Origin of the sequence: Clostridium sp. BL-8 (assembly GCF_002006495.1) — a bacterium.
Classification (GTDB): Bacteria; Bacillota; Clostridia; order Clostridiales; family Clostridiaceae; genus Clostridium.
In genome coordinates this window covers 1-49402 of record NZ_LZZL01000043.1, presented here as the reverse complement: position 1 = coordinate 49402, position 49402 = coordinate 1, and the positions used below count along the sequence as shown (strand labels likewise).

Annotated in this window: 42 protein-coding genes and 1 pseudogene; 35 read left to right on the top strand and 8 right to left on the bottom strand. The window is 28.3% G+C overall.

Translation table 11 applies throughout. The features are described from left to right. From CLOBL_RS28975 to CLOBL_RS15425, 3 genes and pseudogenes are all read left to right on the top strand, one after another. Nucleotides 1-473: transposase (locus CLOBL_RS28975; protein ID WP_278281336.1), on the top strand; the 473-nt coding region annotated here is incomplete at its 5' end. Then, nucleotides 430-795 carry a transposase gene (locus CLOBL_RS28970; protein WP_278281335.1) on the top strand — a complete coding sequence of 122 codons (366 nt, stop codon included), beginning with the start codon at nt 430-432 and terminating at the stop codon, nt 793-795. The genes CLOBL_RS28975 and CLOBL_RS28970, both read left to right, overlap by 44 nt. A gap of 430 nt (nt 796-1225) precedes the next feature. Beyond that, nucleotides 1226-2440: pseudogene (locus CLOBL_RS15425) on the top strand (IS701 family transposase). 82 nt (nt 2441-2522) lie between these two features. Here the strand turns inward: CLOBL_RS15425 and CLOBL_RS15420 are convergent. From CLOBL_RS15420 to CLOBL_RS27555, 3 genes are read right to left on the bottom strand one after another with little or no spacing between them, the layout of a single operon-like run. Beyond that, the gene (locus tag CLOBL_RS15420; RefSeq protein ID WP_077859859.1) at nt 2523-3878 is read right to left on the bottom strand and encodes a TldD/PmbA family protein; all 1356 of its coding nucleotides are present in this window, start codon (nt 3876-3878) and stop codon (nt 2523-2525) included. Nucleotide 3879: 1 nt separating this feature from the next. Next, nucleotides 3880-5280 carry a TldD/PmbA family protein gene (locus tag CLOBL_RS15415; RefSeq protein WP_077859858.1) on the bottom strand — a complete coding sequence of 467 codons (1401 nt, stop codon included), beginning with the start codon at nt 5278-5280 and terminating at the stop codon, nt 3880-3882. Continuing rightward, complete coding sequence (locus CLOBL_RS27555; RefSeq protein WP_143323880.1) at nt 5270-5434, bottom strand: IS66 family transposase zinc-finger binding domain-containing protein; 165 nt, start codon at nt 5432-5434, stop codon at nt 5270-5272. Before CLOBL_RS27555 ends, CLOBL_RS15415 begins: the two co-directional genes overlap by 11 nt. A 503-nt stretch (nt 5435-5937) precedes the next feature. Here CLOBL_RS27555 and CLOBL_RS15410 point away from each other — a divergent pair. The 14 genes from CLOBL_RS15410 to CLOBL_RS15340 all read left to right on the top strand — a co-directional run bounded on the left by CLOBL_RS15410 (nt 5938) and on the right by CLOBL_RS15340 (nt 23899). Further along, nucleotides 5938-7512 carry a radical SAM protein gene (locus CLOBL_RS15410; protein WP_179117769.1) on the top strand — a complete coding sequence of 525 codons (1575 nt, stop codon included), beginning with the start codon at nt 5938-5940 and terminating at the stop codon, nt 7510-7512. A 516-nt stretch (nt 7513-8028) separates the two neighbouring features. Next, nucleotides 8029-9357, top strand: a complete 1329-nt coding sequence (locus CLOBL_RS15405) for a methyltransferase (protein WP_179117768.1) — start codon at nt 8029-8031, stop codon at nt 9355-9357. Between the two features lie 40 nt (nt 9358-9397). Continuing rightward, nucleotides 9398-10477, top strand: coding sequence for a radical SAM protein (locus tag CLOBL_RS15400; protein WP_077859855.1), 1080 nt, complete (start codon nt 9398-9400; stop codon nt 10475-10477). Nucleotides 10478-10525: 48 nt separating this feature from the next. Next, nucleotides 10526-11701: an SPASM domain-containing protein gene (locus CLOBL_RS15395; protein ID WP_077859854.1), complete on the top strand. Its 1176-nt coding sequence runs from the start codon at nt 10526-10528 to the stop codon at nt 11699-11701. Between the two features lie 19 nt (nt 11702-11720). Continuing rightward, the gene (locus CLOBL_RS15390; RefSeq protein WP_077859853.1) at nt 11721-12710 is read left to right on the top strand and encodes a U32 family peptidase; all 990 of its coding nucleotides are present in this window, start codon (nt 11721-11723) and stop codon (nt 12708-12710) included. A gap of 219 nt (nt 12711-12929) precedes the next feature. Continuing rightward, entirely contained in the window at nt 12930-13718 is a 789-nt protein-coding gene (locus CLOBL_RS15385) for a hypothetical protein (protein ID WP_077859852.1), read from the top strand. 14 nt (nt 13719-13732) lie between these two features. Continuing rightward, nucleotides 13733-14998, top strand: a complete 1266-nt coding sequence (locus CLOBL_RS15380; protein WP_077859851.1) for an MFS transporter — start codon at nt 13733-13735, stop codon at nt 14996-14998. A gap of 835 nt (nt 14999-15833) precedes the next feature. Continuing rightward, nucleotides 15834-16130: a DUF2087 domain-containing protein gene (locus CLOBL_RS15375; RefSeq protein WP_179117767.1), complete on the top strand. Its 297-nt coding sequence runs from the start codon at nt 15834-15836 to the stop codon at nt 16128-16130. A 1247-nt stretch (nt 16131-17377) separates the two neighbouring features. Then, on the top strand, nt 17378-18061 hold the full coding sequence (locus CLOBL_RS15365) for a hypothetical protein (RefSeq protein ID WP_077859849.1): 684 nt from the start codon (nt 17378-17380) through the stop codon (nt 18059-18061). A 120-nt stretch (nt 18062-18181) separates the two neighbouring features. Next, the gene (locus CLOBL_RS15360) at nt 18182-18385 is read left to right on the top strand and encodes a hypothetical protein (RefSeq protein ID WP_077859848.1); all 204 of its coding nucleotides are present in this window, start codon (nt 18182-18184) and stop codon (nt 18383-18385) included. A gap of 261 nt (nt 18386-18646) precedes the next feature. Next, nucleotides 18647-19852: a HAMP domain-containing sensor histidine kinase gene (locus CLOBL_RS15355; RefSeq protein WP_077859847.1), complete on the top strand. Its 1206-nt coding sequence runs from the start codon at nt 18647-18649 to the stop codon at nt 19850-19852. Nucleotides 19853-20010: 158 nt separating this feature from the next. Continuing rightward, nucleotides 20011-20697: a response regulator transcription factor gene (locus CLOBL_RS15350; protein ID WP_077859846.1), complete on the top strand. Its 687-nt coding sequence runs from the start codon at nt 20011-20013 to the stop codon at nt 20695-20697. Between the two features lie 319 nt (nt 20698-21016). After that, nucleotides 21017-22453 carry a cardiolipin synthase gene (gene cls / locus CLOBL_RS15345; RefSeq protein WP_077859845.1) on the top strand — a complete coding sequence of 479 codons (1437 nt, stop codon included), beginning with the start codon at nt 21017-21019 and terminating at the stop codon, nt 22451-22453. 273 nt (nt 22454-22726) lie between these two features. Then, entirely contained in the window at nt 22727-23899 is a 1173-nt protein-coding gene (locus CLOBL_RS15340; protein WP_077859844.1) for an MFS transporter, read from the top strand. 15 nt (nt 23900-23914) lie between these two features. Here CLOBL_RS15340 and CLOBL_RS15335 read toward each other — a convergent pair whose 3' ends face one another. Further along, complete coding sequence (locus tag CLOBL_RS15335) at nt 23915-25285, bottom strand: DUF2334 domain-containing protein (protein ID WP_077859843.1); 1371 nt, start codon at nt 25283-25285, stop codon at nt 23915-23917. Between the two features lie 777 nt (nt 25286-26062). Here CLOBL_RS15335 and aroB point away from each other — a divergent pair. The 12 genes from aroB to CLOBL_RS15275 all read left to right on the top strand — a co-directional run bounded on the left by aroB (nt 26063) and on the right by CLOBL_RS15275 (nt 38458). Next, nucleotides 26063-27115 (top strand): 3-dehydroquinate synthase, encoded by a 1053-nt coding sequence (gene aroB, locus CLOBL_RS15330; RefSeq protein WP_077859842.1) that lies wholly within the window; start codon nt 26063-26065, stop codon nt 27113-27115. A gap of 103 nt (nt 27116-27218) precedes the next feature. Further along, entirely contained in the window at nt 27219-28526 is a 1308-nt protein-coding gene (gene aroA / locus CLOBL_RS15325) for a 3-phosphoshikimate 1-carboxyvinyltransferase (protein WP_077859841.1), read from the top strand. After that, nucleotides 28504-29577, top strand: a complete 1074-nt coding sequence (gene aroC, locus CLOBL_RS15320) for a chorismate synthase (protein ID WP_077859840.1) — start codon at nt 28504-28506, stop codon at nt 29575-29577. The genes aroA and aroC overlap by 23 nt, the downstream gene beginning before the upstream one ends. Nucleotides 29578-29674: 97 nt before the next feature. After that, complete coding sequence (pheA, locus tag CLOBL_RS15315) at nt 29675-30808, top strand: prephenate dehydratase (protein WP_077859839.1); 1134 nt, start codon at nt 29675-29677, stop codon at nt 30806-30808. A gap of 30 nt (nt 30809-30838) precedes the next feature. Next, nucleotides 30839-31651, top strand: coding sequence for a shikimate dehydrogenase (gene aroE, locus CLOBL_RS15310; RefSeq protein WP_077859838.1), 813 nt, complete (start codon nt 30839-30841; stop codon nt 31649-31651). 9 nt (nt 31652-31660) lie between these two features. Continuing rightward, a complete protein-coding gene (locus CLOBL_RS15305) occupies nt 31661-32170 on the top strand; it encodes a shikimate kinase (protein WP_077859837.1) in 510 nt (169 codons plus the stop codon). Nucleotides 32171-32181: 11 nt separating this feature from the next. Next, entirely contained in the window at nt 32182-32622 is a 441-nt protein-coding gene (aroQ, locus tag CLOBL_RS15300) for a type II 3-dehydroquinate dehydratase (protein ID WP_009168455.1), read from the top strand. A gap of 198 nt (nt 32623-32820) precedes the next feature. Beyond that, nucleotides 32821-33834 carry a 3-deoxy-7-phosphoheptulonate synthase gene (gene aroF, locus CLOBL_RS15295; RefSeq protein ID WP_077859836.1) on the top strand — a complete coding sequence of 338 codons (1014 nt, stop codon included), beginning with the start codon at nt 32821-32823 and terminating at the stop codon, nt 33832-33834. Nucleotides 33835-33862: 28 nt separating this feature from the next. Beyond that, nucleotides 33863-34696 (top strand): prephenate dehydrogenase, encoded by an 834-nt coding sequence (locus tag CLOBL_RS15290; RefSeq protein ID WP_077859835.1) that lies wholly within the window; start codon nt 33863-33865, stop codon nt 34694-34696. 337 nt (nt 34697-35033) lie between these two features. Then, nucleotides 35034-35912: an ROK family protein gene (locus CLOBL_RS15285; protein ID WP_077859834.1), complete on the top strand. Its 879-nt coding sequence runs from the start codon at nt 35034-35036 to the stop codon at nt 35910-35912. A gap of 90 nt (nt 35913-36002) precedes the next feature. Further along, nucleotides 36003-37400 (top strand): glycoside hydrolase family 1 protein, encoded by a 1398-nt coding sequence (locus CLOBL_RS15280; protein WP_077859833.1) that lies wholly within the window; start codon nt 36003-36005, stop codon nt 37398-37400. 155 nt (nt 37401-37555) lie between these two features. Next, entirely contained in the window at nt 37556-38458 is a 903-nt protein-coding gene (locus CLOBL_RS15275) for an ROK family protein (RefSeq protein ID WP_077859832.1), read from the top strand. A gap of 112 nt (nt 38459-38570) precedes the next feature. Here CLOBL_RS15275 and CLOBL_RS15270 read toward each other — a convergent pair whose 3' ends face one another. Together CLOBL_RS15270 and nagA are read right to left on the bottom strand one after the other, a co-directional pair. Beyond that, a complete protein-coding gene (locus tag CLOBL_RS15270) occupies nt 38571-38729 on the bottom strand; it encodes a DUF1540 domain-containing protein (RefSeq protein ID WP_077859831.1) in 159 nt (52 codons plus the stop codon). A gap of 281 nt (nt 38730-39010) precedes the next feature. Continuing rightward, nucleotides 39011-40138, bottom strand: coding sequence for an N-acetylglucosamine-6-phosphate deacetylase (nagA, locus tag CLOBL_RS15265; RefSeq protein WP_077859830.1), 1128 nt, complete (start codon nt 40136-40138; stop codon nt 39011-39013). Nucleotides 40139-40506: 368 nt separating this feature from the next. Between nagA and CLOBL_RS15260 the strand changes: the two genes are divergently transcribed. From CLOBL_RS15260 to CLOBL_RS15250, 3 genes are all read left to right on the top strand, one after another. Then, nucleotides 40507-41232 carry a GntR family transcriptional regulator gene (locus CLOBL_RS15260; RefSeq protein WP_009168463.1) on the top strand — a complete coding sequence of 242 codons (726 nt, stop codon included), beginning with the start codon at nt 40507-40509 and terminating at the stop codon, nt 41230-41232. 21 nt (nt 41233-41253) lie between these two features. Continuing rightward, the gene (nagB, locus tag CLOBL_RS15255) at nt 41254-41982 is read left to right on the top strand and encodes a glucosamine-6-phosphate deaminase (protein ID WP_077859829.1); all 729 of its coding nucleotides are present in this window, start codon (nt 41254-41256) and stop codon (nt 41980-41982) included. A gap of 231 nt (nt 41983-42213) precedes the next feature. Next, nucleotides 42214-42924, top strand: a complete 711-nt coding sequence (locus tag CLOBL_RS15250) for a GntR family transcriptional regulator (protein ID WP_009168465.1) — start codon at nt 42214-42216, stop codon at nt 42922-42924. A gap of 72 nt (nt 42925-42996) precedes the next feature. Here CLOBL_RS15250 and CLOBL_RS15245 read toward each other — a convergent pair whose 3' ends face one another. Then, nucleotides 42997-44961 carry a fructose-1,6-bisphosphatase gene (locus CLOBL_RS15245; protein ID WP_077859828.1) on the bottom strand — a complete coding sequence of 655 codons (1965 nt, stop codon included), beginning with the start codon at nt 44959-44961 and terminating at the stop codon, nt 42997-42999. Between the two features lie 23 nt (nt 44962-44984). Then, nucleotides 44985-45545 (bottom strand): CYTH domain-containing protein, encoded by a 561-nt coding sequence (locus CLOBL_RS15240; RefSeq protein ID WP_077859827.1) that lies wholly within the window; start codon nt 45543-45545, stop codon nt 44985-44987. 265 nt (nt 45546-45810) lie between these two features. On the opposite strand from CLOBL_RS15240, the gene CLOBL_RS15235 reads away from it, so the two are divergent. From CLOBL_RS15235 to CLOBL_RS15225, 3 genes are all read left to right on the top strand, one after another. Further along, the gene (locus CLOBL_RS15235; protein ID WP_077859826.1) at nt 45811-48564 is read left to right on the top strand and encodes a sigma-54-dependent transcriptional regulator; all 2754 of its coding nucleotides are present in this window, start codon (nt 45811-45813) and stop codon (nt 48562-48564) included. Between the two features lie 203 nt (nt 48565-48767). Beyond that, nucleotides 48768-49079, top strand: coding sequence for a PTS sugar transporter subunit IIB (locus CLOBL_RS15230; protein WP_077859825.1), 312 nt, complete (start codon nt 48768-48770; stop codon nt 49077-49079). Nucleotides 49080-49098: 19 nt separating this feature from the next. Next, on the top strand, nt 49099-49402 hold a 304-nt coding region (locus CLOBL_RS15225), incomplete at its 3' end, for a PTS lactose/cellobiose transporter subunit IIA (protein WP_143323879.1).

The following is a 49402-nucleotide window of genomic DNA, read 5'->3' as shown; positions in this document are numbered from 1 at the left end:
AAGCAAGCGTTAGCTTGAGTACTTTATCATACCATAATAATAAAAGAAATTATGAAGTATTTTTACCAGTTTTAAACGAACTCATTAATAAAGTTCTAAGTATGGGTTCCGTAAATGAGTCCTTAAAGTGCTTTGGTTTAATTGAACTAATAGATTCTACTACCATAAGTATGAGATTAAATCTTTACCAATGGGCATTATTTAGATCTATCAAAGCCGGAGTAAAGATTCATACAAGATTTGATTTGAATAAAGGTATTCCCGATGCATTTGTTGTTACAAATGCTGTCGAACATGATAAAATTGCTATGGATTCCTTAATTGATAGTGAACATTGTATATATGTATTTGATAAGGTTTATTTAGATTATGAAAAATTTGATCAATACACTAAAGACGAAAAATATTTTGTAACTAGATTAAAACATAATGGCGGTAGTTACAGAAATCAAGGACTTAAAAATAAGTCATAGTTATGAGCGCCTTTTAAATGTAGGAACTAAAATAATCTTTGACAAAATAGTAAAGCTTGGATCTAAATATACTTATCAAACAAAACAGGAATACCAACTTATAAAAATTGTAGATAAAACAGGTAAAGAGCTTACATTTATAACTAATATTGATGATCTTCTTAGTGAAGAAATTGCATTTCTGTACAAAAAATGTTGGGAAATAGAACTTTTTTTCAAGTGGATAAAACAAAACCTAAAATTTAAAACTTTTGTAGGACGATCATTAAATGCAGTGATGATACAGATAATCACTGGGATTATGACCTTCGCTATATTTTAAACTTATAGAACCATTAATTGAAACTAAAAGAGCTATAAAAGCTAATCTCTTCGAGATTTACGATGCTGATCAACTTAGTTAGTCTAATATTTTCAATAGTTCCTAATTTGAAAATAAAAATATAGCATTAATAAGAAAAAATATCCACAAAAAATTCTGTTTTTATATTTAATTTTACTGTATATATATTCCACATGGCATATTCCACAATTTTTAAAAAAGTCAATGGCAACTTTAACTATTCATTAAACAATAGTGACAATATTTATTGAAATTATTTAAAGAAACTTGGCTTGTGCATTAATTTGCGAAATTTTTCTATGGATATAGATCCATAAATTACTTTTATAAAATTTTATAAAAAAATAGCATAGATGCCTCAAATACGTTAGGTTTAAGTTGTAACACCAAACCTGAAGAGGGTTAATCTATGCTGACAACAATATTAAACCAAAATGAAGCAATAAACAACTATATTTTAGAGTTAAATCTACCATATTCTTCTGCGTTAAAGAATCATATGATAAATTTAGTTTCTGGAATAATCGTCACCGAAGGTAGTAAAAATCTCTCTTAAATTTATAGCAAACTTACTTGTAATAGGCATAGAAGCACAGGCTCAAGGTTCCTAAGTTCATATTCATAGAATCATGAGTATGTCACGGATGAACGAATATTTCATGCTATATCTGAAATCTCAAATACATAGAAAGATAATGATGTCGGATTTCTAATTATTGATGACACCTTAAGTAAAAAGGATATTTCTACAAAACATATAGAAGGTTTAGATTTTCATAATTCTCATGCAGATGGCAACAAACCTATGTGGTCGCATTGCTTGGTAACATATCACTATACAATTAATGATTATTCAATTCCTTTAAACTTTAAATAGTATCAACGTAAAAAAGTTTTTAAGAATAATCCTAAAAGGTTTAAGGATAAGCAGCAGCTTGCTATAGAATTGATAAATGAGTTTACTCCAGCTACCAAAACTAACTATCTACTGATTGATTCATGGTATACTTCAGCAAATATTTTGCTTCACGGTTTAGTAAATTGTTATCACAGCATAGGAAGAATTAAATCTAATAGAGTGATATATCCTGCAGGCATTAAAATTGGTGTTGATAAGTTTTCAAAACACATTAGACCAAATGAAACTAGCATTGTTACAGCTAGTAATAATAAGTAGTATATTCATATATGAAGGAAAACTTAATGACATTGAAAACGCAGTTGTACTTATAAGTTGGAGTAAACAAGATTTGTCTAATAAGCCTTGTTTTATACTAAGTACGGATATATCATTAGGTAATCAAACTATAATCTCTTACTATGAAGAACGCTGGAATATTGAAGTAAGCTACCGATATCATAAATCAGCTCTTGGTTTGGATGAGTTTCAAGTTGAATCCTCAAAATCAATAAGTAGATATTGGAGCATGGTATTTTTAACATATACATTTTTCGAGATTTTCAGAGTTAAAAATAGTAAGAGACTTAAATTAAAGAATTTAGGAGATACAATATCTTACTTCCGTAACAATTATTTGGTACAAATAGTTAGTTTCGCCATTCCTGTGCCGATAATGGGATAAGTCTAGATTCAGTTACTTCCAAATTAGGACTATCAGGTTAAAATTTTCCTATTTAGTGCACAAGCCTAGTTATATTACATTAATTTAAAGATTGTAATATAATCAGAGAATATATTTTAAAAGTTATAGTCCTGCTATATCCATTTCTCGTATGAGTAATGTTGGACTTCCAAAATAACCACTGCCGCTGCCTAAATCAAATATTAAATCTTCAGAAATATCTTCAATATCCATTAACAATTTATAAAAATTACCTGACAAAGTAAATTGCTCGATTGGGTCATTCACCTTACCTTCTTTCACTATGAACCCTTTTGCAGATATAGAAAAGTCTCCAGTGATTCCATTAGCGCCTGCATGTATTCCTGCTAAATCAGTTATTAATATTCCCTCATTCATATTAGTAATTAATTCGTCAAATGTTTTTTTGCCTTTTTCAATATAAAAGTTTGTAGGAGAAATGTTAACTGCTAAGTTATAAGAACGTCTAGAAGCATTGCCGGTAGTTTTAACTCCATCTTTATGTGCCGTTTTTAAGTTGTATAGTAAAGTATTTAAAACACCATTCTTAACAATATACTTCTTATGAGTGGGAACACCTTCAGAATCAAAAGGACATGAAGCTAATCCGTCTTCCATATGAGGATCATCAACAATGTTTACTAATGGTGATGCAATAGCTTTATTTAACTTATCTTTTAGCAATGATAAGTTTTTTTGAGTGCTATCGGCACTGAATATTCTAGCAAAAGTTATAAGTAAGCTAGCAACAGTGTTATTTTTTAAAGCTATCTTATATTTGCCAGAAGTGATTTGAGATGCACCTATTAAGCTAAGGGCTTTTTTTACAGCTTCATCGGCTATAGAATCAAAATCTATTTTTTTTATATCATTACTAATTTTAAAAGACATAGATGTATATTTTCTATTACCATCATAAATGATAGGTATTACAGCCCCAAATATATAATTATACCTATGATGCAGACTAATTCCTTTGGAATTTATAATATAGAATTCTACATCTGAAGATGCCACACTACAATAACTAACATTGATTACCCTTGGATCTTTTGACATAACTTTTTTTTCCAAATCAAGTGCTAATCTTATTTTTTCATCTGTAGTAACTTTATATAAATCCTCGTTAAAGTTATTAAATAACGAGTATGTATCATTACCAGCATAAATAAATTCTTGATCTGTATTATCAATTGCTAATGCATTGTTTTTAGCACATTCAACTAATAATGATACAGAAGCATCATCTAATATTTCCGTATATGCATACCCCATTTTTCCATTATAAATTCCTCTAAAACTTATGCCTATGCTTGTGTTTTCATTATATTTATCAATTTGATGAGAATACACATTAATATTTACACTTTCAGTTTTAGTATAATAAATCTCAAATTCCTCAAATTTTTGATTTTTTGCTTCAACAAATATATTATTCTTAAATTCGTCTATATTCATGTTAATCTTCTCTTTTACCTCCCACAGTTATTTTCGATACTCTAATTAAAGGCTGACCAATACCTATAGGTACTTTACCACTAGGAGAGCCACAAATACCTTGGCCATGTTTTAATTTTTTCCCTACCATATCTATATTCATAAGAATTTCTTTACCATTTCCTATTAAACTTGCGCCACAAACCAAATCTCTTATGTGGCCATTTTTTACTAAATAACCTTCTGTTACTGCAAAATTAAAGTTACCAGTTGTAGGATTTACTGATCCACCGCCAACTTTTTTTACATATAGACCATTTTCTATAGATGAAATTATTTCTTTGTCACTATTATCTCCAGGAGCGATATATGTATTTGTCATCCTTGAAGTAGGAGAATATTTATAAGATTCTCTTCTGGAATTTCCAGTAGGATTCATGCTCATTCTTCGTCCATTCAATTTATCTATTAAATAGCCTTTTAAAATTCCATTTTCAATCAATATGTTTTTTCTAGAATAGTTACCTTCATCATCAATATTTTGAGAGCCATATGCATTAGGGATAGTACCATCATCGATTGCAGTAACCTTTGTGGAAGCTATTTGTTGTCCTAATTTTTCCGCAAAAATTGAATTGCCTTTAGCAACAGAGGTAGCTTCTAAAGAATGCCCACAAGCTTCATGAAATATTATTCCTCCAAAGCCACTTTCTATAGCTACTGTCATTTCACCAGCAGGGCAATTTATTGCATGAAGCAGATTTGTAGCAGTTTTACTGGCCTCAACAGCATAATGCTCAATATCTATAGAATCGAACATTTCAAATCCCATAGATTTGCATAAGCTTTCTGTTCCGGCTTGGTTTTTGAAACCATCACTAGCAATAGAGCATGTGTATATACGAGTACGTATCCTTCTATCTTCTGTTAATAGTCCATCAGAATTAGCTATTAATATTTTTTGATCAGTATCACCATAACCTACAGCTGCTTGTACTATTTTATTGCTAAAATTTTTTGACGCTTTATATGCAGTTTTCATCATATCTACTTTTTTTATGTTCTTAATACTGGAAGGAGTATATAAGGTAGGATGTATATTACAATTTATTCTTTCAATTAAGTTTAAATTAATGTCAGTAATAAGGTTATTTTTAGAATCGGATAATGCACATGAAGCTTTGTGTGCAATTTCTATTAAAGAATTATAACTACTATCGTTTGTATATGCATAAACGCTTTTAAAATCTTTAAAAATTCTTATACCTACTCCAAATTCTCTACCTGATACAGCATTTTCTATTTTTCCATCGACTAAATCTAAAGAATTTTTAAATGTATCTTCAATATATATTTCGGCAAAATCACCACCTTTACTTAGGCATTTCGAAATTATATTTTCTAGAATATGTTTAGATATCATATAATTCACTCCTTTTCTTAAACTTCAATATTCTATGGAATAAACATATTGGACATTTTTTAATTTCTGCTCTGTACTCAATAACTTTAACTTTTATTTTTGGTATATCGATAACTTGTCGGATAATATGATTTTCTGGAATTACATCCTGCAAAGATTATCTACATATATCACATTCATGAACTTGATATATTTGTATTTCATCAGGATTATCATTTAGTTCAAACGCAATTCATTCAGGGGCTTTTTGTCCACTAGGATTTTTACCTGATTTAGTTCTTAAACTTTTAGTTTTCTTTTCAAATCCATACGTATTTTATAAAAAATAATAATAACATTAAATTCAAGGTATTTTAATAGCTTAATAGTTATACTGTATTTATATTCTATATTAAAATACACCATAATTGGATAAAAATTCAATATTATTAGTATTAAATGTATATTTTGAGAAACAAAAAGATGTTTTCGGCAATAAATAGGATGAAAGTATAAATTATTTCTGTTTATGCATAGTTTTATACGTTTAATGCTATAAATATTTACTTTATTTGGTTATTGTATAAATATGTAATTATAAGTAGCTGAGTAGTTACGAAATAAAAACTCTTGGTGGTTAGCCTATTTTGGGAAATAGAAATATGGGAGATGGTTTTAGTGATAAGTTATGGAAATATTTATCCTGTTAAAAATGATAATGTTAATATAAGAAAAATTAAAGATAAAAATATACTATTTGATCCGGTAAGTGGATCAATGGCAAAGATATCGGACTTTGCTATAAGAATATTGGATTTATGTAGAGGATATATGAATATTGAACAAATACATAAATTCTTAGAACTTAATAAGCTTGATTTTAAAATAAGTGATTTATATGATTTTTTGGATGTTTTAAGTAAAAAAAAATTTTTAAATTTAGTAGATAAATATAAAACTAACGATAGGAGAATTTTACTCATTAATCCACCTTTTCCATATAAACATGAAAGATATAATACATACTATTACACACCACCTTTAGGATTAATTCAAATAGCAGCTGAACTTGAAAAAAATAATTATAAAGTAGAAATTTTTGATATGGCAGTATTAAATCTTACACCTTCTGATGTTAATAATTACATAGAAAATTTAGAATATAAACCGGATATCATTGGAGTTTCCTGCAATATGACATTTACTTATCCAAATGCTTTAAGAATTTGTAAAAATATAAAAGATAAATTTATTAATATTCCCATTGTAATGGGTGGGAATCATGCAACATTTTGCTGTGAAGAAATATTAAAAAATGAAAGTTCAATAGATTTTATAACATTATATGAAGGTGAGTATACAACAGTAGAATTATATAATTTAATTACTCAAGGAAGTGATAATTTTAGTGAATGCCGTGGAATTGCATTTAGAAATTTCAATGGAGAAGTAATAAAAACTGAAAAACGTGAAAAAATAAAAAATCTTGATGAATTATCATTTCCAGCATATCACTTGATTCAAATGGAGTTGTATAACAAAAGTATGCAAGGAATTGTAATGACAAGTAGAGGGTGTCCTCATAAGTGTGTATATTGTAGCACTGCTAAGTTTAACGGGAATGTAGTATATAGGAGTGTTGATAGTATAATAAATCATATTAAATTTTTAATTAATAAATACAGCCTTAGTCATATTACTTTTGGTGATGATGCGTTTACAATAAATAAAAAAAGAGTAATGGAAATTTGTAATAAATTGAAAAAAGAAAATTTGTCTATTACTTGGTCGTGCAATACAAGAGTAGACATGGTAGACCACGAAATATTAAGTGCTATTAAAGAAGCTGGTTGTACAAGTATTTTATTTGGTATAGAATCCATGAGTCAAAAAGTTCTAGATACTGTTAGCAAACGCTTTAATATTGAACAAGTAAAAAATGCAATAAGTATGGCAAAAAAGCTTGGAATTAAAGTAAAACAAAATTATATTATTGGATTGCCATATGAAACAAATGAATCACTTGAGGAAATGAGAGAGTTTGTAAAACAATCAAATCCTGAGGAGATAGAATATTGTATTCTCTGTTTATTCCCGGGAACAGATCTGTATATAAAAGCTGAAGAATTTGGAATAAAAAACTTTAATTTATCATGGGACAAGTTACATTTAATTCAACCTAGTGTTGAAACTGAATGGTTAAATAGAGAGGATATAATGAAAAATTATTTAATTAATTGGGTAAAAGCATAATATAATTCAAACAACCTACTGTAAAAAATAAACTTAGACCTTAATATATAAGTCGAATTTTGAAAGGAGGTGAATAATATGGAAAATGATGCAAATAAAAATGAACTTCAAAATAATAAGGAAGACTTATTAAAAGTAGAAGTTGTTGAATCAGAACAATATGTTAATGGCGATTGGTGTATGCTTTCTGAGTAGCCATAATCATTGAAATCTGTGCTATTAACATTGTAATTTTAAAATCAGAAAGGATTAGAGCACAGTACCAATTATAGAATCATTATATATTAGTTATATACTTAGAAATTAATTATTAAAAGTAACATTAGTATATCATAAAGGGGGTTATATAAGTGGTAATCCTTTCTGGTTCATCAAAACATATCTTAGTTAAGAAAGATTATATAATATTATTTTAATATTTTTTATTAAGAAAACATATAGTGAATATTTTTCATGAATGTTTAGAGGTTAATTATTTTCAAATCTAAGTATGAAATATTAATGGGGGTAAAACATTTGCAATATAAGTTAATGATAAAGAAGTTTATAAATGAACTAGATAAAAGTGGATACAAGCAAATTTTAAGGCTCATTAGAGGAAATGAATTTTTTATAAACCCTTGGGGAAATTTTAACTTAATAAAGAATAAGCTTCTTTTAGGCAATTTTGAAATTAAAGAGTTAATTTTATTTTTTTATTTAGGAATACCTATTGAAGAAAGATATATTAACAAATTTCTTTCAAAACCTATAAAAGATTTATTGTTTAGTTATGGAATTATTCAAAAATGCGATACGATGTTAAGAGCTGCAAAGGCTTTGATTCCATATAATGATATATATGTTTTTGCTGATTTTCCATATTTCTATCCTACGTGTTTAGATAAAACATCACCAATATATATTGGTATAGATTCATTTTTGTTATCTTCTCTTTTGCCATGCAAAAAATACCAAAATATATTAGATTTATGCACTGGTTCTGGAATTCATTCAATATTATTAAGTAAAAGTAATGCAAAAGTAACAGGTATAGATATAACAGAAGAAGCTTTAGAAACTGCTAAGCTAAATGCCATAATTAATGATTGTGAATCGTCAGCTACTTTTATTAAAAGTGATATTTTTAGCAATGTAAGTGAGAAATATGATTTAATTATTGCAAATCCACCAACTCAAGTTATTCCAGAAAATGTACAATATCCTCTTATTGGAGATGGGGGTGAAGATGGACTAAAAATTATACGTAAAATTATAAATAATTTAGATAATTATTTGGATGATAATGGAGTATTCTACTCAATAGTACAATTACTAGGAGATAATAATGAACCTAAATATTTAAATGAATTGAAAACTATAAGTAAAAATAAAAATTGGAGAACCAAGACTATTATTCATGAAAGAATGCCATTAACTTTACAAGCAAAAACAATGAGTGGTTGTTCTTCGAAAATTTATAATAAAACTTATAATGAGGCCGAATGGGTTGAGTACTACAATAAACAAAATTTAACTTATCTTTATAATGTAATTATTAAAATAGAAAAGAGACAAGGATTTGAATTTATAATAGATAGTATAAATTTTATTAATGGAAATGATGTACTTTTGAAAATAGCAAACTTAGATATTGCTACTTTAAAGGGTTACCATATTAATAATATAGATTATAATATTACAGAAATTCAAAAGTTTTTTTTAGATAAATGTGATGGTAGTTATACAATTAACGAAATTGAAGATATAATTGAAAAAAATTTTAAATTAACTATAGAAGATAAATTTCAACTAGAAAAACTTTATAGAAATCTATATAGCTTTGGAGTTTTATCAAAAGTATAGAAATTTGTAGAGAATTACAATTTATAAAGGGAGTGATTATATGATTTTTGCCAAATGGGATATAACTGGCAATTGTAATTTAAAATGCAAGCATTGCAGTGTTGGACAAACGTATAAGTTAGGATCTAGTAGATATGAAGATTTGGATACAGATTCAATGTTAAAAATAGCAGATGAATTGGTAAAGGGGGGAGTTTCACATTTGCAGATATTAGGTGGTGAACCTTTTATAAGAAAAGATATATTACTTGTTCTGAAGAAATTATCAGATGGAAACGTAAAGATTCTAATAAATACAAATGGACATTTATTGAATAATGAAATTATTAAAGAGTTAACTAAATTAAATATAGATTTTATTAACTTTAGCTTTGATGGACCAACTGAAGAATCTAATGATTTAATAAGAGGAAAGGATTCATTTAATAAAACATTAGCAAATTTAAAAAATACAATGAGTATTTTAAAAGAAAATAAATCAAATATTAATATTGGAATAAATTTTGTTATAACAAAATTAACTGAAAATTTAGTTGATGAGCTATTAAGTTTTTGCAAAGAAAATGAAATTGAAAATTTAGCCATAAATGATTTATGGCTTACCGGGAATGCAAAATGTAATGAGATTGAGCTTACACTTGATGGAATTAAGAACAAATTAAGATATTATGAAAAAATCAGTCCTTTGATTAAAAAAACTAATATTAATCTCAGACCACAATTATTACCTATAACTGCTGGTTATTTGAATTATAAATATAATACAAGATTTTTGACAACTTTTCAATGTGGTGCAGGTGATAGAATAATATATATCCAAGCAGATGGAATAATTTATCCTTGTATAAAATGTAGAGATAGTAATGATATAATTTTAGGAACATCTAAAACGGAAGCAGTAAAATCTGATTGGAATTTAATTGAGTATTCTCTTAAAGAAATTTTAGAATCACAATATTTTAAAGCCTTTATAGATTTTAGGAAAGCAAATAGCAAAATAGATACATTATGCACAAAATGCGTTTATAAAGAGTATTGTAGTCCCTGTCCGTTTGACGTAAAGGATGATAGATTTATTGACGAATGTAGTTATACAAAAGAATTAATACAACAATTGTAATTGTATAAATTTTGGATTAATAATCAAAAAATAAAGTGGTGAGATTATATGATTGGATATACGTACAATGGTAAAATAATAAATAAAAATGATAAATTTTATTTTTATGATATATCAAGTGGTAAAGTAATTTTAATGTCTAATAAAATAGCGGAATTTTTAATAGCATGTAAGAGGTTGAGTTTTAGTAAAATGTTAGAAAAAAAATATTATTCAACTAATGAATTAAGAGAACTTTGTATAAAATGCAAACCATTGCTAATGGAAAAAATTATATACACAAATGAACAAGAAGATATTAATAATTTTACATTTGATTTTTATAATATTAACTTTATATTTGATTTACACATAAAATTTGAAGATAATTTAGAAAATATACAAAAACAAAAAGCTAATTTTGAGAATATAGTGGATTTTATGAATGAAAATTCATATAAGGCTAAAGTAATCCATATAACACTAACTGGAGAGAATAAATTAGTATTAGAATATGCATTAAAAAACTTAAGAGAATTGTTTAATAAACAAAAAGTTTTTTTTACAATTAATAGTAATGAAAAATTTCGATATATTGATAAATACATTTTTTGTTTAGATAACAAAATTAAATATGAGTATTTTAAGGAAAACAAAGAATTTATGAATATAGAAAAATACCTTAATTATTGGTATTATAATACGCCAATAGAATTAAGGTCAAATAATACTATTATAGGTGATAAATTAATTGAAAAATTTGAGCCATTTATAAGAGAGTTAAGAGAATATCCTGTTAAATATAAGGAGATGTGCAAAATTTTCATCTCTCTAAAAAAAGGAGAGAAGAGAATTTTTAACTGTTCAGGAGGAATAAATAGCCTTTATTTTAACTTTTCCACTGGCGAGTTTAAGCCTTGTAATAAATCTGACGAAGTAATAGGTAATTTAGAAACTGGTATTAATAAAGAGAGTAGGAGTTTTTATCTGAAAAATTCTATCTTCAATAAGCATAACTGTAAAAATTGTTGGGCTAAATATATCTGTAGTGGTGGTTGCACTTTATCTAGTACAAAAAGTTGTGATAATTACAAAGGAATATTGGAGAATATTATAATAATATATTATTACATAACACAGCGTTATCCAGAAATATTAGAAAGTATTCAAGAGGAAATTGAAATTGTTCGTCATCCATGCACATTAAGCCCAATTAGTGAGAAATGTATTATAAACAAATCATAATATAATAGGAGTGAAAATTATGAAAATAGTAAGTGGGGCAAGCTCCGTTAAAACGTTTGTTGAAAGAATAAATGCTGGCGTAGATGAAGTGTTTTGTGGTTATGTTTCACCTGAATGGATAGAGAAATATAAATACTTAATAAGCCCGAATAGAAGGTGGGGAAAATTAGCTAATTTTACATCGGCTATAGATTTAAAATGTGCAATTAATGTTGCTCATAAGAATAATGTAAAAGTTACATTAACATTAAATGCACATACTTATAATAATGCACAGATAAATTTATTAAGCACTATGATTGACGATGCAGTCAAAACAGGAATTGATAACTTTATTGTTGCTGATATAGGAATTTTATTATATGTAATAAATAAATATCCTGAAATACCTGTTCATATTAGTACTGGAGGTACTGTATTTAATGATGAAGCGGTTAATTTTTATAGTAACTTAGGTGTAAAGCGTATAGTATTTGATCGTTTATTACCGCCAGATGAAGTTATTAATATATCTGATAAATATCCTAATATGGAATTTGAAGTTTTCATAAGTAATGCAAGATGCTCTAATATTGATGGCTTCTGCAACTTTGAGCATGCAATTACATATTTATCTAACTGCAGTAAAATTGATAATTTTCCTATGTGCGGACTAAATTATAATGTGGAATTAGTGACTGATAAAGAACTTATAGAAGAGGAATGCAAAAAAGTTTGTGATTCATTTGTTAAAAAAAGAAATTTTAATGCATATCCAAAGGCTTGTGCAGCTTGTTATCTATATAAGTTCTCTAAACATAATATTGATTTTGTTAAAATTCCTGCTCGTGCTTCTGGAGATATAAATAATCGAAATAAAATATTAAAAGAGACTAATTTTATAAAAAACATGATAAAATCTATTGACGATTTCAAAAATGAAAATGAATATGAATTATATGCAAGAGAAATGTTTTATGAATATTTTAATGTTAAATGCTGTAAGAAAGGAATTAATTGCTATTATTAATATTACAATTAATATAAAATTTGAATATTCAAGAAAAATATACTTTCGTATCAGTTTTGAAAATTTAGTAAATTCAGAGCTATTATCATTATTTATAATTATCTAAAAAAGCGTTATTTCAATAGTATTTATTAACAAAGTTTTCATATAAGGTTAAAGCACAAAATATTATTAGGGTTATGAAATGATTTATCTATATTTAGAATAGGAGGGGGTAAATTGGAAAAGGCAATATATATTGTGTCAATTGATAATGTTAAAGATGTTTCAGTAGATTATTCACGAATATATTTTGGACATGAATTTTGTGAAAAACTACTTCCAACTTGGAATGAAATAAAAAATGTATTAACTTTTTGTATTCAAAATAATTATGATTTTAGTTTTGTAACAAGTTATGTAAGCAATGAAGGATTAGATAAATTGAAACTAATATTTGAAAATATAAATAACATGGAGTATGAATGTGAAATTATTATAAATGATTGGGGAGTAATGAATTATATATTAGATAATAAAGATAAATTTATTTATTTGAAACCAATTCTAGGAAGATTGTTAAGTAAAATTTCAAAGTCACCTAGAATGAGAAATATATATGATAATTTAAATTACTATCAAAAGGAAGCTTTAGGAAAGTTTAATTATTCATTTGAATTGGTTAATAAGTTTTTTTTAGAAAAGGGTATAAAAAGATATGAAATTGATAATGTTTATCAAGATATTCATTTGTCAGAGAAAATGATGTGTTCTCTGTATTATCCATATGTATTTATTTCAACAACTAAAAATTGTAATACAGCAGGGGTAAGTCTTGATTTAGAGCTAAAAAGAGGTAAAGATAATTGTGCTTATGAATGCAAAATTTATAAATTTAAATTGAAACATCCTATAATAGAAGAAGGAATTATATGTAAAGGTAATACTTATTATTATAGAAATGAAAATATTATGCAAAAACTCAGCAATAATCAAATTAATAGGCTTGTATATCAAGTTGAAATTTAAAGGGGGGAACTGCTTTGAACTATTTAAATACAATAAAAAATAGGAATTTTAGTTTTTTATGGATTGGCCAAATTTGTTCTGGATTTGGAAGCTGGGTATGTAATATTGCTATGCTAATTTTTATTAGTAAATTAAAACTTACTGGTATGGTAGTAAGTGGATTACTAGTTATGAACGTAATTCCATACATTCTTATAGGACCATTTGTAGGAAATTATATTGATAGAAAAAAAAGAAGAACAATAATGATGATATCAGACATAAGTAGGTTCTTGTTCAACATAATTTTAGTAATTATATTAAATTTGAGTAATAATAATATTATTTCTACTAGTAGTACTATAGCATTAGTTTATTTAGGGGTCTTGAGTACTTCTTTTGCTGGAACTTTCTTTTCGCCAGCTAGCAAAGCAATTATTCCACTAATAGTTGACAATAATCAGATTAAATCAGCTAATTCGCTTATGTCGATATCTGGCTCATTTACTTTAATACTTGGACCTGCTTTTGGAGGAATATTAGCTAATATATTAGGTATTACAGGCGTACTTTGGTTAAATGCATTTACATTTCTATTTTCTGCTATATGTATATCATTTACTAACATAGTTGAGTATACAACAAAAACTGAAAAACATGATTCGTTAATTAATAAATATTCTAATGGATTTAAACAGATAATTAATAATATAGATACAACATATTATGTTTCTGTTAATACTGCAAGTACCTTAATTTCTGGTATAGTGAATATTTCATTTGTCTTTATTGCTAATAAATTATTTAACGATGGTAGTGAGTCAGTAGGGATTTTATATTCTTCATTAGGATTAGGCATTATTTTAGGATCATTTTTAACAGGCTTAACCAGTAGATTGAAATTAAAAGTTAAAGAAAAAGATGCATATTTAATTGCTATAATTTTAAGTTGTATTATGGGGGTTATATATATACAAACTCAATTATGGTTGGTATCAGTAATAGCTTTGTTTATTACTGGTTTAAGTGATGGATTTCAAACAGTTATCTTTAGTACATTTATTCAAAAGAAATATAACAATGACAATATAGGAAAAGTTTTTGCTACTTCAGATACACTTAGCATAAGTATTCAGTTTCTAAGTATGATGCTAGGTGGGGCATTATTTGATTATATTAATAGAAGTATGCTTATAATTATAGTTTCAATAATAACTATTTTATTAAGTATAATATTCTATTATAAATTATGCATTCAATTAAATAAAAATAAAGTTAAAATAGATCAAAGTTATAATTAGAAGTTATGTATTAATGAAGTTGTAAAGTAATCTATGGGAAAATAGAAGTAAAAATTAAGCTAAAGAATTAGGTGAGAATATTTAATATTGTAATTTATTGGTTAACAGTAGGCGTGACAAAAAAATTCGTTGTCAAAGAGTAATAAATATTTAGAATTTTGTAGAGATATTACTAACTTGATTTAGAGTATATAATTAATTTAAAAATTGACAATACCTAATAAGGAAGTGGACGTAAGAAATTGTAGTAAGCAACCCAAAATAACGCGCAATAAAGTGCAGTATTATATGTTCATATTCACATGTAACATGATATGAAGATTTGAAGGTATTATTTGTTCCATCTGACTCAGGTACTGAATTATTCTTTGTTAATTACATAATCTGAGTAAGATTAAAGACTTAATTTTCTTCTAACTCTGATTACTGTTTCGTAAATAGATAAGAATTATAATCATCAGCTATAAATTTAAGTAATTTGCCAAAGGTTATTTGATTTGGATAAGTAATACAAATATGTATTAAAAATATTAATGGTAAATTCTCTGTAAATATAATGAAGTACTTTAGGGAGTTTTTCAATTTTAAGTTTTGGTATTTTGAACTATTAGAATCATCAAAGTGATTACATAAAAGTAAATAAGTTATAATTGAATTTATTAAAATGGCCTTTCATTTTAATGTTATTTTGGGTTGCGAGATTTCAATTATAACATGAAATTAGGGGCATTGTTTTTTTGTACAAAAAAACGTTCAAACCCTTGATATATAAAGAAAATTTTTTAAAAGTAGTGTAATTGCTTTACACTAACTAATAATTATGGGGGAGAATAACATGAAAAATGATTATAAAGTAACTGAAAAGGAAAGAGAAAATGTATTAAGAGGTTGTTTTAGATTAGAAGGTGGGTTAAAATTAAAGTCTTTTCCTGTAAAGGAGAAAAAGAAAATAATAGTTTTAGAAATAATAGCTAATGAATTCAATCCTTCTAATACATATAGCGAAAAAGAAATAAATGAAATTATAAAAAACATTTCTGATGATTATGTATTTATTAGAAGATGTTTAATTGAATATGGATTCTTAGATAGGACTAGAAATGGAAGTGATTATTGGGTAAAAAAAAGATAATACCTTTTCTATAAAAAAGATCTTAATTGCAATGTGGTTAAGATCTTTTTTATAGAGAAATCTAAAAGATTCTTTTGAATGGAAGAAATAAATAAGATTTCAATATCTAAATTCACTGAATCAAGTGAGAGTAATAAAATATGGGGGTGATGACATTAATTCTATATTCCAAGTAGAGAAGAAAATTCTTATGACAATGTTATAATTCAATAAAAAAATAGTAAAGAGAAAACTTATTAAAGATGTTTATTATGAGCCATCTAACTAATCTAAAAAGAAAATCTTTAAATAGGTTGAGAGTTATTATATACGATCAAAAAAATGTACTCATGATTTGAATATATATATTCATTCCAATTTAAAGAACTAATTCATAAAAATTACTTAAATTTGTGTCTATGAAGCTTTGACAATCCAAAAGTGTTTAATTAAATATGTCTAATATTTTGTGGAAAGTTTACTAAGATGGTGGTTACTTATTATAAGCATACAGATGCGATGTAAATTTCACAATAGTGATTATTAACCATGTCTACTTTATATCTTTCCATAATTGGACTTTTTTTATCAAGTTGATAGTGCTGTCCGAATAATTCGGGGAAAATATCAATCCATGCTTGTTGAACGGCTTTTGCTGTATTATTAATTGCAAAAACATCATATTCTCTTCTAATAATATTACCTTTCTTTATGTAATTGTTAGTTATTGAATAGTCATCTGAAACAATAATGTAGGTATCATAACGGTAAATTTTATAATTTAGGGATTATCTTAAGCAATTCTTAGAATTATCGACTTGTCATTAAATAAGTGATTAAGCTAAGTTTTACCCATGTTTCTAATTTTTCCATCGTTTGTACATTACTGATTCTGTAAGGATCAATACTTCTTATATAAGAAATTATATATAATGGCATATTTTCAATTTTCATAATTTATTTTTAATGCCTTCTACTAAACAATAAACTGATATTTACTAAAATCGTACTGCCATTTAAAATTCTAAGCAAAGTAATTTTTAAAAATTACTAAATCTATATTTAGCCTTAATGAATGAATTACAAAATATTAAAAAAGAAGTACATTATTTATTAAAAATATTTTATAAAATTTTTAAAATTGCTTTAAGGGATTTTTAAAGTTGGATTTTATAATGAACTCATAACATCAAGAAAAAATACTAAGATCCTTAAGCAGACACCGGATGCGAGTAGAGTTTTCTTGAAAATATTAGGAGGCGTTATAAATGAATAAAATTAAAATATTGTACGATGTTTTTAAGACTATGAAGGAAAAAGAAGTGTTTAAGGGAAATATAAAGCTGGAAGCAGCAAAAGGAGATGTGAAAGTATTATCATTTTCTAATGAATTTGAAACTAATACTAAAAATGGAGAAACAAAAGCTAATATAAATGTTGATTTAGATGCTGAAGGCAAAAAAGTAAAACATGAAAGTAATTCAGAATTTAATATAAAGGATTGTCCACATCATGGATTCCACAGAGGAATTCATATGCATAATCATGGGATGAATATGCATGGAATACATGGTCATGGTGGAATAAAGGGAGGCCTTTCAAAAATTACTTTTATGTTGAATCTATTAAATAATGTACAAGTTGAAGAGAAGGATGAAAAAAACATTATATCTTTAGAATTGAAAGAAGTATTCAAAGAAATCAAAGATATGCATAAAGAATTCCATGAGGGAATAGATAAGGAAAAGTTGATGGAGCATATAAAACAAATGAAGGAAGGCAGTGATAAAGATTTTCATAAGCATCATGAATTCATAAAGAAGTTGTTATTTTCTGAAGATAGTGATGCTAAGCTAAAAATATACGCAAATAAAAACAATGAAGTTGAAAAAGTTGAAATTTCATCTACAGGTGAGAGTGCTGTAAACGGAACGTTAGATCTAGTTTGGTAAGTTAATATGAATCAATTAACTTGTAGTATGCACATCGCTAATGAATATAAGTGCATTTTAGGGCTTTCTTGAGAGTAGTAGCAGAATTATTATAGTCGCTGTCGGGTTAGGAGGGAGTAAGTGTCAAAGTATGTTGTCTGTAATAACACTAGAAAATATAATGAATTAATTGAGGCTTTAAAAAATAGAGGAGTTGAATTTGAGACAACACATTGTGTTAATAAATGTTTTAGATGTCGTACCAGTGTGATGATTAAAGAAGATGATAAATATATATCTGCAAATACTGCTGAGAAGTTATTAAGAAAAATAAATCTTTATTAATTCTATACCTTCTATAAATAGAGCTATGGGTTAAATCAATTAATGTGTATATAATAGAGAGTAACATTCATAAAAGAAATATGAATGTTACTCTTTATCTATGAATTATGGAGTGAAATTTATATTAAGTGAGTTTAAAATTCAGAAGCCTCTAAATAATTGGTGTTAAAATTCAATTATTTAGAGATTTCAATTTATCAAAAGTTAATTTGCAATGTTATAATCATTGTAACAATTAAAATTTATTTCAAGGTGGTGGACGTGATTAGAAGACTTAAAAGAAAAATTCATTCTCATTTTCGTCATAAATTTGATGAAGAACATCGGGAATATTTTGAAAAGCTTAATGAATTGCATAAACTGCGCAATGAATTAGTTTATGAGCATCAAAAATTACATCATGAATCTCATCATAAACAATTTAATGAATTTAATAGAATACATAGATATTTAAGATGGATGCGTAAAGCTGGAATCTTAATAAGTATACTACTTGTTTTTTCTATATTTAAATTCGTAGATATAAAGGCAATTACCATATTCTTTGCAGTAATTTTTATTGTTCATCAGAGTTCTCATATATATGTCACTATGAAAATGGAAAAAAGAATTATGAAACCCATAGAAAAATTAAAAGATGGTGTTGAGCAGATAGCTAGAGGTAATTATGATATAAAAATTGATAATGATGTATATAATGAAATTGGAATTTTAATATATGATTTTAATAAAATGGCTGAAACTTTAAAGCAGTCTGAAGAAATGAAGCGGGAATATGAAGAAAATAGAAAAGCACTTATAGCAAATATTTCTCACGATTTAAAAACTCCGATTACCTCAATTAATGGATATATTGAGGCATTGGTAGATGGTGTTGTAACCTCACCAGATAAAGTAAATAATTATCTGAATATAATTCATAATAATGCTATTTATATAAACAATCTTATTGACGATTTATTTTTATTTTCAAAATTAGATATGCAGAAATTAGATTTTAATTTTGAAATAGTTAAGCTTAGACCATTTATGAGTGATCTTATGGAAGAATTTGATTTCATCCTTAAAGAAAAAAATATTAAATTTAAATTTGAAGACAGGTTATCTAAAGAATTAGAGGTTAACATAGATGGAAAAAGAATATATCAAGTTATTAGAAATGTTATAGGAAATGCTATGAAATATGGAAGGCAGCAAGATGCGATAATTCAAGTAGAATTAAGTAGTAATAATGAATGGATTAAAATAGAAATTAAGGATAATGGACCTGGAATTCCAGAAGATAAACTTTCTAATATATTTAATAGATTTTATCGTATAGATACAGAACGTACAAAAGATTTTATGAGCACAGGTTTAGGTCTTGCAATTGCAAAGGAAATGGTAGAAGCTCATGGAGGAAAAATTTATGCATCTAGCATCATTGGAAAAGGAAGTACATTTACTATAGAGCTCCCAATAAAGTGAAGCTTTTCAAGTTGAGTTTTAAAGTCCACCTAAATTAAGTTGGACTTATTATATCATTAGTAGGCACAATGTAATGTGCATGAACATGGTGCAGCCGTTATCTCCAGATTGAAGAAGAGATGATGCTACGGATGCAAATAATAATGAGGGGGAAGTATATGAAACAAATATTAATTATTGAAGATGATATAAATATTGCAGAACTAGAAAAAGAATATCTCCAATTAAATGGATATAAGGTTGAAATAGTTCAAGATGGAAGTCAAGGCTTAAAGAGAGCCATTACGGGGATATTTAATCTTATTATCGTTGATTTAATGCTTCCAGGTAAAGATGGATATTCAATAGTAGAAGAGATTAGAAAAAAATATGAAATACCTATAATAATTGTATCAGCAAGAAGTGAAGATATTGATAAGATAAAAGGTCTTGGTTTTGGAGCAGATGATTATTTAACAAAGCCTTTTAGTCCAGCAGAATTAGTAGCTAGAATAAAATCGCATATAATCAGATATGAAAGATTATCTGGAAAGAAAACACAAGTTAGTATTATTAGCCATAAAGCTTTGGAGATAATGACTGATTCCCATAAAGTTTTTATAAATGGAAAAGAAGTTATTCTTACTACAAAAGAGTACGAACTCATGGTTTTTCTAGCTTCTAACCCTAATATAGTTTTTACTAAGGAGCAATTATTTGATAAAATATGGGGAGAAGAGTACTATGGAGATACAGCTACTGTAGCGGTTCATATACAGAAGCTTAGAAAGAAGATTGAAAAGGATCCTGGGAATCCAGAATACATCGAAACGCTTTGGGGAACAGGGTATAGGTTTAACTCATAAAATTATATATGCTGCAATAATAAAATAACAGTATAGAAAAAGTTTATATGATGACTATTATTTTAATAATTATCTACGAAATTGGGTAAGATGAAAATAATTAGAGTTCATTGAAAGCTATCTTAGAATGAAAAATGATTTTAAGATAGCTTTTTTAGTGAGGTTTTAGAGGTATAAGGCACAATCAAGTCGTTAATTTATTTAATATACCTTCGCAATATATTAGATTATTATGATAAAATAATATGAGAGCATAAAAAAAATAAGAGATATTTGGTAAACTGAATAAAGATATGTCATAAAATAAGGAAGTGAATTGATGAATATATTCTTAGGCTTAACAGTTATAATCTTAATTTTAAATACGCTTCTTTCTCTATCGTTAATCTTTATAGAGAGAAAAGATCCTACCACAACATGGGCATGGCTTTTAATAGTTATGGTTTTACCAGGCTTAGGATTTATTATTTATATTCTTCTTGGACAAAATTTAAGCAGACAGAAGATTTTCAAAAAGAAAATAAAATTTGATGAGAATAAAAGAAAAAATCTAAGTGATAAATATGAAATAGGCAATGATGATTGTCATCATGTAAGGGAGAGATTCCTTGATTTAATAAATATGAATTTCAATCATTCAGGAGCAAGGCTCACAACTAATAATAGAGTTAATGTGTATGTAAATGGTGAGGATAAATTTAAACAATTAATAGAAGACATAAAAAATGCAAAGAAATATATTCATATTGAATATTATATTTTTAAGAATGATATACTTGGAAAAAGTATAATAGATGAACTTACAAAAAAAGCAAAAAGCGGTCTGGAAGTTAGACTATTAGTAGATAGTATGGGTTCAAGAAAATTAACGAAAAAAGCACTTAAAGAGTATATTCATGCTGGAGGAAAGTTTTCGATATTTTTCCCGGGAATTTTACCACATCTTAATACACGTATAAATTATAGAAATCACAGAAAAATTGTTGTTATTGATGGTAAATTTGGATATGTAGGTGGATTTAATGTTGGAAAAGAATATATAAATAAAGATCCTGAAGTTGGTTTTTGGAGAGATACACATGTGAGAATACAGGGGGAAGCTGTTGATTATTTAAATGAAAGATTTTTACTTGATTGGTGCCATGCTTCTGAGGAAGATATAGAGAATTATGAAAATTATTCAGAAGAATTTAGCGATGATTTCGGTGATGTAGGTATGCAAATTGTAACAAGCGGACCTGACCATAAGGAAGAATATATTAGGAATGCATATTTAAAGCTTATTAATAATGCTAAAAAGAACTTATATTTAGAAACTCCATATCTTGTACCGGATGGACCAATATTAGAATCATTAAAAATATCAGCGTTATCAGGAGTAGATGTTAGAATTATAATACCAGGAAAACCAGATCATTTCTTTATGAAGTGGGCGGCAAGCTCATATATAGGTGAGTTATTAGAAGCAGGAATAAAGCTCTATAATTATGAAAAAGGTTTTATTCATTCAAAAACTATAGTTGCTGATGGTGCAGTAATGAGCATAGGAACGGCTAATATGGATATCAGGAGTTTTAAGCTTAATTTTGAGGTAAATGCATTTATTTTTGATAATAGAATTGCAAGAGATGGAGAAATTGAATTTATGAAAGATATCAAAGATTCTGAGGAAATAACAAAGGAAATATATTATAACAGAAGCATTTCGCTTAGAATCAAAGAATCTTTAATTAGATTAGTATCTCCAATACTATAGGCATTTAATATGTCTTCATTATTTATTTAAATTATAAATAGAATGAATAAAAAGATGGTTTCTTAATAAAGAAATCATTTTTTTATTCTTTAAGGAATTAATGATAAATTAGGAATCTATGTATAACTTATAAAAAAGCTTGACTATACCTAAGTTAAGATATAAATTATAAGCTATGATAAACAAAAGATATGGAGAAATGCAGCCGTTGGATATTGAGATGAATTATCTATAATACGCTATTTTCATATACTTTGGATAGGAGCATTTACTGTGAAAGACAAAATTAAGTTTTATTATTCATTATCTACCTATATTGTTTATGGAGTGCTGAGTATAGTAACTACCTTTTATGTACCGTATTTAAATCAAGTGGTTGGATTATCGTTAAATGAAGTTGGAAAGGTAGTATCCATAGGTGCACTATCTGCAATTTTTTCTCAGCAATTTTTAGTAGGAAGACTCTCTGGGAGCAACAATAAAAAGAAATTTGTTATGATACATTTTAGTGCATTGATCCTTATGACTATATTTTTTATTATTGCAAATAAATTTACAATATACATTTTTGCAATTTTATATGGAATTATTGTACAAACAACTGGAAATATATATGAAATATATGTTGAGAGACTATCTGTGAAACAAGGTATGGAATATTCTCAAATAAGAAAATGGGGATCTATAGGTTTTGGATGTATAGTACTTTTATGTGGAATTATAATTGAAAGATTTGAATTTAAAACTATTTACATAATGGGAATTGCTATGATAAGTATTGTAATATTTATTATAGGAGTGAAATTTAATAATATTGAAGCAGATGCTAAGAAAAATGAGGTAAAACTAAGAGATATATTAAAAAATAAAAATTCATTAATTCTTGGTCTCACTAGTATTTTAATTATTGGAACATACAATGCAATAGAATTTGCATATTCAACCTATTTAATAGATATAACAGGAAATACTGCTTTAGCTAACTCAATATATAGTAAATCTATATTTTTCAGGGTTGTTGTTGAGTTCTTATCATTTATGTTTGTTGGTAAGGTTTTAAAGAATAATACTCCTAAAAAATATTTAATTGTGGCTTTTATTATAGCTGCAGCAAGAATATTATTATTTTCAACAGGATATGTGCCTTTGGTTGTTTTAGGTGATCAACTACATGGATTAATGTATGGGTGTTATTTGACTTTCTTATTCAAATATATTAGAAATGTTGTTGATGACAAATTTGTAGCAGGCACATATTCAATAGTAACAATATTAGGTTCAGCAGGTGCTAATTTTGTTTATCCTCAAATTTTTAGTGCAATCCAAGGTAAGTTTGGGTACAATATAATGTATTTATCTGGATTTGCAATTATAATAATTTCTACATTAATTGCTGCAAAGATTCTTCCAGGAGAGAAGAAGTATATTGGAGCTAAAACTTACTAATTTATGAGTAGGAAGTTAAAGATCTGTTACTTTAATCATTTTAAATCCCTTTTCTTCTAATATGCTGATTAACCTTTTTAAGATTGAGTTCTCAGCATAAGTAAAGGTTGGGGCGGAATTATCATCTTCAGTTAAGGATATATAATCATTTTCTAAAAAAGGATGAAAAAATACACTGCCCATATTATTTGTACTAGTTTCTTTAATCTTAGCTAAAGTTTCTTCCTCTTTTTTAGCAGGAATATAGTCAAGAGGAGTTGAAATATAAAATGATGATTTGTTATAAGGACTACGCTGTGGCTTTTTTAGATCAGCTTTTTCCTTACCGAAATCATTAAATGGGTAATATAAAATTTTGAAATATTTTTCTGCAATCTTATTTTGGGCTGGTGTAATTTCGTAATGTGGTGCTTCAAAGAAATCAATCGGTATATCCAAGTATGATGCAGTTTTGATAGCCCTTTCGATTTTTTCTTTAAATGTACTCTCAGAAGGATTAAGTTTTCCGAATTCAAAACCAGCCCCAGATTCAGTGTTACCAGATTGATGAGTATAACCATGGAGGCCAATTGATCCATTATGTGTAGTAAAAAAATCTAAACTATATACCATTTCAGCTATTTCAAAATTATTTTTAGTTAATGGATCATTATCAACTTTTTGACTAGGAATTACATACCTTGGAATCCATGCGATGTGATAAGGGATTTTCTTTTGATTAATATAGTCTGCTATTATGCGGAGTTTTTCAAAATATTCTTTGGAGTAAGGCTGTGAATTTACTCCTATATCTTCAAAACGAATAAGACCTATTTGTTTTATTTTTGATTTATATGGGATGATATTTGCACTTGGAAAACCATCTATTTTACAATTTATTATTTTATTATCCTTATCCCACCTAGTGTAAAGTTTAAGCATGCGTGAAAAATCAGATAATCCAATATAATAAAAATTATCTTTGACTAATAATGGTTTCTTTAAGGGAAAATTATTATTTGGAGATTTTATGATATTATCATGCAAGTAAATTGTGTAAATATCGTTATTAAGACGTATAACTAGATTGTCATTACGTTTTTTTATTTTTCCATCAAGTTCTTGAATGAATTCATTTAGAGATATATAATATCGATTTTTATCTAAGTATATTGGTAAATTAAGCTTAAGGGTTTTGCCGTTAATTATAAATTTTACATTATCCTTAGGCATATCGAAGCCAGTAAAGCTAGAAAAATCTATGTTAAGTCCATCATTTTTTTTTAAGGAATCTTCATTTGAAATTTGTCTTGAACTGTTATTTTTAAGTAGACTATTATTACTACAGCTTATTGAAAGTAATATTAAAATTATCATAAAAATATAGAGAAGTCTTTTACTTGTCATTTGTATCATCACCTTGCTTTTTATGTGTACTTTTATTATGTGTACTTATATTTTTTTTATTTTTATATTTATATTTTGCTTAGAAATATACAGATAGAAATGTTAAGGACAAACTATCATATGGAGATGCTTCTTTAGGAATGAGCAGTATGAAAGATAAAACAGTCAAGGGTGGGTTTTGTTGAATTTAAAAAAAATAAAGTCTGAAATTATAAAAATAACAAATAAGTAAAATTTAAAATAATAAATAAATATTATATCAGGGTAAAAAATGAAAAAGTAATAATAAATATTGACATTGTGATATAGTTTGTTATAATGGAAAAAAGATAAATTTTAAAAGAAAATTTTGTGTTATTATTCGTAAATAATAACTATTAATTTAGAAATGGAGAAAATCATGGAAAAGGATATTGTAAAATCAGTTATGCAAAAATTTTATAGCTTTTTTTATTTTATGTTCTGGGGCTTTTATTTTAGCGCTGGCTATTTATTTTGCAAAAAAACTGAAAAAAATATCTTTCTAATGAGTTTTTAATTTTCATAGAGTATTTTAGTATCTTATAACATCGATATTTCATGGAACTCATTATATATGAGTTCCATTTTTTTTAAATATAATTAAATATATGTAAGGGGGCAATATAAATAGAAGTACTGAAGGTTATTGAAGGGACTGCTTAATAAGTAGTTTATTGGAATTTTTATTCAAACAATGACTATAGAAAACAGAAGTATAGTAGGTTACACGATTAATAAGAAGGAGAGTGTTAAGTAGTGGAAAATCTAGTTGTTGAACTTGGAGAAAGAAGTTATCCAATCCTAATCAAAAAAGGATTGATGAATGAAGTAAATGTTGAAATTGAGAAGATTTACAAAGGAAAAAAAATATTTATATTAACTGATAAAAACGTAAATTCTTATTATGGAGATAAGATAAAATCATGCTTAGTTAATTCAGGATATGATGTTAAAATAATGGCTTTAGAAGCAGGTGAAGAAACAAAAGCTTTCAGCACTTTGCCTGTAATATACAATGAACTTTTAGATTTTAAAATTACAAGAAGTGATTTAATAATAACTCTTGGTGGTGGAGTAATTGGAGATCTTGGTGGATTTGCTGCAGCTACTTTTTTAAGAGGGGTAGATTTTGTTCAAATACCAACATCTTTACTGGCTCAGGTTGATAGCAGCGTAGGAGGAAAAGTTGCAGTTGACTTAGAAAGAGGTAAAAATCTAGTTGGAAGTTTTTATCAACCTAAAGCAGTTTTAATAGATCCAGATGTATTAAAAACTTTAAATGAAAAGTTTTTTAAAGATGGTATGGGTGAAGTAATTAAATATGGATGTATAAAGGATAGAGAATTCTTCCATTTCTTAAAGAGTTTGAAAACTAAAGAAGAAGTTATGCACAATATTGAAAGAATTATCCACAAATGCTGCTTTATAAAAAAATGCGTTGTGGAAAATGATGAAAAGGACACAGGAGAAAGAATGTTGTTAAATTTTGGACATACTTTAGGTCATGCAATAGAGACTTATTATAATTTTAAAAGATTTACTCACGGAGAAGGCGTTGCTATAGGTATGTATGAAATAAGCAGAATTGCAGAAAATAAAGGACTTACTGAAAAAGGTGTAAGTGAAGAAATTAAAGAAATACTGATTCAATATGGGCTTCCTTATGAAGTCGAGATAAAAGATAATTCTGCAATTTTAGACACCATAGCTTTAGATAAGAAAAATATCGATAATTCCTTGAAGGTAGTATTACTAAAAAATATTGGTGAGTCGTTTTTGGAAAAGACTAGTGTGGAGTTTTTCAAATAAGTAACATACATCATGAATTTTATATTGTGAATTAAGGTGCATGAAAATAGGCTGGCAGATGGGCTTGTTATTTTTTGATTGTGCCTAACTAAGAGGTGATGAAATGGGAGATTTAAAAATATATCCAAGAAAATTAAATGGCGAAGTTAAGATACCCCCATCTAAGAGCATGGCCCATAGAGCAGTAATCTGTGCGGCCCTTGGAAATGGAGTAAGTAAAGTTACAAATATAGATTACTCTGATGATATTATAGCAACAATTGAAGCTATGTCATCATTAGGAGCAAGGATAACAAAAAAAGAAGAGTATCTTGAAGTTTGTGGGATTAGAAGTCCTGAAAATATTGAAGTTAATTTAGTAAAGAGCGAAAGACTTATAGATTGTAATGAATCAGGCTCAACCTTAAGATTTTTAGTACCTATTGCAGCGTTATTTGATGGTGTTAACAGATTTGTTGGAAGAGGTAATTTAGGGAAAAGGCCTTTAGATACATACTATAATATATTTGATGAACAAAATATAAAGTATTCCTATAAAGAAGGCGTACTAGATTTAAAGACAGAAGGTAAATTACAGTCAGGGGAATTTAAAGTTAAAGGAAATATCAGCTCGCAGTTCATAACAGGTTTATTATTTACTCTTCCTCTTTTAGATGGAGATTCTAAAATTCTAATAACAACAGAAATGGAATCAAAGGGATATATTGATTTAACCTTAAGTGCAATGAAAGACTTTGGCATAGAGATTATAAATAACAATTATGAAGAATTTATAATAAAGGGAAATCAAATTTATAAAAGCAGGGACTATCGAGTTGAAGGAGATTATTCTCAAGGGGCATTTTTCTTTTGTGCAGATGCACTTTCAAATAATGTAATTTTAAATGATTTAAAGTTAGACTCTCTTCAAGGAGATAAAGAAGTAATAGATATTTTAACAAGAATGGGATTAGATATAATTAATAAAAATAATGGGTTAATCGGAATAGCAAATGAAAGACTAAAAGCAACTATAATTGATGGCTCTCAATGCCCAGACATAATTCCTGTAGTAGCTTTAGTTGCAGCACTAAGCACAGGTACAACAGAAATAATAAATGCTGGAAGACTCAGGATTAAAGAATGCGATAGATTAGCAGCTGTAACGTCTGAGCTTAATAAGTTAGGAGCTAAAATTAAAGAAAGAGAAGATGGTTTAATAATAGAGGGAGTTAAAGAGCTAAAAGGCGGAGCAGAAGTCTGGAGTCACAAGGATCATAGAATTGCAATGACTATAGCTATAGCATCTACTGTATGTAAAGATCCAATAGTGCTTAAGGATTATGAATGTGTTTCTAAATCATATCCTCAGTTTTGGGAAGATTTTAAAAGTTTAGGAGGTGTATTTGATGAGTGGAATATGGGGAAATAACTTAAAAGTTTCTATTTTTGGTGAGTCACATGGGGTCGGAATAGGAATTACAATAGATGGACTTCCTTCTGGTGTCGAAATTAACCTAGAAGAAGTTATGAAAGAAATGGCTAGGCGTGCTCCAGGGAAAAGTAACTTATCTACAGCAAGAAAAGAAGCTGATGCACCAGAAATTTTAAGTGGATTTTTTGAAGGAAAGACCACAGGAACTCCTCTTTGTGCAGTGATTAGAAACTCAGATATGCGCTCTAAGGATTATGGAAAGCTTAAGGATTTAATGAGACCAGGTCATGCAGATTATCCAGGGTATGTTAGATACAATGGATTCAATGATTATAGAGGTGGCGGATCTTTCTCAGGAAGAATTACTGCACCATTAGTATTTGCAGGTGCTATTTGTAAGCAGGTACTAGCAGGTAAGGGAATAAGTATAGGAGCTCATATTAAAAGTATTGGTGATATTGAAGATAAAAGTTTTTATGAGGTCGAATTAAATAAAGAACTTTTAGAAGATCTAAAAAATAAAGAATTACCTCTTTTAATTTCAGAAAAAGAGGAAGAAATGAGGGAGACAATCCTTAAAGCAAAAAAAGAGCAGGATTCTGTGGGAGGAACTATTGAATGCACAGTTCTTGGTATAAATGCAGGAATCGGAAATCCGTTTTTTGATTCAGTTGAGTCAACTTTAGCGCACTTAATGTTCTCCGTTCCAGCGGTTAAGGGAATAGAATTTGGAAAGGGCTTTGAAATGAGTAAACTTAATGGTTCAAATTGCAATGACGAATATTATTATGATGGTGATAAGGTAAAGACTTATACAAACAATAATGGTGGAATTACAGGTGGAATTACAAATGGAATGCCAATATTATTTAAGGTTGCAATGAAGCCGACACCATCAATATCTAAAGTTCAAAGGACAATAGATATTGCAGAAAAGAAAGAATCAGAGCTTATAATTGAAGGAAGACATGATCCATGCATTGTGCAAAGGGCTGTTCCAGTAATTGAAGCAGTAACTGCAATAGGAATATTAGATTTAATCAGTTAAAGGTCAAGAATTAAGAATTTAGGACACAAGTTTTATAAAATCTTTATTCAAAACTATTAATGGTGGATTTATAACAGATCTAAAAGGAGAGAGTAAAGTGACGGAATTAGATGATTATAGAAAGAGCATTGATGAAATAGATAAAAAAATAACGGAATTATTTGAAAAGAGGATGGATGTAGTTCTTAAAGTTGGAGAATATAAAAAGAAGAATAATTTAGCAGTTTTTGATGAAAGTAGAGAAAAAGAAGTCATTGAAAAAAACTTAGGATATCTTGAAAATAAAAACTATGAAGAAGGAACTAGAGAGTTCTTCGCTCAGATAATGGAAATCGCTAAGAAACTTGAAAATAAAAAAATTGAAAAGGCTGTTGGAGAATATAAATTTACGCAACGTCAAAGTTCTATAAATAAAAAGAAGATTGGTTATTATGGAGTTAAAGGATCTTTTACGGAAGAAGCCATGATGAAGTACTTTGGAGATGTCAAATCAGCAAAAGCATATGAAGAATTTGAAAATGTTTTTGCTGCAGTTAAAGATGGTGAAATTGATTATGGAGTAGTTCCAATAGAAAATTCGTCAACAGGTGCTATTTCACAAGTTTATGATCTTTTATATAAATATGATTTTTATATTATCGGTGAAGAATGTATTAAGATAAATCAACATTTAATTGGTGTAAAAGGTGCTGAATTAGAAACAATTAAGGAAGTATATTCACATCCTCAAGGCTTTGAACAAAGTACGGAGTTTCTTAAAAAGCATAATGCTTGGAAGCTGATTCCTTTTCATAGCACTGCAGATAGCGTTAAACTTGTAAGTGATTTAAATGATAAGTCTAAGGCAGCTATTGCAAGTAAAAGAGCTGCAAGTATATATAATTTAGAAATAATAAAAGAAAATATAAATAATCAAAGTGAAAACTCTACAAGATTTATAATAATATCAAAGGAACTTGAAACAAATTCTAGTTGTAATAAGGTTAGTGTAGTGTTTTCTCTTGAACATAAAGCTGGTACATTATATAAATTATTAAGCCATTTTGCAGAAAATGACATAAACATGATGAAGATTGAATCAAGACCAATGGAAAAAGGAGCATGGAAGTATTTCTTATATGTTGATTTTGAAGGAAATCTCGAAAGTGAAAAAGTCAGAAAAGCATTAAGTCTAATAGAACAAAGCAGTGCTTACTTTAAACTTATAGGAGGATACAAGAAATATAGTTAACTGTTAACTGAATAAAGTGGGGTGATTAATTTGGATTTTTATGGATTGCTCGGAGAAAAATTATCTCATAGCCTTTCACCTAAAATTCATAATAATTTTTTTAAAGCTTCAAATATTGAAGGTGCATACAAGCTTTTTGAGGTCAAAAAAGAAGAATTAGGTAAAGCAGTAGAGGCAATAAAAGTTCTTAAGGTAAAGGGAGTAAATGTTACTATTCCGTATAAGCAGGATGTAATGAAATATTTAGATTTTATATCGGAAGAAGCACAAAAAATAGGTGCAATAAATACAATCCATTTAGATAATGGAAAATTATATGGTTATAATACAGATTATTTTGGCTTTGGAACTATTATTAAAAATAATAGTATTGAAATTAAAGATAGCATAGCTATGGTGCTCGGAAATGGTGGAGCAGCTAAAGCTGTTATAACCTACTTGCTGGATCAAGGAATTAAAAAGATTTATTTAGTTTCCAGAAGAAAAAGTATTAATTCTGATTATAATGATGAAAAAATTGAAATTAAAACTTATGAAGAAATAGGCTATATAAAAGGAGATATTTTGATAAATACGACTCCTCTTGGAATGTATCCTAATGCAGATGCTACGCCGGTTGATAAAGACATAATAAATAATTTTAATGTATTAATAGATATAATTTATAATCCTAAGGAAACAAAGTTCTTAAAAATAGGTGAAAAATTAAGCAAAAAAGTATGCGGTGGAATCGAAATGCTCATTGGGCAAGCTATAAAGTCTGAAGAAATATGGCAAGGACATTCTTTGGATAAGGCTGTGTCAGAAGAGCTATATTCAATGTTTCAAGATGAATTTAAGTAGGTGGCATATATGAAAGACAAAGTAGTGCTTATTGGGATGCCTGGGTGTGGAAAGAGCACAATAGGTGAAGTAATAAGTAATGAACTAAAATTAAAATTTTATGATATGGACGAATATATCGAAGGTATGACATCTAAGACAATTCCTCAGCTTTTTGAAATGGGAGAAACTTACTTTAGAGATCTTGAAACCTTAGCTTGCATAGAATTATCTAAAAAGGATAATATACTGATTTCTTCAGGCGGAGGCGTAATAAAGAGAAAAGAGAATATGGATGTATTAAAAGAAAAGTCTTATATTGTCTTTATAGATAGGCCTTTAGAGGAGCTTTTGAAAGATATAGATATTTCGGGAAGACCCTTGTTAAAAGAAGGCAGAGATAAATTAATCAAGTTATATGATGAACGCTATGAATTATATAAATTATATGCAGATGAAATTATCAGGAATGATAAGGAACTTGAAAATGTGATAAGTATAGCGAAAGAAGTCATAAAACTTAATTTAGAGCTAGATTAGGAGGAATATTAATGAAGATTATGGTCATTAATGGCCCTAACTTAAACATGGTTGGAGTTAGGGAAAAAGGAATCTATGGCACAAAATCCTTTGAAGATATATGCGAGTATATTAAGGAAGAAGGCAAAAATAGAGGTCATGAAGTAACATTGTTTCAAAGCAATTGTGAAGGTGAAATAATAGATGAACTTCAAAAAGCATATTTTGAGAAGTATGATGGAATAATAATAAATCCAGGAGCTTATACTCATTATAGTTATGCGATTCATGATGCTATAAAAGGAATTAATATAGATACAGTTGAAGTACATTTATCTAATGTACATTCAAGAGAAGATTTCAGAAAGAAATCTGTAACTGCACCAGCATGTATAGGCCAAATGTGTGGTTTTGGAGAACAGGGGTATATATTAGCTATGAAGGCATTAGAATTGAAAAAGATGTCTAAATAGTTTATTATATAAGTTAATTAGCAATTAATAATCTGTAGTAAATAGTTGAAGAAAACATATAAATATAATTTTTGAAAAATCTAGTCAGATATTTCAAATGCAACTATGAACTGCAAACTGTGAACTGTTAATTGACAAAAGTAGTATAGAAGTATAGTAGTAAAAAATTAAAAGTAGGAGTACAGGAGGAAAGTAAAAATGATAATTATTATGAACCCAAAGGCAACAGAAGAAGAAGTAAGAAAGGTTACATCAGTAATTGAAGCAAAAGGATTAGAGGTTAATCTTTCAAAAGGCGATACTTACTACATAGTAGGTATTATAGGAGATACATCTATAATCGATCCTAAAAAAATGCAGGTACTAAAGGGTGTAGATAGAGTTATGAAGGTTCAAGAACCTTTTAAGAAAGCTAATAAAATATTTAAACCAGAAGATACAATAGTTAATGTTCAAGGATCTATAGTTGGTGGTGGAAGACTTGGAATAATGGCTGGTCCATGTTCTGTAGAAAGTGAAGAACAAATCATTGAAGTAGCTAAAAGAGTAAAGGCAGCTGGAGCTAATTTCTTAAGAGGAGGAGCTTTCAAACCAAGAACTTCACCTTATAGTTTCCAAGGATTAGAGCTTGAAGGTTTAAAACTATTAAAAGCAGCAAAACAGGAAACAGGGCTACCAATAGTAACAGAGCTTATGTCAACAGATTATTTGGATGCTTTTGTTGAAAATGTTGATATGATTCAAATTGGTGCTAGAAATATGCAAAACTTTGATTTGCTAAAGCAGGTTGGTAAGACTAAAACACCAGTATTATTAAAGAGAGGTTTATCAGCAACTATAGAAGAATGGCTTATGTCAGCAGAATACATTATGGCAGGTGGAAATGAAAATGTAATTCTTTGTGAAAGAGGAGTAAGAACTTTTGAAACTATAACAAGAAATACATTAGATTTACAGGCCGTTCCAGTGATAAAGAAATTATCACATTTACCTATTATTGTAGACCCAAGTCATGCAGGAGGTTATGCTTACCTAGTAGAGCCAATGGCTAAAGCAGCAATTATGGCAGGAGCAGATGGTCTTATGATAGAAGTTCATAATGATCCAGAAAATGCATTAAGTGATGGACAGCAATCACTTACTCCAGACCAATTTGATGCACTTATGGCTAAGGTTAAAGCAGTAGCAGATATCGAAGGTAAGGAAATTTAATTCTGTGTAGATAAAGGGAGCTATTAATATGAAGATAGTAGTTGTAGGTCTTGGAGTAATTGGAGGATCATTTACCATGGCATTAAAGGAAGCTGGGTATGATGATGTGTATGGCATAGATATTAATGAAGAGTCTCTAGAAAAAGCAAAAAAGCTTGGATTAATAAAAGAAGGGTTTACTAGTGGCGATGAGATAGTTAAAAGTGCAGATTTTATAATTATTTCCTTATATCCTCGATTAGTTAAGAAATTTATAACCGACAATAAAGAAAACTTTAAGGATGGTGCTGTAATAACAGATGCAACTGGAATTAAGAAAATGTTTATTGATGATATAATAAAGATTTTGCCAGAAAATATTGATTTTGTTTTTGGGCACCCAATGGCAGGAAGAGAAAAAAAGGGAATAGATTTTGCAAGCAGTACAGTTTTTAAAGGTGCAAATTATATCTTAACACCAGTAGCTAGAAATAAAGAAGAAAATCTAAGAATGATAGAAGACTTAGTTTATAAGCTTGGATTTAAGAGAATTAGAAGGATAACTCCTGAGCATCATGATGAGATGATAGGATATACAAGTCAGCTTCCTCATTCTTTAGCTGTAGCACTAGTTAATAGTGATTTAGAAGGAAGAGAAACTGGAAGCTTTATTGGAGATAGCTACAGGGATTTAACTAGAATAGCAAACATAAATGAAGACTTATGGAGTGAACTTTTCCTGGGAAATAAGGAAAATCTGTTGACGAGTATAGAAAACTTTGAAGTTGAATTAGACAAAATAAAACATGCAATAGAAAATGATGATAAAGAAGCATTAAAAGAATTATTTATAAAATCTACTAATAGGCGTGAAAAATTATAATAAGTATGTAGGGCTTTTGTTATTTAAGATAATAACAAAAGCCCTATTTTACTATGTACTAATCTTAGAGAAATTATATGCAATAATAAAAAATAGATTTTTGGTGTTATGAAAAGAAGGAAATATACATTGTTTATTTCATATATAGTTTTTTATGCTGAAATAAATAATGTAGAAAGAATGTATTTATTAAGGCTAATTGTATAAAAAATATATTTTTTCAATTAAAAGATATGACATATGTTGAATAATTATATATACTAATATATAATTGAATTATAAATTATGTGAAAGAATAATACATTTATTTATAAAGAAGTTTAAGGAGGTGTTTAAAGTGTCCTATTTAGTTGGAATCGATATAGGAGGGACGAACTTAAGAGCTGCAGTTATTTCTAAAAAAGGTGAAATAATTGATGTTTTTAAAGTGAAGAATGAAGTGAGCAAGGGTGCACCTTATAATTTAGATAAGCTGGTTAATCATATTGAAAAAGAATGGAGTAAATATGAGATTGAGAAAGTTGGAGTTGGAGTGCCAGGACCTATAGATTTAAAAGAAGGAAAATTATTAAATCCAGTTAATTTAAAGGAATGGGCAAATTTCAATATAAAGCAATATTTAAGTGAAAAGCTTAAACTCCCTGTAAACGTTAATAACGATGCTAATGTGGCAGGACTTGCAGAAAGTATAGTTGGGAGTGCAAAGGAATGTACATCGGTATTTTATATAACTATTTCCACTGGGGTAGGTGGTGCGTTTATATTAGATAAGAAAATCATAAACGGAGCCCATAGCCAGACAGGAGAAATCTATAACATGATAATAAACGAAGATAATTACAGTCAGGGAGGATTAAACAAAGGTGGCTTGGAAGGCCAATGCAGTGGAGTAAATATAGCTAGAGTAGCATCAGAACAATATGGACAAACATTGACAACTAAAGAAGTATTTAATTTGTATAAAAAGAATGACGAAAAAGCTATTTTTGTAATAGACAAATGGATAGACAATATTTCAATAGGAATTGCCAATATAATAGCAGTAGTTGACCCAGAAGCTATAGTTATTGGCGGAGCAGTATTGATAAATAACACGTTTTTACTGGCTAAGATTATTGAATGTGCAAAGAAAAAGGCTGCCGATCCTAAAATAGTAGATATAAGAGTAGCTGTGCTTGGTGATAATGCAGGTCTTATTGGAGCAGCAATGCTTTAAATAGTTAGCAATTGACAGTTAACTTAAATAGAATATGTAATCTATCAAAATAAAAGTGCCAATAAACATAAGAAGCAGGAGGAGAAAAATATGAGTATAAAATATAAATTCCCAGAAAGTTTTTGGTGGGGATCAGCAACATCAGGACCACAAAGTGAAGGAAGATTTAACAAAAAACATGATAGCGTATTTGATCATTGGTTTGATATAGAACCAGAAGTGTTTTTTAATGGAGTAGGACCTGATGTAGCATCAAACTTTTATAATAGCTACAAAGAAGATTTAAAATTAATCAAAGAAATTGGCTTAAATAGTTTTAGAACATCAATTCAGTGGACAAGATTAATGAAAGATTTTGAAACAGGAGAAGTTGATGAGGATGCAGTAATGTTTTATAATGATGTAATCGACGAATGTATAAAGAATAATCTACTTCCAGTCATGAATTTGCATCATTTTGATCTGCCAGTTGAATTATATGATAAATATGGAGGCTGGGAGTCAAAGCATGTGGTAGATTTATTTGCTATTTTTGCGAAGAAATGTTTTGAGCTATTTGGAGATAGAGTTAAACATTGGACCACCTTTAATGAGCCTATGGTAGTTGTTGAAGGAGAATATTTATATAAATTCCATTATCCAAAGATAGTAGACGGAAAGAAAGCAGTACAAGTTTTATATAACTTGAACTTAGCTTCTGCAAAAGCAATAAGAGAGTTTAAAGCTTCAGAATGTCATAAAAATGGAGGAAAGATTGGTATAATTCTTAACTTAACTCCATCATATCCAAGATCACAAAATGAAGAAGACATAAAAGCAGCTGGATTTGTAGAAGATTTCTTTAATAATTCATTTTTGGATCCTGCAATAAAAGGTGAATTTACACCATCTTTAGTAGAGGTATTAAAAAATGATAAGGTTATGTGGGAATCAACAGAGGAAGAATTAGAAATAATTAAAAATAATAAGATTGATTTCTTAGGAGTAAACTATTATCAACCAAGAAGAGCTAAGGCTAAGAAAACAAAGTTTGATGAATCAAATGGATGGATGCCTAATAAGTACTTTGATGATTATGAAATGCCAGGAAGAAGGATGAATCCTTATAGAGGATGGGAGATATATCCTGAATGTATGTACGATATTGCAATTAATATAAGAGATGACTATAATAATATTCCTTGGTATATTTCCGAGAATGGAATGGGTGTTGAAGGCGAAGAAAAGTATATAAATTCAGAAGGCATAATAGAGGATGATTATAGAATAGATTTTTATAAAGAACATTTAGAATATCTTCATAAGGGAATAAGTGAAGGTTCAAATTGTTTTGGCTATCATACATGGACACCAATAGATTGCTGGTCATGGGCCAATGCTTACAAAAATAGATACGGATTTATTGCGGTAGATTTAGATACTCAAAAGAAAACTATTAAAAAATCAGGAAGATGGATTAAAGAAGTGTCAGAAAATAATGGGTTTTAAGTAATTTATAACGATGCTGTCTTAAATTAAGACAGCATCTTGAATTATGTAAAAGTTTTATATTAAAAGACATATATGTAATAAATTTCTTGCGCGATAATTATTTTATATATCAAATTGAAATTTAAAAAGCATTGGAAAGGGGAGCTTATAAAATGAGAAATTTTATGGTTTTTGATATTGGTGGGAGTTCTACAAAATGGTCAGTCATTACTGAAAAAGGAGAATTCAAAGAGAGCAATAAATTTACTTGTGCCAAAACAGCTGATGAATTTTTTAGTGAATTAATTAAGATAGCAAATGAGATGAAGAAAAAATATGATGTTAAAGGAATTGCAATAAGTGCTCCAGGAGCAGTTGATAGTGATACTGGATTAATTGGTGGTACAAGTGCAATACCATATATACATGGACCTAATCTTAAGGAAATATTAAAAGAAGGTACAGGAATAAATGTTGAAATTGAAAATGATGCAAATTGCGCAGCTCTTGGAGAATGCTGGCTTGGTGCAGGAAAGGACAATGATGATTTAGCATTTATAGTCTGTGGATCAGGCATTGGTGGAGCTATAGTTAAAGACAAGAAAATTCATGTTGGAATTCATAAACACGGTGGAGAATTTGGATATTGTGTAATGAATTACGAATTGGGAGAAATTCCTAAATTTATAAGCTGGAGTAAAATTGGAGCTACTAAAGCATTAGCAGAAAATGTTGCAAAGTTAAAAGGTTTGGACGAGGAAGATCTTAATGGTGAAGAAGTATTTGAATTGTGTGATAAGGGAGATAAAATTGCCTGTAAGGAAGTTGATAAGTATTACTTTATGATGGCTATGGGGATTTACAATATTCAATATACTTATGATCCAGAAGTAATTATCTTAGGGGGAGCAATAAGCGAAAGAAAAAATTATGTTGAAGAAATAAATAAAAGATTAGATATAATGACTAAGCATGGTTTAGAGGGACTCATAAAACCGGAAATAAAAACATGTGAATATGGGAATGATGCAAATAAATTAGGTGCATTATGCAATTATCTCCAAAGAGAAAAATAATAGAATAGTTTTATAAAAAAATTTTTTAAATATTATTTGTTAATTAGTTAAAGAATCGATAAAAATCATGAAGCAGCTGCTGAAAAGTAATACAGTAGCTGCTTTTGTTTAATTAGCTCAATTGGAAAGATTCACAATCAGTGCACTCTTTTTGCTTAGGGCTTGATTCATGAGTTCCAACTTTAATTTGTTCTAAGGTACAATAATTTTCATTACCACCGTGCCATTTGCAAGGTTTTACTGAACATCCTATACTTTTATTACATGACATATAAATCACTCCTTAAATTTAATTTCGATAATATTATTTGATAAAAAAATCTTTTTATACTTCTAAATAAATGGTTATATATAGATGGATATCCAACAGATAAACTGGATTTAAGCATGAATTAATCGAATATATGTTTATTGTACAGGATTTATGAAATTTTCTTATAATTTCTTAAAATTGATGTGAGTAATTTATTCAAAAATCAGAAACAGGTGGCTTTAAGCCACCTGTTTATTAAGAGTAAATTTCATTATTTTTCTAAAAGCATTTGTGAATTATTATATCTCTTTCCCTGAAACAAATACTTTCTTTATATTGATGTTATCATCAAATAATACTAAATCTGCATCATAATCTTCCTTGATTTGTCCTTTGTGGTCATCAACCTTACAATGTTTAGCGCCATTAAAAGAAGCCATCTTCACAATTTCATATAGTGGTATATCTGAATTTTTGTATACATTTCTTACAGCTTTATCAAGAGTAAGTACAGAGCCTGCAAGAGCACCATTCTCTAAACGCGCTTCATCATTAATTACGATGACTTTTTGCCCGCCTAATGAATATTCTCCATTTGGCATGCAGCAGGCCATCATAGCATCTGATATTAATAAAACATTATCAGTTCCTTTTTGATTATATGCAATTCTTAAAGCAGGATATGAAATATGAATTCCATCTGAAATGGTTTCGGTGGTTATATTACTATCGAAAACAGCACCTACAGCTCCAGGATTCCTATGATTTAAAGGAGTCATGGCATTATAAAGGTGAGTTGAATGACTTGCTCCGCATTTAATCGCCTCAAGCATTTCTTCATAAGTTGCATTTGTGTGGCCTAAAGAACAAATAACCCCACTATCAGCTATATACTTAATAAGCTCCTTAGCCCCATCGACTTCTGGTGCGAGTGTTATGGAGACAATAATATCTTCATAATCTTTTATTATATCCTGATACGCCGAAATTGATGGAGATAAAAGGTGGTTAGGATTTTGAGCACCAATTGCTTTGGGACTTACGAAAGGACCTTCTAAATGAACACCTAAAATATGTGCCCCATCATTACCAGTTGTTTTCAAATCTTTTATTACTTTCAAGGATTTTCTGATTTCATCTATAGAAACAGTCATGGTTGTAGGAGTAAATGAGGTTGTTCCATGTTTAACTATGGTATTGGCAATTGTATTAATTGCTTCACTGGTACCGTCCATTGTATCATAACCGCCTGCACCGTGGATGTGAACATCTATAAAACCAGGGGATACATATAACCCTTTTGCATCAATTATATTTTCATCACCGCAATCATTAGGATTTATTGCTTTGATTTTGCCATTTTCAACAAGAAGTGAACCTTCTTCTATTCTATCTAAGTAAATAATATTACAATTTTTTATTAACATTTTTTTCCTCCTTTATATAAATAAATTTTAAAAGCCATATAGTTTGCATGCATAAATATTTAGAAATGTAGAATACTTTTCGTCATTAAATTTATAAGTTTAAACTGTGAATCTGTAGTTAATGAAAAGTGGATATTATCAGTTGTATGTATTAAGTATACCGCATTTATAAAAGGTTTTTCAAGTATATATTGACATGGGGCATATAATAAATTATACTGTTATTGAAGTGGTAATTACCACTTTGGACTTAGTTTTTATAACAATATTTTCAAATAATCTACTTAAATTGAGCGATTTATATTTTCTTTTCAAATAAGTAAGAGTATAATTGTTGATAAACTGCTAGAACTAAATGAGGTGTATTTATGGATGCAATAGACAAGAATTCAACAATTCCTTTATATGTTCAATTGATGAATATTCTTATTGAAAAAATAGAAACTAGTATGGAGGAAAATGACAAGCTCGATTCGGAAAGAGAAATTTGTAAAAAATATAATGTTAGTAGAACGACAGTCAGAGAAGCTTTAGACGAGCTTGAAAAAAACAAATATATCTATAAAGTACAAGGAAAAGGAAACTTCATATCTCCAAGAGTTGTAGAGCAAGATTTAATAAAGGTTTCTTCATTTACTGAAGAAATGAAAAAACATGGGAAGAATCCTACATCTAAATTATTAAATTTTGAGGTTATAGAAGCCAGCAATAAAGTGGCTAGAAAACTGGAAATGGAAGAAAATGAACTTGTATTTAAAATTTCAAGAATAAGAATTGCTGATGATATACCAATGATATATGAAATAACATATCTGCCATATGAAAGATTTAAAAAGCTTTCTAAAGAGATGATTGAAGAAAATCCTTTATATGAAATATTTAAGAATGTATTCAATGCTCAGATTACTTCTGCAGAAGAAGTGATAGAAAGTGTATTGATAAACAAATTAGAAAGTGTTTATCTAGAGGTACCGCAAGGACATGCAGCCTTAAAATTTGAAAGAATAGCATATGAGCAAGAGGAAATCATTGAATATACCATAACTATAGCAAGAGGAGATAAATATAGATATAGAGTTTGTTTGAAAAATTAACAATAAAGGAGAGTATAAACAATGAAGTTACTAGTAGTTAAAGATTATGAAGAAATGAGTAAAGTTGCAGCGGAAACATTTAAAGAAGTTATTAATGAAAAGCCAGAGGCTATTTTAGGTCTTGCAACAGGTAGCACTCCAGTTGGATTATATAAATATCTTATTGAAATGAATAAAAATAAAGAAATAGATTTTTCTAAAATAAAAACCGTGAATCTAGACGAATATGTTGGACTTGGAGAAGAAAATCCTCAAAGTTATAGATATTTCATGAACGAAAACTTATTTAATCACGTTAATATAAATAAATCAAATACTTTTGTTCCGAATGGATTAGCAAAAGATCTTAACGAAGAAACTAAAAACTATGATAAAAGAATAGATGAATTAGGTGGAATTGATTTACAAATTCTTGGAATAGGAAGCAATGGTCATATTGCATTTAATGAACCAGATGAATTTTTAATCTCAGAAACACATGTAACTAATTTAGCTCAAAGTACAATTGAAGCAAATTCTAGATTCTTTAATTCGATAGAAGAAGTTCCTACTAAAGCTATATCTATGGGAATTGGACAAATAATGAAGGCTAAGAAAATACTATTATTAGTAAAAGGTGAAGATAAGGCAGATGCAATAAAAGAATTATTGAATGGAAAGATTACAACAAATAATCCAGCAACAATCTTAAAGCTGCATAAAGACGTAATTGTAATAATAGATGAAAAGATGGCAGAAAAAATTAAATAGAAAAACTAAACTATTATTAAAACAGATGATTTGAGTTTGAAGTTATATAAAATTATTTTTATATAGCTTTTTTTATTTAAATATAACTTTTTTAGGTTAAAATATTAATGGAGTAAATAAAGAAAAATAGGTAAAGTTGCGAAAATAGCTGATTTTAGTATATAATAAGATAAGGAAAAGATATACTTAATAAGGTAAAAAGTTATATTATAAGGAATGGGGAAAAATATTATGGCAAAGTATGAGGAAATTGCTGAAGATATACGAAATAGAATATTAAGTGGTAAATATAATCCTAATGAACAGCTACCCTTAGAAAAAGAGATGTGTGAACAATATGGTGTGAGTAGAATTACAATAAAGAAAGCAGTTGATGAACTAGTTATTCAAGGGTTAGTAATAAAGAGGAGAGGCTCAGGAACTTTTGTAAAGGCACTTGATGATGATGATGTTCAAGAATTAAGCTTAGCAAAACAATTTGGTGGATTTTCTCAAGCTCATAAGGACAAGAAGGTAACTTCGAAAATTATTAACTTTGAAGTTATTCATCCAAGTGAAGAAATAGCAACTAAATTAAAAATAACTTGTGATGATTTTGTTTATTATATGATAAGAACTAGATATGCTAATGATGAACCATATGTGGTTGAATATATGTATATGCCTATAAGCCTTATACCAGGAATTAAAAATGATGTTCTATTGAATTCAATTTATAGTTATATTGAAAAAGAGTTAAAGTTAAAAATAAAAAGTGGTCATAGAATAATTCGTGCAATCTTACCAAACGAATTGGAACAGGAATGTCTTCAGATAGCAGATAATTTTCCAATATTAGAGGTAGAACAGGTAGGCTTCTTAGATAATGGTCAGCCATTTGAATATTCAAAAGCACACCATAGAAGTGATAAAATAGAATTTAGAACTGTAAGTATTAAATAAGCAACAAAAAGTATTACTAGAAGTGCCGATTTCTAGTAATACTTTTTTTTAGATCGCAAGTTGATGCAAAGTTTATCCTATTTCATTTATAAGGCCTTTTCTATAAGCTTTTAGCAGCAATTTTAAATCTTTAATTTGGTTTTTAAGTTCTTTTCCGACATCTGTGTCTCCAACTTTTTTTCGATCTAATTTTTCTACTATTTTAGTTGATGATAAAATATCTGTTTCTCTACTGAATGCATCTTCAATTGATTTAAAAGGCTGATGAGATATTAATTGCAATCCATATGAATTATAAGTCAACGTATATCCAGCGAGCCCAGTCTGACTTCTGTAAGCTTTAGCAAACCCGCCATCTATAACTATTAATTTTCCATTGCATTTTATTGGATTCTCACCAAATTTATTTCTTACTGGAACATGTCCATTTATTATTTTTGACTCTGATGGATCTAAGCCGAATTCTTCGAAAATCATATTACACATTTCTTCAGAATCTCTAAAATCATAATATGGATTTTTCTTTTCTTTATGGGTAGTCTTGTCGTTAATAAAATATCTTTCAAATGTGGCCATATCTTCTTTACCAAAAAGAGAAGAGCAGGCACCAGTCCATAAATACCACATTATGTCCATTCCATATAGTTTTTCTTCGCTACCTCTATTACTGAAGTAACCTTCTCTAGCTAAAGAGTCAAACTTGTCCAAGAGCCTTCTGCCTTGATATTCTTTTCCATTAATAGTCATACTTTTAAAAGTTTTATCTTTATTTAAAGGGATGCATCCGTGAAATAATAAATTCGAGTTAAAGGTTAAGTAGATTCTTCCTTTATTAAATAAGAATAAAACATGCTTTTGAAGTTTTTCACTATTTATAAATGAGCTTTGCAATTTTTCGATTAATTTTCTTTCGTCACTTGTAAGCTCAAAAGGCCTTTTCGGATTAATTGTAGGAAAATTTTTATCATTAAGTTCATAAGTATTATTGTTTAAGATTATGGTACCATCTTTATAATTTATCTTACTTAAAAGCAATCTGTGCTCCATTTTAAATTCAGGTCTCCGCGTAATTATTTCATGTTCAAGTTTAAATTGAATAATTGTAATAGCTTTATGCATTTTTGAAATAAGTTCAATTTCAGAAGTTCCGTGTACAGTCTCATCAGAATTTTTAGGTATAAATCCAGTACAGGGATCATTCTTGTAGTGCTTTAGTGCAAAAGTTGCAAGCGGTAATAAATTTATACCATAAATATCTTCAATTACATCTAAATTTGAATATCTCGCTGCTATTCGTAAGACATTTGCTATGCATGTTGTATTACCTGAGGCAGACCCCATCCATAATATGTCGTGATTTCCCCATTGTATGTCAACAGAATGATAATCAATAAGAGTATCAATTATAATATCAGGTCTTGGGCCTCTATCATATATGTCACCTATTATATGGAGCCTATCTATTACTAGTCTTTGGATTAACTTGGATAAGGCTATTATAAATTCCTGGGCTCTTTCGATTTCAATAATAGTATTCATTATTCCGTCATAATAACCTTGTTTGTCAGCATTATCTGCTTCTTCATGTAGTAATTCTTCTATAATATAGCTAAAATCTTTAGGAAGAGCCTTTCTTACTTTTGATCTTGTATATTTTGATGATACATGTCTGCATAATTCAATTAATCTATATAAATTAATTTTGTACCAATCATTTATATCTTTTTCTTCCTTTAGAACAATTTCTAATTTTTGTTCAGGATAATATACTAGCGTAGCTAAACTTTTTTTCTCACAGTCCATTAAGGAATTACCAAAAACCTCTTCAATTTTTCTCTTTACTGCACCTGATCCATTTCTCAAAACATGAACAAAAGGCTCGTATTCACCATGAAGATCAGCTAAAAAATGTTCTGTTCCTTTAGGTAGGTTTAAAATCGCTTCCAAATTAATAATTTCTGTGGATGCGGCTGCAATTGTAGGATATTGCTTGGCTAGTAAATTTAAATACTTTAATTTTTCACTATAACCTTCCATAAGGTCCTCCTTTTTGTGCCTTATCAAAGTCCTTTAGGAACTTTATTAAGTAATCCTCTTTGAGATAAAATATCGTAAATAGTTTGAGAAGTTGTATCATCAAGTGTGTATCCAAGTAGTTTTACTACTCTCTCTAATTTCTCTTCAGATGTAGTTTCTATTTCTAAATAAGGAAACGGACAAAAGTTTTTATCATTTATATCTATTTCAATTAAGCAATCATGTAATTTATAACTTTCTCTATATTTTTTATTAGATTCTTTGAGTACTAATCCTAAAGATTTAAAGATGCCTTCGCCCATCTTTTTATTATTAATTATTACTTCATTTTCTTCCATTACTTTAAATCTTTCTTGTGATAACATTTTCTTTGTAGTCATGAAATATATAATTTTATTATTAAGCATATCATTTACTGTTCTGATACGTGCATAGCCTTTCTCAGCTAAAAGCCTGCCGTCTTCAAAATCATATATGTCATTAATTTGATTTTCCATTTTAACTTTTTCTGCACCATTTGATAACAAGATATTTCTTATAGAGTCAACATCGATATCAACAATTCTAGTTTCTAATTCTTGCATAAAAGCTATCTCCTTTTTAGTTTTTTATATAATCTCTGCCATTACTAAATTTTTATAATATAGCAGTTTAACCATTTGAAATAGTATTCATTTATTAAGTATAACTTATTCTAATTATTTCTGCTATGGGTATATAAAAATTCCCAATGTTCTTGCAAGTGAAAATATTTGTATTATATAATTAAGTAAAAACTGGAAATATATGTACGATGCTATTTGGCTTGGATTTAAATAAAACTATCTATTACTAGTGAGGGAAAAGTTTATGGGAGAATTAACGAGGAAAGAAGAAGTTATAAAATGTTTAATAGAACTTGAAAATGATAAGAAGAGGGGAATAACAGCAGCAGAATTAAGTTCATACATAGGATTAGATAGAGCTAATATAAGCAGATATTTAAATAGATTATACAAAGAAAAAAGGGTAAATAAAAGAGATGGAAGACCGGTTATATATAGCAGTATTAAAGATTCAAAGCCTCATAATAAGGAGATGCTGGAAAATGGATTAGGCAGATTATCTAGAAAGCAGGATAGTTTAGAAAAACTTGTAGGAGCTAAGCAATCTCTTAAACTACCGATACAGCAGGCAAAGGCGGCAATATTATATCCACCTAGAGGTTTACACACTATTTTGCTTGGAGAAACTGGAGTCGGAAAGTCTTTATTTGCGGAAGTTATGTACAGTTTTGCTAAAGAGTCAAATATGATAGAAAATGATGCACCTTTTATTAGATTTAACTGTGCAGACTATGCTGATAATCCACAACTAGTAGTAGCACAGATATTTGGAGTAAAAAAAGGAGCATTTACGGGTGCAGATAGTGATAAAGAAGGATTATTAACGAAAGCAGATGGAGGAATGTTTTTTTTTGATGAAATACACAGGTTATCGCCACAAGGTCAGGAGATGTTATTCACTTTTATTGATAAAGGATATTTCAGGCGTCTTGGCGATACTGAAAAGAAAATAAAGGTTGAAGTTCAGATTATAGCTGCAACAACTGAACAACCTCAATCATTTTTATTAAAAACTTTTATGAGAAGAATTCCTATGATGATAGTCTTACCGCCATTACGAGAAAGAACATTTGAAGAACGATATTATTTATTAAATGAATTTATAGTAGCAGAATCATTGCGATTAGGGAAAAGTATATATATTAGCAAAAATTCAGTTATATCGTTTTTACTATATGATTGCCCTAATAATATAGGTCAGCTAAAAAGCGATATTCAACTTTCTTGTGCTAAGGCATTTTTGAATTACAAAATAAACAAAAATAACTATATTTTAATAGATGAAAGTGATTTACAGCCAAAGGTTCAAAAAGGAATAATGAAGATTCGTGAATACAGAAAAGAAATAGATAATCTGTCAAAAAATATGACGGATATTTTAAGATTTTCAAGTGAAGATAATGTATTAAAAAATTTGGATTTAGAGCTTAGCCAATCAGAAGATTCTGAAGATAGCAGCTTTTATTCCATAATAGAAAATAAAATGGAAGATTTAAAAAATCAAGGTATCGATGAAAGTAAGATTAATGATATTTTGAATATTGATTTGGAAAAGTATTTTAAAAAATATATTAGTACCATAAATTCAAATTTTAAAAAAGATGAGATTGCTAAAGTTGTTGATTTTAAGGTAGCGAATGTAGTTGAAAAAATGCTTAATATAGCATCAAAAAAATTAAGCAGAGAATTTGAACAAAAGGTTTTCTTTGGGCTATCACTTCATTTGCAAGGGAGTATTAAAAGAATTGTTTCAGGAAAGAAAATATATCATCCAAAGTTAAATGTTGTTAGGGTACAATATAGAGACGAGTTTATTGTAGCAATGGAGATAGTTAAAATCATAGAAAAAGAATTTACTTTAGATGTTCCACTGGATGAAATCGGTTATATAACTATGTTTTTATCCGAATATAATGAGGAAAGTAATGAACAGCTAGAAGAAACTGTTAGAATATTGGTCATGATGCATGGGATAAGTACAGCCAGTAGCATGGCAGAAGTAGCAAATTCCCTAATAGGAGAGGAATATATCCAAGCGTTGGACATGCCACTGACAATGAAGCCTGAGTACATGTTAGAAAAGGCTAAGGAAAAAATCAAAGGAATGAATAGTGGAAAAGGCATTTTAATATTAGTAGATATGGGATCATTGATTAACTTTGGAAGTATTATCGGAAGTGAATTAGGAATTAAAATTAAAACAATAGATATGGTAACAACGCTAACTGTTATTGAAGCTGGAAGGAAAGCTTTAATTGGGAGGAATTTAGATGAGATATATTATTCATGTAAAGATATAGGAAAGGCATCTATACAAATGTCTAATGAAGATTATGAAGAAGAAAAAGAACTTGCTATAATTACGACATGCTTTACAGGTGAGGGGGCAGCAGAGAGAATAAAAACAAGAATAAATCTTAGTCTGGAAAATATAGAAAGAGTAGAACTTATTCCTCTGGATATTTTAGATAGAGAGGACTTTTTAAAGAAAGTAAGTGAATTAAGAAAAAGGTATGTAATATTAGCGGTTGTAGGAACAGTAAATATATTTATTAAAGGGGTACCATTTATACCCGCACAAGATATTTTTGTAGAAAAAGGCATAAAGGAATTAGAATATTTAATAAATATTGAATATGATTTTTTAAAAGTACAAAAAGCGTTAGTCAATGAGATAAAGGAATTAAACTGCATAAAATTACTTTCAGATATTAGAAGAATAATAAAGCAGATAGAAGAAAGTTTAAATGTCGATATACAACATGATGCACAAATTGGAATATTAATTCATGTCAGTTTTCTAATAGACAGATTAAAACATGGGGGAAAAGAAATTACATTCAAAAATTTAGAAGATTACAGAAGTAAGTATAGCAAGGAATTTACATTAATCAAAAAAGCTGTGCAAGTTTTAGAATATAATTATGAAATAAGAATTAAAGATGATGAGTTAGCGTATATACTTAGAATGATCAAAGAAAATTTAATTACTGTGTAAGAATAAAGAAAGTGTGTAAAGTGAATTGCACACTTTCTTTTATATAACACACATTAAAAATTATAATTGAAACCAAGTATTAAGACATTTGATAAAATTTACAAGTATGCTGAAAGTTGGCACTATAATTGCTATATATTAATAGTGTAAGAAAATATAGTTAGTATATTGAAAATAATATAGTTTAAAGGGGGACGTTTACAGTGAAAAAAATATTATTGGTTTGTTCAGCAGGGATGTCAACAAGTTTATTAGTTTCTAAGATGGAAAAAGCAGCAGAAGAAAGGGGGATTGAATGTAGTGTTCAAGCAACAGGAGAGTCAGAAGTTAAAAATTATATAAATGATATAGATGTATTACTATTAGGGCCCCAAGTAAGATTTTTATTGTCAAAATTTAAAAAGAGTTTAGCAGATAAAAATGTACCAGTAGAAGTGATAAATACGATGCATTATGGAATGATGGATGGAGAAAAGGTTTTAAAGAGAGCATTAGAGCTTATAGAAAATAAGTAGTTAAAAGGAGTAAAACATAATGGAAGAAATAATAATGAATCTTATAATACACAGTGGAGAAGCTAGAAGTTATTCAATAGAAGCGATTCAATGTGCTAAAAATGAAGATATAGCTGAAGCAAGAAAGTTAATAGAAAAAGCTGAGATAGAATTATCAAAAGCACATAATATACAAACATCATTAATCCAAAAAGAAGCTGATGGTGGAAAAACAGAACTTTCACTACTTATGGTACATGCACAGGATCACTTCATGACTAGCATGACATTAAAATATCTTGCAATTGAGATCATAGATGTGCATGAAAAATTTATAAAAGAGA

What these genes read in the sequence shown, in the direction of transcription:
- CLOBL_RS15335 (WP_077859843.1), bottom strand. Translation starts at nt 25,285, where the DNA reads ATGACAAGTAAAAGACTTCTCTATATTTTTATGATAATTTTAATATTA.
- CLOBL_RS15365 (WP_077859849.1), top strand. Translation starts at nt 17,378, where the DNA reads ATGAATAAAATTAAAATATTGTACGATGTTTTTAAGACTATGAAGGAA.
- aroF (WP_077859836.1), top strand. Translation starts at nt 32,821, where the DNA reads ATGATAATTATTATGAACCCAAAGGCAACAGAAGAAGAAGTAAGAAAG.
- cls (WP_077859845.1), top strand. Translation starts at nt 21,017, where the DNA reads ATGAATATATTCTTAGGCTTAACAGTTATAATCTTAATTTTAAATACG.
- nagB (WP_077859829.1), top strand. Translation starts at nt 41,254, where the DNA reads ATGAAGTTACTAGTAGTTAAAGATTATGAAGAAATGAGTAAAGTTGCA.
- CLOBL_RS15275 (WP_077859832.1), top strand. Translation starts at nt 37,556, where the DNA reads ATGAGAAATTTTATGGTTTTTGATATTGGTGGGAGTTCTACAAAATGG.
- CLOBL_RS15375 (WP_179117767.1), top strand. Translation starts at nt 15,834, where the DNA reads ATGAAAAATGATTATAAAGTAACTGAAAAGGAAAGAGAAAATGTATTA.
- CLOBL_RS15395 (WP_077859854.1), top strand. Translation starts at nt 10,526, where the DNA reads ATGATTGGATATACGTACAATGGTAAAATAATAAATAAAAATGATAAA.
- CLOBL_RS15415 (WP_077859858.1), bottom strand. Translation starts at nt 5,280, where the DNA reads ATGATATCTAAACATATTCTAGAAAATATAATTTCGAAATGCCTAAGT.
- CLOBL_RS15270 (WP_077859831.1), bottom strand. Translation starts at nt 38,729, where the DNA reads ATGTCATGTAATAAAAGTATAGGATGTTCAGTAAAACCTTGCAAATGG.
- CLOBL_RS15240 (WP_077859827.1), bottom strand. Translation starts at nt 45,545, where the DNA reads ATGCAAGAATTAGAAACTAGAATTGTTGATATCGATGTTGACTCTATA.
- CLOBL_RS15250 (WP_009168465.1), top strand. Translation starts at nt 42,214, where the DNA reads ATGGCAAAGTATGAGGAAATTGCTGAAGATATACGAAATAGAATATTA.
- CLOBL_RS15245 (WP_077859828.1), bottom strand. Translation starts at nt 44,961, where the DNA reads ATGGAAGGTTATAGTGAAAAATTAAAGTATTTAAATTTACTAGCCAAG.
- CLOBL_RS15260 (WP_009168463.1), top strand. Translation starts at nt 40,507, where the DNA reads ATGGATGCAATAGACAAGAATTCAACAATTCCTTTATATGTTCAATTG.
- CLOBL_RS15400 (WP_077859855.1), top strand. Translation starts at nt 9,398, where the DNA reads ATGATTTTTGCCAAATGGGATATAACTGGCAATTGTAATTTAAAATGC.
- CLOBL_RS15290 (WP_077859835.1), top strand. Translation starts at nt 33,863, where the DNA reads ATGAAGATAGTAGTTGTAGGTCTTGGAGTAATTGGAGGATCATTTACC.
- CLOBL_RS15235 (WP_077859826.1), top strand. Translation starts at nt 45,811, where the DNA reads ATGGGAGAATTAACGAGGAAAGAAGAAGTTATAAAATGTTTAATAGAA.
- CLOBL_RS15420 (WP_077859859.1), bottom strand. Translation starts at nt 3,878, where the DNA reads ATGAATATAGACGAATTTAAGAATAATATATTTGTTGAAGCAAAAAAT.
- CLOBL_RS15305 (WP_077859837.1), top strand. Translation starts at nt 31,661, where the DNA reads ATGAAAGACAAAGTAGTGCTTATTGGGATGCCTGGGTGTGGAAAGAGC.
- CLOBL_RS28970 (WP_278281335.1), top strand. Translation starts at nt 430, where the DNA reads ATGGCGGTAGTTACAGAAATCAAGGACTTAAAAATAAGTCATAGTTAT.
- aroC (WP_077859840.1), top strand. Translation starts at nt 28,504, where the DNA reads ATGAGTGGAATATGGGGAAATAACTTAAAAGTTTCTATTTTTGGTGAG.
- CLOBL_RS15280 (WP_077859833.1), top strand. Translation starts at nt 36,003, where the DNA reads ATGAGTATAAAATATAAATTCCCAGAAAGTTTTTGGTGGGGATCAGCA.
- nagA (WP_077859830.1), bottom strand. Translation starts at nt 40,138, where the DNA reads ATGTTAATAAAAAATTGTAATATTATTTACTTAGATAGAATAGAAGAA.
- aroA (WP_077859841.1), top strand. Translation starts at nt 27,219, where the DNA reads ATGGGAGATTTAAAAATATATCCAAGAAAATTAAATGGCGAAGTTAAG.
- CLOBL_RS15390 (WP_077859853.1), top strand. Translation starts at nt 11,721, where the DNA reads ATGAAAATAGTAAGTGGGGCAAGCTCCGTTAAAACGTTTGTTGAAAGA.
- aroQ (WP_009168455.1), top strand. Translation starts at nt 32,182, where the DNA reads ATGAAGATTATGGTCATTAATGGCCCTAACTTAAACATGGTTGGAGTT.
- CLOBL_RS15350 (WP_077859846.1), top strand. Translation starts at nt 20,011, where the DNA reads ATGAAACAAATATTAATTATTGAAGATGATATAAATATTGCAGAACTA.